This window comes from Paenibacillus sp. PastM-3 (assembly GCF_029893965.1).
Classification (GTDB): Bacteria; Bacillota; Bacilli; order Paenibacillales; family Paenibacillaceae; genus Paenibacillus_AQ.
In genome coordinates this window covers 115344-173014 of record NZ_JARXXP010000009.1, presented here as the reverse complement: position 1 = coordinate 173014, position 57671 = coordinate 115344, and the positions used below count along the sequence as shown (strand labels likewise).

Annotated in this window: 45 protein-coding genes, 1 tRNA gene and 2 pseudogenes (1 of these 48 only partly in view); 10 read left to right on the top strand and 38 right to left on the bottom strand. The window is 52.6% G+C overall.

What is annotated here, in order from left to right:
* The first annotated feature begins 25 nt into the window (after positions 1–25).
* A complete protein-coding gene (locus M2108_RS15455) occupies positions 26–1165 on the top strand; it encodes a THUMP domain-containing class I SAM-dependent RNA methyltransferase (protein WP_068727920.1) in 1140 nt (379 codons plus the stop codon).
* A 114-nt stretch (positions 1166–1279) separates the two neighbouring features.
* On the opposite strand, the gene M2108_RS15450 is transcribed toward M2108_RS15455, so the two are convergent.
* From M2108_RS15450 to M2108_RS15405, 10 genes are all read right to left on the bottom strand, one after another.
* Positions 1280–2104 carry an aldo/keto reductase gene (locus M2108_RS15450; RefSeq protein WP_277470197.1) on the bottom strand — a complete coding sequence of 275 codons (825 nt, stop codon included), beginning with the start codon at positions 2102–2104 and terminating at the stop codon, positions 1280–1282.
* Between the two features lie 295 nt (positions 2105–2399).
* Positions 2400–2642 carry a YuzB family protein gene (locus M2108_RS15445; protein WP_039871963.1) on the bottom strand — a complete coding sequence of 81 codons (243 nt, stop codon included), beginning with the start codon at positions 2640–2642 and terminating at the stop codon, positions 2400–2402.
* A gap of 38 nt (positions 2643–2680) precedes the next feature.
* Positions 2681–2983 carry a HesB/IscA family protein gene (locus tag M2108_RS15440; RefSeq protein ID WP_020426768.1) on the bottom strand — a complete coding sequence of 101 codons (303 nt, stop codon included), beginning with the start codon at positions 2981–2983 and terminating at the stop codon, positions 2681–2683.
* Between the two features lie 135 nt (positions 2984–3118).
* A complete protein-coding gene (locus M2108_RS15435; protein ID WP_277470198.1) occupies positions 3119–3370 on the bottom strand; it encodes a hypothetical protein in 252 nt (83 codons plus the stop codon).
* A gap of 111 nt (positions 3371–3481) precedes the next feature.
* On the bottom strand, positions 3482–4696 hold the full coding sequence (locus M2108_RS15430) for a M14 family metallopeptidase (protein ID WP_277470199.1): 1215 nt from the start codon (positions 4694–4696) through the stop codon (positions 3482–3484).
* A gap of 907 nt (positions 4697–5603) precedes the next feature.
* Entirely contained in the window at positions 5604–6410 is an 807-nt protein-coding gene (gene racE, locus M2108_RS15425) for a glutamate racemase (protein WP_277470200.1), read from the bottom strand.
* A gap of 350 nt (positions 6411–6760) precedes the next feature.
* Entirely contained in the window at positions 6761–7222 is a 462-nt protein-coding gene (locus M2108_RS15420; protein ID WP_277470201.1) for a YtxH domain-containing protein, read from the bottom strand.
* A 102-nt stretch (positions 7223–7324) separates the two neighbouring features.
* Complete coding sequence (locus M2108_RS15415; protein ID WP_277470202.1) at positions 7325–8002, bottom strand: helix-turn-helix transcriptional regulator; 678 nt, start codon at positions 8000–8002, stop codon at positions 7325–7327.
* Positions 8003–8076: 74 nt separating this feature from the next.
* Positions 8077–8517, bottom strand: coding sequence for a DUF86 domain-containing protein (locus M2108_RS15410; RefSeq protein WP_277470203.1), 441 nt, complete (start codon positions 8515–8517; stop codon positions 8077–8079).
* A gap of 216 nt (positions 8518–8733) precedes the next feature.
* A complete protein-coding gene (locus M2108_RS15405) occupies positions 8734–9021 on the bottom strand; it encodes a Dabb family protein (protein WP_277470204.1) in 288 nt (95 codons plus the stop codon).
* 164 nt (positions 9022–9185) lie between these two features.
* Here M2108_RS15405 and M2108_RS15400 point away from each other — a divergent pair, with 164 nt between their 5' ends.
* Positions 9186–9770, top strand: coding sequence for a helix-turn-helix domain-containing protein (locus M2108_RS15400; protein ID WP_068725334.1), 585 nt, complete (start codon positions 9186–9188; stop codon positions 9768–9770).
* Positions 9771–9867: 97 nt separating this feature from the next.
* Here the strand turns inward: M2108_RS15400 and M2108_RS15395 are convergent, their stop codons facing one another.
* The 7 genes and pseudogenes from M2108_RS15395 to rpmG all read right to left on the bottom strand — a co-directional run bounded on the left by M2108_RS15395 (position 9868) and on the right by rpmG (position 15753).
* Positions 9868–10494: a class I SAM-dependent methyltransferase gene (locus M2108_RS15395; RefSeq protein ID WP_277470205.1), complete on the bottom strand. Its 627-nt coding sequence runs from the start codon at positions 10492–10494 to the stop codon at positions 9868–9870.
* Between the two features lie 38 nt (positions 10495–10532).
* Complete coding sequence (locus M2108_RS15390; RefSeq protein WP_277470206.1) at positions 10533–11285, bottom strand: GNAT family N-acetyltransferase; 753 nt, start codon at positions 11283–11285, stop codon at positions 10533–10535.
* A gap of 338 nt (positions 11286–11623) precedes the next feature.
* The gene (gene rpsN / locus M2108_RS15385) at positions 11624–11893 is read right to left on the bottom strand and encodes a 30S ribosomal protein S14 (protein ID WP_277470207.1); all 270 of its coding nucleotides are present in this window, start codon (positions 11891–11893) and stop codon (positions 11624–11626) included.
* A gap of 41 nt (positions 11894–11934) precedes the next feature.
* A pseudogene (locus M2108_RS15380) lies at positions 11935–13010 on the bottom strand (metal ABC transporter solute-binding protein, Zn/Mn family); the annotation flags it as partial.
* Positions 12956–13664 (bottom strand): annotated as a pseudogene (locus M2108_RS15375) (metal ABC transporter ATP-binding protein). The pseudogenes M2108_RS15375 and M2108_RS15380, both read right to left, overlap by 55 nt.
* A gap of 681 nt (positions 13665–14345) precedes the next feature.
* The gene (locus tag M2108_RS15370) at positions 14346–15554 is read right to left on the bottom strand and encodes a GTP-binding protein (RefSeq protein WP_277470208.1); all 1209 of its coding nucleotides are present in this window, start codon (positions 15552–15554) and stop codon (positions 14346–14348) included.
* 49 nt (positions 15555–15603) lie between these two features.
* A complete protein-coding gene (gene rpmG, locus M2108_RS15365; protein ID WP_039871924.1) occupies positions 15604–15753 on the bottom strand; it encodes a 50S ribosomal protein L33 in 150 nt (49 codons plus the stop codon).
* A 221-nt stretch (positions 15754–15974) separates the two neighbouring features.
* Here rpmG and M2108_RS15360 point away from each other — a divergent pair, with 221 nt between their 5' ends.
* From M2108_RS15360 to M2108_RS15350, 3 genes are read left to right on the top strand one after another with little or no spacing between them, the layout of a single operon-like run.
* Positions 15975–17018: a CobW family GTP-binding protein gene (locus tag M2108_RS15360; protein ID WP_277470209.1), complete on the top strand. Its 1044-nt coding sequence runs from the start codon at positions 15975–15977 to the stop codon at positions 17016–17018.
* Between the two features lie 30 nt (positions 17019–17048).
* Positions 17049–18038: a permease gene (locus tag M2108_RS15355; protein WP_277470211.1), complete on the top strand. Its 990-nt coding sequence runs from the start codon at positions 17049–17051 to the stop codon at positions 18036–18038.
* Between the two features lie 20 nt (positions 18039–18058).
* Positions 18059–18937 (top strand): TIGR03943 family putative permease subunit, encoded by an 879-nt coding sequence (locus tag M2108_RS15350; protein WP_277470212.1) that lies wholly within the window; start codon positions 18059–18061, stop codon positions 18935–18937.
* Here the strand turns inward: M2108_RS15350 and M2108_RS15345 are convergent.
* The 4 genes from M2108_RS15345 to M2108_RS15330 all read right to left on the bottom strand — a co-directional run bounded on the left by M2108_RS15345 (position 18930) and on the right by M2108_RS15330 (position 23389).
* Complete coding sequence (locus tag M2108_RS15345) at positions 18930–19328, bottom strand: NusG domain II-containing protein (protein ID WP_280777081.1); 399 nt, start codon at positions 19326–19328, stop codon at positions 18930–18932. The genes M2108_RS15350 and M2108_RS15345 overlap by 8 nt on opposite strands.
* 91 nt (positions 19329–19419) lie before the next feature.
* Positions 19420–19602 carry a DUF6954 family protein gene (locus M2108_RS15340; protein WP_277470214.1) on the bottom strand — a complete coding sequence of 61 codons (183 nt, stop codon included), beginning with the start codon at positions 19600–19602 and terminating at the stop codon, positions 19420–19422.
* Between the two features lie 24 nt (positions 19603–19626).
* On the bottom strand, positions 19627–23100 hold the full coding sequence (locus tag M2108_RS15335) for a PAS domain-containing hybrid sensor histidine kinase/response regulator (RefSeq protein WP_277470215.1): 3474 nt from the start codon (positions 23098–23100) through the stop codon (positions 19627–19629).
* 205 nt (positions 23101–23305) lie between these two features.
* Positions 23306–23389, bottom strand: a tRNA-Leu gene (locus M2108_RS15330).
* A gap of 204 nt (positions 23390–23593) precedes the next feature.
* Here M2108_RS15330 and M2108_RS15325 point away from each other — a divergent pair.
* From M2108_RS15325 to M2108_RS15315, 3 genes are all read left to right on the top strand, one after another.
* A complete protein-coding gene (locus M2108_RS15325; protein WP_277470216.1) occupies positions 23594–24061 on the top strand; it encodes an Lrp/AsnC family transcriptional regulator in 468 nt (155 codons plus the stop codon).
* Positions 24058–24663: a LysE family translocator gene (locus tag M2108_RS15320; RefSeq protein ID WP_277470217.1), complete on the top strand. Its 606-nt coding sequence runs from the start codon at positions 24058–24060 to the stop codon at positions 24661–24663. The genes M2108_RS15325 and M2108_RS15320 overlap by 4 nt, the downstream gene beginning before the upstream one ends.
* A 102-nt stretch (positions 24664–24765) precedes the next feature.
* Complete coding sequence (locus M2108_RS15315; RefSeq protein ID WP_277470218.1) at positions 24766–25524, top strand: class I SAM-dependent methyltransferase; 759 nt, start codon at positions 24766–24768, stop codon at positions 25522–25524.
* Positions 25525–25576: 52 nt separating this feature from the next.
* Here M2108_RS15315 and M2108_RS15310 read toward each other — a convergent pair whose 3' ends face one another.
* Both M2108_RS15310 and M2108_RS15305 read right to left on the bottom strand, forming a co-directional pair.
* Positions 25577–26773, bottom strand: a complete 1197-nt coding sequence (locus M2108_RS15310) for a CynX/NimT family MFS transporter (RefSeq protein ID WP_277470307.1) — start codon at positions 26771–26773, stop codon at positions 25577–25579.
* Positions 26774–27008: 235 nt separating this feature from the next.
* A complete protein-coding gene (locus tag M2108_RS15305) occupies positions 27009–27110 on the bottom strand; it encodes a YjcZ family sporulation protein (protein ID WP_277470219.1) in 102 nt (33 codons plus the stop codon).
* A 202-nt stretch (positions 27111–27312) separates the two neighbouring features.
* Between M2108_RS15305 and M2108_RS15300 the strand changes: the two genes are divergently transcribed.
* Positions 27313–29028: an ABC transporter ATP-binding protein gene (locus M2108_RS15300; RefSeq protein ID WP_277470308.1), complete on the top strand. Its 1716-nt coding sequence runs from the start codon at positions 27313–27315 to the stop codon at positions 29026–29028.
* Positions 29029–29497: 469 nt separating this feature from the next.
* Here the strand turns inward: M2108_RS15300 and M2108_RS15295 are convergent, their stop codons facing one another.
* The 3 genes from M2108_RS15295 to M2108_RS15285 are packed head-to-tail and all read right to left on the bottom strand — an operon-like array spanning position 29498 to position 32949.
* Positions 29498–30778 (bottom strand): M20 family metallopeptidase, encoded by a 1281-nt coding sequence (locus M2108_RS15295; RefSeq protein ID WP_277470220.1) that lies wholly within the window; start codon positions 30776–30778, stop codon positions 29498–29500.
* A gap of 29 nt (positions 30779–30807) precedes the next feature.
* The gene (locus tag M2108_RS15290; RefSeq protein ID WP_277470221.1) at positions 30808–32253 is read right to left on the bottom strand and encodes a DEAD/DEAH box helicase; all 1446 of its coding nucleotides are present in this window, start codon (positions 32251–32253) and stop codon (positions 30808–30810) included.
* A gap of 33 nt (positions 32254–32286) precedes the next feature.
* Positions 32287–32949: an HD domain-containing protein gene (locus M2108_RS15285; protein WP_277470222.1), complete on the bottom strand. Its 663-nt coding sequence runs from the start codon at positions 32947–32949 to the stop codon at positions 32287–32289.
* Between the two features lie 329 nt (positions 32950–33278).
* On the opposite strand from M2108_RS15285, the gene M2108_RS15280 reads away from it, so the two are divergent.
* Positions 33279–34553, top strand: a complete 1275-nt coding sequence (locus M2108_RS15280; RefSeq protein ID WP_277470223.1) for a histidine--tRNA ligase — start codon at positions 33279–33281, stop codon at positions 34551–34553.
* A 75-nt stretch (positions 34554–34628) separates the two neighbouring features.
* Here M2108_RS15280 and M2108_RS15275 read toward each other — a convergent pair whose 3' ends face one another.
* The 12 genes from M2108_RS15275 to M2108_RS15220 all read right to left on the bottom strand — a co-directional run.
* Entirely contained in the window at positions 34629–36089 is a 1461-nt protein-coding gene (locus M2108_RS15275) for a 6-phospho-beta-glucosidase (RefSeq protein ID WP_277470224.1), read from the bottom strand.
* Between the two features lie 26 nt (positions 36090–36115).
* The gene (locus M2108_RS15270; RefSeq protein ID WP_277470225.1) at positions 36116–38014 is read right to left on the bottom strand and encodes a beta-glucoside-specific PTS transporter subunit IIABC; all 1899 of its coding nucleotides are present in this window, start codon (positions 38012–38014) and stop codon (positions 36116–36118) included.
* A 116-nt stretch (positions 38015–38130) separates the two neighbouring features.
* On the bottom strand, positions 38131–38967 hold the full coding sequence (licT, locus tag M2108_RS15265) for a BglG family transcription antiterminator LicT (RefSeq protein WP_277470226.1): 837 nt from the start codon (positions 38965–38967) through the stop codon (positions 38131–38133).
* Between the two features lie 392 nt (positions 38968–39359).
* The gene (locus M2108_RS15260) at positions 39360–40601 is read right to left on the bottom strand and encodes a helix-turn-helix transcriptional regulator (RefSeq protein WP_277470227.1); all 1242 of its coding nucleotides are present in this window, start codon (positions 40599–40601) and stop codon (positions 39360–39362) included.
* 112 nt (positions 40602–40713) lie between these two features.
* Positions 40714–42747, bottom strand: a complete 2034-nt coding sequence (locus tag M2108_RS15255; protein WP_277470228.1) for a methyl-accepting chemotaxis protein — start codon at positions 42745–42747, stop codon at positions 40714–40716.
* A gap of 220 nt (positions 42748–42967) precedes the next feature.
* Positions 42968–43927, bottom strand: a complete 960-nt coding sequence (locus M2108_RS15250) for a radical SAM protein (RefSeq protein WP_277470229.1) — start codon at positions 43925–43927, stop codon at positions 42968–42970.
* A 163-nt stretch (positions 43928–44090) separates the two neighbouring features.
* A complete protein-coding gene (locus M2108_RS15245) occupies positions 44091–45335 on the bottom strand; it encodes a stalk domain-containing protein (protein WP_277470230.1) in 1245 nt (414 codons plus the stop codon).
* Between the two features lie 149 nt (positions 45336–45484).
* On the bottom strand, positions 45485–46420 hold the full coding sequence (locus M2108_RS15240; RefSeq protein ID WP_277470231.1) for a nucleoside hydrolase: 936 nt from the start codon (positions 46418–46420) through the stop codon (positions 45485–45487).
* Between the two features lie 135 nt (positions 46421–46555).
* Positions 46556–47740, bottom strand: coding sequence for a MalY/PatB family protein (locus tag M2108_RS15235; protein WP_277470232.1), 1185 nt, complete (start codon positions 47738–47740; stop codon positions 46556–46558).
* Positions 47741–47805: 65 nt separating this feature from the next.
* On the bottom strand, positions 47806–48177 hold the full coding sequence (locus tag M2108_RS15230; protein ID WP_277470233.1) for a LytR/AlgR family response regulator transcription factor: 372 nt from the start codon (positions 48175–48177) through the stop codon (positions 47806–47808).
* Between the two features lie 149 nt (positions 48178–48326).
* Positions 48327–49016 carry a S1 family peptidase gene (locus M2108_RS15225; protein ID WP_277470234.1) on the bottom strand — a complete coding sequence of 230 codons (690 nt, stop codon included), beginning with the start codon at positions 49014–49016 and terminating at the stop codon, positions 48327–48329.
* Positions 49017–49038: 22 nt separating this feature from the next.
* Positions 49039–57671: the 3' portion of a chitobiase/beta-hexosaminidase C-terminal domain-containing protein gene (locus M2108_RS15220; protein WP_280777080.1), read on the bottom strand. 1315 nt of this gene lie beyond the right edge of the window; the window shows 8633 of its 9948 coding nt (coding positions 1316–9948); the start codon falls outside the window, past its right edge; it ends in the stop codon at positions 49039–49041.

Genomic DNA, 57671 nt, shown 5'->3' with positions numbered 1-57671 from the left:
CAAGCTAAACGGAGTTGAGCGCATTTTGGGTAAATTACAACTGATCGCCACCGCCCCTATGGGGCTGGAGGCTGTAGTAGCACGCGAATTAAACGAATTGGGTTATGAGACCACCACCGAGAACGGGCGGGTGTTGTTCAGCGGGGATCTTATCGATATCTGCCGCTGTAACTTATGGCTGCGTACCTCTGACCGGGTTCTGATCAAAATGGGCCAGTTCCCTGCCCGGACCTTCGACGAGCTGTTCGAAGGGGTCAAGGCCATTAACTGGGAGGACTGGATTCCCGAGAACGGCGAGTTCCCGGTGGAAGGACGTTCACACAAATCCCAGCTTACCAGCGTACCTGCCTGCCAGGGGATTGTCAAGAAGGCGATTGTCGAGAAGCTGAAGCAGTCATACCGCACCGAGTGGTTCCCGGAGAACGGCCCGCGTTATGTCGTTGAGGTCATTCTGCTGAATGACATTGCGTTAATTACGCTGGACACCACCGGTCCTGCACTGCACAAGCGCGGCTACCGCCGCCAGGCAACCGAAGCACCGCTGAAGGAGACAATGGCGGCTGCTCTCATCCAGCTCAGCCGCTGGAACGGCCACCGTCCGCTGTACGATCCGTGCTGCGGCTCCGGCACGATCCTGATCGAGGCGGCAATGATCGCCTGGAACATCGCGCCCGGACTGCGCCGTTCATTCCCGTCCGAGCACTGGCCGGAGATTCCGAAGCGCCTGTGGGAAGAGGCACGCGATGAGGCCTTTGATGCTGTGCGTGACGATTACCCGCTGCAGCTGACCGGTACCGATATTGATCCGGCTGCGATTGAAATCGCCGAAGCCGCCGCCAAGAGCGCCGGTCTGGCCGGAGAGATCACGTTCAAACATATGGCCGCCGCCAAAGCCCGCCCTGAAGGCGAGTACGGCTGCATCATCACGAATCCCCCTTACGGCGAGCGCATCAGTAACGACAAGGAAGTGGAGAAGCTGACCCGCCAGTTCGGCGAGATGATGCTGTATCTGCCGACCTGGTCCTTCTTCGCGATCAGCCCCTACAAGGAATTCGAGCAATACTATGGCCGCAAAGCGGACAAGCGCCGCAAGCTGTACAACGGCCGGATCGAATGCCAGTACTATCAGTACCTGGGACCGCTCCCGCCGCGCAACCCGCAATAAAGGATTTGACAAGAGCCTTAGACCACCGCACAGCTTATGCTGTCCGGGTTCTAAGGCTCTTTTTGCAGCGTAATGTGAGTTGTATTTCAAAGCTCTGCTTAGTTGTTCCCTCTGCTAGAACATCAGCTTATCCGGGTCAGTCCCGATCCGCTCACCGGCATCCAGCGCGCTGATTGAACTGACTTCTTCAGCCGACAGCTCGAAATCAAAGATTTCGCTGTTCTCCCTGATCCGGGACGGAGTGACCGACTTCGGAATAATCACGATCCGGTTCTGCAGCCCCCAGCGCAAAATCACCTGGGGCACGGTCTTGCCATGCTTACCGGCAATATCCTGCAGCAGCTCGTTATCCTGCAGTCTGCCTTTCATCAGCGGCGCCCAGGCCTCAATCTGGATCTGGTGCTGTACGCAATAGTCATGCAGCTCCTTCTGGATAAACCGCGGGTGCAGCTCTACCTGATTGACGGCAGGCACGATACCGCTGTCCTTGCGCAGCTCCTCCAGATGATGAATCTGGAAATTGCTGACGCCGATTGCCCGCACGCGGCCTTCTTCATACAAGCGTTCGAGTGCGCGCCAGGTGTCTTTATATTTGTCCTTGCCCGGCCAATGAATCAGGTACAGGTCGATTATATCCAGCCCCAGCTTTTTGCAGCTGGTGTCAAAGGCCTTCAGCGTAGTGTCATAACCCTGATCGGAATTCCATACTTTGGTGGTCACAAACAGGCTGTCACGCGCCACTCCGCTTGAGGCAATCGACTGGCCTACCTCTTCCTCATTACCATATACTGCTGCAGTATCGATGCTCCGGTATCCCAGCTCAAGTGCGGTTGTTACCGCATTAGCCACCTCGGCTCCCTCTGCTTTGAACGTGCCAAGACCAAACCAGGGCATATGAACCCCGTTATTCAGAACCGTGCTGTCTGTAATATGCTTCATACCGTTTCATTCCCTCCTCGAATATTGGCGGCTGCCGCCTATGTAAGTAGAAACGGCTTTGCCGTCCTTTAAAGGACGGTATCCGTTTCTGCGAGAAATATAAGGATCATTTATGATGGGCAACCTGTAAATCCTTATATTTTAAAAAATCTATTCAACAACCTGTTCATTATAACACGAGCCGCAGCACCTTCCCAAATCAGGGGAGTACCTGAATAACAAAGAAGCCCCCGCCGGAGAGCGGAGACTTCTATTTGGCGTACGCCGGCACATCCGGCAAGCCCGATATTTGAATTTATTCCTTAACTGCCGCCGGCTTCTTTACAAAAGCTTCCGCCTTCGCCAGCACCTCATCCTCGGTAGGAGCACTTACATAACGTCCGTTAATATAGATAAAGGCCCGTTTGCCGCATGGTCCGCAGTAGGACTTGCAGCCGACTTTGATCTCTGCATCCGGTGCCATCTTGCGCAGCTTGGGCATAATCGTCTTCATTCTGGTGTGATTGCACTGATCACAAATCTGTATTTCGTTAGCCATGGAGCAACCCTTCTTTTGTCCTTATTTACAGCGGCGGTTTAGTGGTCGCCGTGATTACCTTTGGACGGATTAGTGATGACAAAGCCTTCTTCCGGGAAGTACAAGTAGTCAATCTTCACACCGTCCAGCAGCGGCTGGTTCGGATCAAGAATAACATCGATTTCTTTGTCAGTGGAAACCACGATGTCATTTTCCTTAGGCGTGTCCAAATCAAGACCATAGTGGGCGTGGTCACCGTGGGCATGCGTAATCGCTACGCGCAGCTTGAGTTCGCTATTGCCTTCAAGTTCCATGGTTTTTTTTATCACTTTAGCCGCATTGCGGGTAATTTTGACGTTCATCCTCATCCATCTCCTTTTGCATCTGCTTCAAAACCTCAATAATTCATTTTAAGGAAAGTAGCCTGCAAAAGCAACCTTCCCGGACAAATAGAAGAGCATCTTATGACAGAATCCGGACAAAAATTCTTTAAACTTTCATCTTCCGCTCCGCAGCGCCGGATATTTGCGGTCCATACGCGAGACAAACCAGCCCATCAGCAGCATCGTTACCCCGATATCATCAATCGGCATAAAGGGCATCACATCCGGCAAAATCCAGTACAGCAGCACGGGAATCGTGAAAAGCAGCTTGTCCCCCATAGTGACTGCAGGCGAACTGATGTACCTCCAGGTATTGCTGAATATATGAGACCACTGTTTCAGTGACAGCAGTTTTCTTAGTTTCATAGATTAAGTTCCTCCCTTTCCGCTAAAAAAGGACACGGCCGCGAAGCAATTGAAATTAGATTTGCGGCCGTACCCTTTGCTGTTATATTACGCAAATTTGCAGCTTTTGTTTCAATTTTTATGCAAATTCGAAAGAATTTCCGCGATAATAAGTCCGGTTTCCAGAGCAGCGTCTTCGTAATCCTCCAGCGGAAGCGGATTTTTGCCGGTTCCAAGCTCAACCGTGAAGCCCGGCCTGCGGAACTGCTGGATGAACCAGTCCTTATATCCGGCATCGCTTCCGGTAAGTTCTACCGCCCGGTAGCCGCTTGCCGCCGCCAGCCGCGCTGCCAGCTCCCTGCTTCCCGGAGGCTCATATCCCCGGTAGTTCCAGTAGATTTCAGCCCCCTGACTGTGCAGGGAGACGGCCGCTTCACCAGGGTAGCACTCGGCAAGTGTTGCGAGTGCAGCTGCTTCCGGTTCGCTTAGCGGTGCCGGTCCGCTGTAGTCACGCGGTGCAGGTCCGGGTATCTGCCGCCGCTCTCGTTCCTCCTCCCAGTGGGCCGGGAACTGGTCGCCAAGATCCACTCCGCGGATGTTGGCTTTCCAGTGGCGGAAGCTGCGGCGGCCGCAGTTCCATTTCATCAGCTCCTCGTAATAGGGATGCCCCGGCAGCGCCCCTTCCTGCACCAGCTCCACACCATCCGGGTTAGCCATCGGCACCGCCCACACCGTCCAGTCCCGGTACCACTGCGCGGGATCATACCCGTTCCAGCCCGTGCCGGTTGCATAGGCTTCCGCATACTGCTCTATGAACGACATCAGACAAGGGGAGGTCAGCCATTCATTGGCATGCAGGGCGGCATTCACATGCAAATGGCGGGGTCCGCTGCCGATCCGCAGCAGTTGCAGGGGCTTGCCTAACACACTTGTTCCAATGCTGCTGGCGGTGAGAAAGGGATATTTTTGCGTCAGCCGCCTTATATCCTCTTCTGTTTGTCCGTGGCCGTACTCCCCATTGACAGCCACTATGCTGCGTGACGCGGATTGCGGGATTACCAGCACTTTGCCCGGAGCACAATAGCGGCCGGCAGTAACTCCCGGATTCAGCAGTTCAAGCTCGGCTATATCCACTCCGAACAAGGCAGCGATGGATGCCGCATCGTCGCCTTCCTGTACGGAGTACCGTTTACGCGGTGCGGAAGGCAGGAACAGGACCTGCCCCGGGTACAGGTAGGGCTGCTTCCCGGCCCACGGGTTGCCCTGAATGACATGCTCCGGTGTAAGCCCATGCCTGGCGGCAATCCGGCTAATTGTATCTCCCTTGCGGGCAATATATTGCTGCATATGCCTCATCCTCTCAGACCCTCTAGTTGCCGTCATCCCTGCCAAGTCTAAGGGACACAGGCTCCCTTTATTGTATGCAGCCCCCATCACCCGGCATGAACGAAAAGAACCCCGGATGGCCTGACCACGGCAAATAAATGTAACCGCATTCAAAATGTGGGGAGGAAAAAAGCTGAGTGGTCTTAGGGGGCTGGGGGTAGAGAGTTGCGCGGGGCGGGTGCTGAGGGTTGTGCTGAGGGGAGCAGGTCGCGTGGGGCAGATGCTTGATTGTAGTAGGGTAGTCAATCTATACAGCATTTGACTGAAGTAGATCAGTGTAAAGGGTGTTGAGAACAGTCTGTTAGTAGCTAGGGTGTGGGAAGTAGCGAAGCAGTAGTTTATTGAGACAGTGGTTGCGGCGGAAAGTTCGTTAAATTGGAAACTGTCCTCTCGGCGATATTAGCTCGATATGTCTATTCGGGGGCATTATTACCGGTAACTCTTAGGAACTGATTCGGGTAGCTGGAATGGGTCTGTTTGGCAGGACGTCGGTTCAGCTAGCTTAATTGAGTCAGTGCGGCTGACGGTTGGTCCGGTTAACTAGATTGGGTCTGTTTGGCTAGGCGTTGCTTCGATTAGCTGGAATGGCCTGCTCGGCGAGACGTTGGTTCGGTAACTGGAATGAGTCTGGCGACGGGACCTTGTCTAACGGCGGTGTGGAAATCAAAGGCATTTTTGCCTTTCATTTCGCACATTTACCCGTTCCGCCCGAATTCAAAGGCATTTTTGCCTCTCATTTCGCACATTTGCCCTTTCCAACATGCCCCTAAATACAAAATAAACCGGGATAGCTCCCGGTTTATTGCCTTCTACTCTAGAGGTTTGTCCCTATTCCAAGCGCCTGCAGCTGCGTCAGCTGATTCCGGGCTTACAGAGAGGACACCTGCCAGACTACCGGCGTCCGTTTAAGCTGCTCGCCGAGCCAGTCACGGGCGATCCGCTGGAACATCTCGGCATCCCCGCTGCAGAAAAACTGGTGAATCGGGGTTTCATCCCCCCGCGCTAGCTGGCCTTTGTCATAAAGAATCGTGCTGATCTCCCGCGCCGTTTCATCCGCCGAGCTGATCAGCTTCACTCCCGGCCCCATCACTTTGCCGATCGGCTCTACGAGAAAAGGATAATGAGTACAGCCGAGAATCATAGTGTCTATAGGCTCGTATTTGATGCCGTTCAGCGACTCTGCTACCGCAATATGGCTCTCCTCGGAACGGAACATGCCCTGCTCCACAAAGGGCACCAGTGCCGGACAAGCCTGGCTGACCACCTCCACGAACGGGGACAGCTCCTTCAGCGCAGCGGTATACGCCCCGCTCTTGATCGTACCGACCGTCCCGATAACACCGACCCGGCCGGTTTTGGTAGCGCTGATCGCGGCGCGGGCGCCGGGATGGATCACACCGATAACCGGAATGGACACCTTCGCAGAAATATATTCCAGCGCTGCTGCTGTAGCAGTATTGCAGGCAATTACTATCATTTTAGGATTGAATTGAATTAAATAGTCAACGATTTGTTCAGTGAACAATTTCACTTCTTCTGTCGAACGGGGTCCGTAAGGGGCACGGGCAGTATCACCGAAATAAATGATTTTTTCCCTGGGAAGCTGTCTCATGACTTCCTTGACAACCGTAAGCCCCCCCACACCTGAGTCTAGTATAGCTATAGCCTGCTGCACGAACACACCGCTTCCTTTTACTTGTTTTGTGTAGCTTATGTAAGGTCAGACACAAGTGTACCTGACTTTGAGCCCCAATTGCAGATAATACTCTTTTTAAGGCTACAGTTCAAGGAAGGATAAAAAATACCCCCACAAAGCGGGGCCTTGAAAGAAGCTGATTCATGTACTTTGCGCGGACCCCGGAAACATACAAAACCGCCTCCCGCAAGGTATGCGAGAAGCGGCGGCAAGCAGCCGGAGGCCGGCTTCAGCCTATTTGTTTGGAATCCAGCCAGCCTTATTTTCCGGCAAAAGGAGCAACCGGGTCCCCCTGAGTTAACCACATACCGGCTGTCCCGTACCCGATATTAGAGAACGCCGTCCTTGTCATCTTTTGCAGCAGCTTCATCTTCAAGTGCAACATCTGCACTGTCTCCGGCGTCAGCCACATCCTGCGCATCCTCTGCAGCTGCCGCAATAATTTCCGCGGTTTCAGCCTCATCAAGATTCACGGCAGCTTCTTCGGCAACAATACCGCTAACCACGGCAATTTCTTCCTCTGCGTCAATCTGGGTATACTGCTTGCTCCATTCCTTCACTTCGCTGACGACAGATTCCACTGCGTCCTTGGCTTTCCCGTAAAGCTCCGAGCTTTTTTCACTTGCTGCACCCGCAATTTCCTGTACTTTATCAATGGCACCGTTCGTTCCGTCCACAATGTCCTGGCGCAGCTCTTTTCCCGGTTTAGGGGCGAACAGCAGCGCAGTCACTGAACCGACCACACTACCAGCCAGAATTCCCCACAGCAAGCTTTTGGTATCCTTTTTCATCGTCAATCTCTCCTTTGGATTCAAAGTGCCTCTGCCCGTCACCCCGGGCGTTCGCCTAGTTCTGCTATATCATAAGCGTAGAGAGTTTGTCCTGTGACTGGTTCAGGAAGACTTTTCGTAGGTTTTGTCCCGTTTGGCCGGGTGACCGGGATCCGGTGTAATGGCATACCGGCAGCACTGGCCGCCTTCAGCCATACATTCGCTGCGCGTCACCTTTGCCCCGAGCAGCTCCTCGAACAGGCTCTGTTCACACTGGCAGGCTTTGCGGTACTGGGACGCAACCTGGCGGATCGGGCAATTATACTCCCGCATCACAAAGCTGCCGTCCTCCTCCTTGCTCCACTCGGCCATGTATCCGCCGGAATTCTGGATCGAGGACAGCTCAGCCACCCGTTCCTCCAGATTCCGGTTTTCCATCATCGGTGTGTACTGGGCGAGCATCCGCCTGCGCCGGCCTTCAAACAGCACATTGACCGCCTCAATCCCGCTCGTATGATCCAGCTCCCGCAGCAGCTCCAGCGCCAGATTGTGATAGGTTTTGGGAAAATGCTCCTCGGCCCGCTCCGTCAGCGAATACACATGCAGGGGCCTGCCCATCGCCTGGCGGACGACCCTGGTTTTGGCCAGTGATTCCTGCTCCAGCTGCAAAACATGACGCCGGACCCCCATTTCCGTAATCCCCAGCTCTTCGGCCAGCGCGCCGATGGTCATCGGCCCCCTCATTTTGAGCAGCGTCATTATATTGCGTCTTGTCGAACCGCTCTCCTGCCCTTTTTTCATGCTCAGGCACCTCCTCTCCTTACGGCTTATCGGCCGTGTATTCCAGCTCTGCCGTTCCTGCGGCGGGTACGGGATCAGACGGTAAGTTCCGCTCCCAGCTCCTGGTCCAGATACCGGCGCACTTCCAGAGCGAACCGGTCCAGAACATCCGGAATCTGCGCGGTCAGCGGGTGCAGCCTGCTCCGTTCCCAGACATAATAATCCTGCACCAGCGGCTTGCGGAGCGCTACCAGTTCAATCAGAGTATCGTAAATTCCGCTGTCCCCGAGCACTTTTTCGTCATTGATAATCGAAATGATATCCTCATAGCTTCCCGCATCGCGCATAATAAAGCCGTCAATCAGGCAGCTGCCGACATCCGTCACTACCTCAATCGCCAGATGCAGGCACCGCTCCTGTACAAGTCCGTTAATAATGCCCCCGTCCCAGGAATCCGCAGCACTGCGCAGACCGGCCCCGATCACGGGAATCTGATCCAGTATATTCTCAATTTGTTTCCGGTTAACATAGTACACAGCTGAACCCTCCAAGTCAGGTGGTATGGAAGAATGTTAATATGCTATACTTACTTGCCGCGTCTGCCCCGGCGCTTCAGCCAGAACAGCATGATGAAGCAGGCGGCCAGAAAAACGATCAGATACGTCAACGCTTCCATCGGATACTCAAGCTCACGCATTCACATCACCGCTTCCGGTATAAAATGAAAACCCGGCCAATGCAGCCGTCAGCACTTAAATTTCGTAATCCACAGCGACAGATAGCTCTTTAACCTCGTTAATGTGGGCGATAACTTCCTTATGGGCCGGGTGAACCTGGTAAGCCTGCAGATCCTCGAGTGAAGCAACGGTGGTAACCAGGGCGATATCAAAAGACCGCTCCGAATGAATCACATCGGCACCAACCTCAATAGAGAGCAGCTGCGGAATCTTCCCTTCCATGTTGCGGAGTACGCCTACTGTAACGGCAACACTCTCCGGAGACCGGTCTTTCAGTTTGAAAAATACGATATGCTTGATCATCTATTTCGCTCCCTGCTGTGAGTATTGTAAATTTGATTACTAAAAATATATCATAACGGTAACACTTCTGAAAGAAACTTAACCCCCATGTCAGCAATTACAGCATTAACCATTGCAGCGCACCGGAAAGTATTGTAGTATAACGTTAAAAATTCGGAGGAAGTATGCCTAAGAATCAACAAGAACCTCACAAAATTCAGGCCTGGTCTCTGATCAACCGCAAATATCTTGGACAGGGCGTACGTGTAAAACGGTTCCGCAGACCTAAGCGCAGCCAGATCCGCAACCGGGTGCTGCTGGCCGTTCTGATGGCCAAGGACATTAAATTATCCAAGCTTGCGGAAGAGCTCTCCGTCTCCTCGCGCAGTGTAAGCGCCTGGGTGTATGAGGGCCGCATCCCTTCCAGAAACAATCTGGACAAGGTCTGCCGGCTGCTGGGCTATCCGTCCCATATCCTGTTCAACGAGGCACTCCTGCGGCAAAGTCCGATTGTCTGCCAGCCTACCCCGTCACGCTTTATGAAAAGAACGCTTGCCCATTCTCCGCAGAATAACGTTATTCTGACAGGGCTGTGCATGGTGTATGACTTCTCTGTAACCGATGTCAGCATCTGGATCGGCGTCCACCCGGGCACCTTCCGCAAGTGGCTGCACCAATGCCATCTTCCAACCTTGGCCCTGCAGGAAAAGGCCGAGAGCTTTTTCCGGATTCCGCGGCATATTTTATTCGCTGATTGTGAGCTGAGATAGCGGACTAAGCGCCCGGATGATCTTTTTACACCTTGGTGACAACTATACTTAAGGCCCTTCTTTCTATAAAAGGAGGGCCTATTGGCGCCTTTTGGGGTCAGTCTGTTTTGCGTGCGATGATGTACCGCAGTATGTATTCATGGGTTCCGCCCTGGCTGCTGTGCAGACTCTCGGGAAAAGATCCGGTCTCCCATATTACGGTTCCGGCAAAATGGCTTCTCAAATCGGCATCACTGAAGAAGTGGGCGTACTTTGCTTCCTTGTACTCATAGGTCCCCGCTTCAAGCCTGCGGCCGCGGCCGTTGTTCGTGTCTTCATCGGAAAAGCTGGTGAAATACAGCAGTCCGCCGGGCTTCAGCTGGGCAACACATGCGGCAATCAGCTGCCTGCGCTGCGCCTCCAGAAATAAATGAAGCACATCGTAGCAGTATACAGCATCCACCTGTACACTCAGCTGCGGCTTAAGGGCCGATCCGGCAATAAAAGTAGTCTCCGGGTCCCACTCCGCCGCCAGTTCCAGGGCTTCCGTACTCATCTCGATCCCGTAGGTTATGAACCGTGCCGAGAACACTTTGGTGTTGCGTCCATAGCCCGCACCGGGAACCAGTACCGATTCTACACCTTCCGCCCTAAAAAGCTCCTCCGCCTGCCAGGCCGACGGACTGGGCTCACTACCCCATATCATGCCTTCCCGGGCAAAGCGCCCGTTCCAATATTGTGACACAGTTATCTCCTTCGCTGCCGGAATTCGGCTGTTGGAATCTAGTCTTTAATCCTATACCAGTACTGATAGATTTCTTTATAGCCCAGCTTGTCATACAATGCTGAAGCGCCGGCATTTGCCAGCACCACCTGCAAAAATGAAGCTGATGCACCCTGCGAACGCCCCCAGTGCAGCAGTCCGAGAATCAGCTCCTCCGCCAGTCCCTGCCTGCGGTATTCGGGTGCTGTAATGATATCGTACAGTCCGATATATCCATGCTGTATTACACCAAGACCGCAGGCTGCCGGCATGCCGTCCTTCAGCAGCAGCGCATATCCCTGCTGCAGGCTGGATGCGGACAGCATCCGGCACAGGGTATCCGGCTCTGTGCCGGACAATTTCGCCTGGCGGGAGAAGGCCGCGAGCCATTCATCTGTCAGTTGCCCGCTAATTACGAGTGTATGCCGGCTCTGCAGCGGCGGCAGCTGCTCCAGGTCAAGAATCCGCACGGATGAGGGGCTGTCCATCCGGTAGCCCAGCTCCTCCAGCAGATCATCCAGCCCGGCAGGGCGGATGTAGGGGGTGATTTTGAATACCGTCTGCAGCCCGGCACGCTCATAATACTGCTCAGATAGCTGGATTTTCTGCTTCACATCAAGGCTGAATTCCGGTTCTGCAGGCCCATATAACGGATTAACGGAATTCGACCGTTTCGTATAACCCGAGGCTGAGCGCAGAATCCAGCCCTCCAGCAGCACACTTTGTTCCGCCGGCCAGGTGTTCAGGGTCAGCTCTTCAATATTTTTGTACACAGCTGCATTCTCCTTTCGGGCATTAGCCCCGTTTGCTCCGCATCGCTTTCAGCAGGGTCAGCCCGCTGTCTTCCCCGGAAGTATAGCGGTCGTATTCCGGCGACTCCATCGCATAGATGGCAGGTCCATGTGCGCCGGACAATCGGCCGCGACACGGATAAACGTATTGATATAGCTCATTTTCCCGCCTCCTTTCCTCCTATCTTAATTTACAGGACTGCTCAGGTAAAGGGATTTACATACAGCAAAAACAGCCATTACCGGAAATACCGGAATGGCTGTTTCTCCCTTATAACGGGCTTGCTGTCTTGCCATAAGACTGCCGACGTACCGCCAGACTACCAGCTGGATTTCGTGACGCCGGGAATCTGACCCTTCAGCGCCAGCTCGCGGAACACAATCCGGGATACCTTGAATTTGCTCAGGTACCCTCTTGGCCGGCCTGTAACAGCGCATCTGTTCTTTTGGCGTGTCGGTGAGGAATCGCGCGGGAGCTTCTGCAGAGCCATATAATCTCCCTTTGCCATCAGTTCTCTGCGTTTGTCCGCGTATTTGGCGACCAGCTCCTGGCGCTTAAGCTCTTTTACCACTTTGGATTTTTTTGCCATACGTATGAACTCCTCTCTATCCCGGTTATAATCCGGCTGTTCTATTCATTTAATGCTATCTTCAGCGCTTCAAGATTCTGGCGCATAACGGATATATAATCCATATTGCTGCTGCATTCCTCATCTGTAAGACCTTCAATCGGGTTCAGCACGGCCGTCTTCGCTCCAATTTCCTGGGCAATAGTTTCGGCGACACTGGAAGACACCAGGGTATCAAAAAAGATTGTTTATACATCGTTGGCATTGGCAAACTCAACAATTTCAGCCATCTGGGCAGCAGAGGGCTCCTGCTCCGGAGACAGGCCGGCAATCGGAACCTGTGTGATCAGCCTTTGAGCAGCAATGGCTGCCAGCAGGAACAGCAGCAAAATGAGCGCAATCGTGCCTCCGGGAGGCGTATTTATATAGTAGGAAGCGGTCAGACCACTGAACACGCCGAGCAGTCCGGCAGATACCGCAATCAGAATGGCGGCGGTGAAGCCGGAGGCAATGCGCAGGGCTAGTGACGAGGGAGAACGATCAGCGCAGATAACAGCAGCACACCAACAACAGGCATGGCAGCGGCAACGGTCATGCCTGTAAGCACCGCGAACGAAAAGGACAGCAGTCCTGTACGGACACCGCTGATGCTGGCCGTCTCTTCATCAAAAGTCAGGCTATAGAGCGGCCGGCGCAGCACAATGAAATAAGCCAGGCCAACGGCCGCAACAACCGCGATAAGCCTCAGCTGGGTATCGCTGACGGCGACAATGGAGCCGAACAGGTAAGAGCTGAAGCTTTTGCTCAGATTCTGCTTCAGACTCATCAGCACAACAGCCAGTGCGAGCCCTGTGGTCATGATAATGGCTGCCGGGAGCTCACTATATGTACGGTAAGAACGGCGGAGCTGCTCGATGACCAGGCCGCCGGCAACAGCGACTGCAAAGCCGCTGAGCGCGGGATTAAGCTGGAGCACCGAGCCGAGGGCCACTCCGGCAAGCGACACATGCGACAGGTTATCGGCCATCAGCACCTGGCGGCGCAGCATCAGATAGACCCCAAGCAAGGGGTCAATGATGCCGATCAGTCCTCCGGCCCAAAAGGCGCGCTGCATGAATTCGTAACCAAGCATGTCCAGCCCTCCTCCTCCTTGCGCTCCAGACTGATTACATTGTCCAGATAGGCACCCGCTTCCTCCAGACCGTGCGTGACCATAATAACAGTCCGGCCATGCGCATTAACATAATGGCGCATCAGCTTATAAAAACCGGTGCGGCTAGCCGCATCCATCCCGGTTGTCGGCTCATCCAGCACCAGCACCTGCGGCTACTGGGTCAGCGCCCGGGCGATACAGATCTGCTGCTTCTGTCCGCCGGACAGCTCGCCGATCCTGCGGTTTCGGTAATCCCACATATGCACCTAGCGCAGATAATGTTCCACCAGCTCATCCTGTTCCCTGGTGAAACGCCGGAACAATCCCCAGCCGCCCGTAGCAGCCGGACCGGACTAATTCAATAACAGAGCTGGGAAACCCAGTGTTAAACGAAGCAATCTGCTGAAGAACATAGCCGATATTCAGCTTACCGTCCGCAGCCAGCTCCCCGTTCAGTTCCACCGTCCCGCCCCACGGCCGCAGCAGGCCAAGCATCAGCTTGAGCAGAGTCGTCTTCGCCGCCCCGTTCGATCCGGTAATACCGATGAATTGCCCGGCTTCAATATCCAGCGTGAGACGGTCGATGACCAGCTCTTCACCATAGCCGAACACCACATTCCGCATGGATGACAATATCATGGAACATCCTCCCTTCTGCATCTTTGACACCCCTTTGTTGGCCGGTCATTGCTGCCCCGCTTTCCGGTGTCTGCTTCTCTGCTGTCCTTTGATTTACGGCTTTCGTCAGCTTTCATCGGCTTTCATCAGCTTTGATTAGCATTCATTAGCATTCATTAGCATTCATAGGCTCCCATTCACTCTCATCGGCTCTCTGCAATCGCGCCACATCTTACCGAACTTCACCGCTCCTAACGGACTCCAATGCCGTTATTTACGTCTGCTGAGCCTCTTCCCATTTCTAACGGACTCAGCAGACGTTATCCTGTTCCAAACTGTTGATTCCTGTGGATTTTCAGGCAATTAACGGCGCTGGGGTCCGTTAAAAATTTATGAGCCACGTTTTCATGGTAATAACGGCTCTGGGGTCCGTTAGAGACAATATGGGGCGTTCAACGTACGGACGTTGAAAGTACGGACGTTGAAAGTACGGACGTTCAAAGGGAGCTCAGCTAACCTTTATTAGTAAAAATTACGCTTAACCCCAATGATTTTTTCGTAATAATTACGATTTGTAAACCAGTTAAATGAAAATTAATCATTTTTGATCTTTACCGTTTCTAATCTATTCCAATCCTGATCCTGTTATTAATCCATTCCAATCCTGATCCTGCTTCTAATCCGTTACTTAAACAACCGCCGCTACTCCTGCCCCGCAGCCAGCAGCTCCTCAGACGGCCAGGGCAGCGGATTGTTGAACCGCTCCCAGTCCTCACCCATCTCCTCAGCAGTCAGGAGACATCTGTCGAGCCGTGTTTCCAGTGCAGCCCGGTCCATCCCGATGCCGATGAACACGATCTCGTTCATCCGGTCGCCCCACTGCTCATCCCACCGCGCCTTCACATCCGGCTCAGTCTCCAGCACCTCCAGCTGCTGCGCTTCCGGCAGCGTCGCCAGCCAGTAACCGGCCGGGCCGAACTGGATCGACGGGCCGGCCTGGCTCAGGGTTGCCGCCAGATCGCCATTAGCGGCAATCCAGACCAAACCTTTGGCCCGCACCACTTCTTCCGGCCAGTTGCTGAAGAAGAAGCTGAGCCTCTGGGGATGAAACGGTGCTCTGCGCCGGTAGACGAACGAGGCGATGCCGTATTCTTCCGTTTCCGGCGTATGCTCGTCCTTGTTCAGCTCCGCAATCCAGCCGGAGGACATGCTTGTTTTTTCGAAATCGAACCGGCCGGTATTCAGAATTTCTTTAGGATCAACCACACCCTTAACGGTGCGGATTATCTTGGCGGAAGGCTGCAGCCTGCGCAGTACGGCCTCCAGCTTGTTCAGCTCCTGCTCCTCCACCAGATCGCATTTATTCAGCAGCAGCACATCGCAGGTTTCAATCTGGTCGATTAACAGGTCGACGATATCACGGAAATCATTGTCCCCGGCGGTCATACTGCGGTCAAGCAGACTGTCTCCGGATGCAAAATCGTGCCAGAACCGGTTCGCGTCAACCACCGTGACCATTGTATCGAGCCTGGCCAGCTCCGATAGATCAATATCCAGCTCCGGATTGGCGTAAGTGAAGGTCTGGGCCACCGGCACAGGCTCACTAATCCCGGAGGATTCAATCAGGATATAATCGAACCGGCCTTCGGCAGCCAGCCTGCTTACTTCACGCAGCAGATCGTCGCGCAGGGTGCAGCAGATGCAGCCGTTGGACATCTCCACCAGTGTCTCTTCAGTCCGTGACAGGGTGTTACCGGACTTCACCAGATTGGCATCCACATTCACTTCGCTCATGTCATTAACGATTACTGCCACCTTCAGGCCATCCCTGTTCTGCAGGATATGGTTGAGCAGTGTCGTCTTGCCGGAGCCGAGATAGCCGCTCAGCACGGTTACAGGTATTTTTTTCATGGTTATGCCCCTTATTGGAATAGTTTTATTTCGAATAGCCGTTTACGAATCAGCGGGTCTCCCGGTGCAGTGTAACGCGCTTCAGCCGGGGCGAGTACTTTTTCATTTCCAGACGCTCGGGGTTATTTTTCTTATTCTTGACAGTGGTATAATTGCGGTCGCCTGTTTCCGTGCAGGCCAAGGTTACGGTTACTCTCATGATATTCAGCTCCTTTTATTTATTCGTAATTATTACGATTTACACATCATAACGTCTTCTAAGGCCAAATGTCAACTGTCCCCAGCCAAAAAAATTCCTAGCAGCACAGGACCCAATCTCTCAAAAGATGGTCTTTCTGCCATTGGCGGCACGTATAGATGGAATTATGAAACTATGATTCTTGCAGTGATTCATAACAAATAAAGGCGGGAGTGTGGACCATGAAGATACCGGTTATGATCTTGAGCGGCTTTTTGGGGAGCGGGAAGACAACCCTCCTGCTCACCCTGCTGCAGGAGAGCAAGGCACGGGGGCTGAATGCGGGAGTTGTGATGAATGAGCTGGGCAAACGTGACGTAGACGGATATATTTTGCAGGAGCAGACCGGGGCCAATGTGGAAAAGCTGCTGGACGGCTGTGTCTGCTGCAGCCGCAAAGAGGACCTGCCAAGAAGCCTCAATGCCGTCCTCGCCCGGCGGCCCGACATCATCTATATCGAGCTTACCGGGGTGGCCGATCCTGAAGAAATCGCCCTGACGCTGCAGGAGCAGCCGCTTAGCGAAAGAGTTCAATTGCATTATACCGTTACCGTACTGGATGCGGAGAACGTGCTGGAATATAACAGCCGCTTCTCGTCTGACAAACAGCTGGTCCGGACGCTCCGCAAGCAGCTTGCCGGCGCCGATCTGCTGATCGTCAACAAATCCGATCTCGTTGAGCCGGAGCGGCTGTGGCGTATTGAAAAAATCGTCCGCAAATACAACGCGGACTCGGAGATTGTGTTCACCCATTACAGCGAGATCAATCTGGCTCCGCTGCTGGCCGGCATATACCCGCGGGAGCCCCGTAATGCGTCTGCCTTGCGCAGTCCGCTTCCGGTCAGCGGCGTTCCGCTGAAACGCATACTCGGCGGACAGACTCCGGGAGCTACCGCCGTACAGGAGCGGGAAGCCGATACCGGCGGTTCCTATTCCCAGGTATCCGCCGTCACACTTACCTTTCCGCAATCGGCCGAGCAGGGCATTTCAGGCGAACAGCTTGAAGCCTTTCTCCGGCAATGGGGAAGCAGTCTGCTCAGAGCCAAAGGGCATGTCCGCTTGAAGCGCCAGGAGCACGAGCTGCAGCCTGTCCAGCTGATCCAGTTCGCCGGAAACCGCATCACATGGGAGGCATCACGCTACCCCGGCCAGCCCTATATTGTGTTCATCGGACTGGGGCTCGATGAGCAGCAGCTGACAGCGCAGTGGTCCAGTCTGTTTGGCTGAAGCTATACAACGGGAAGGAGCTAACCTGTATTGACATCCTATTTTCCGCTAAAAATACTGCCGCTGCTTGTTCCCGCCGTCTTCCTGATCGTCTTGGGCATAGTCTGGCTGCCGGAGCATCCGGAGCTGCTGGAGAACGCATATATCCACAGCTTCAAAACCGCCTTCATCGGCATTCTGCTGGAGGCCATGCCATTCGTGCTGCTGGGAGCCCTGCTGTCCTCTCTGCTGCGCGTGTTCGTCCCGGACGAATGGATCTCGCGCTGGATTCCGCGGCGGCCGGTCCCGGCAATCCTGTTCGGCTGCCTGCTCGGCATCCTTTTTCCCGTCTGCGAATGCGGAATGATCCCGCTTGTCCGCCGGCTGATGCAGAAGGGGATGCCGCTGTATGTCGCCATTGTATTCATTCTTTCAGGCCCGATCCTGAATCCTGTCGTATACGGGGCTACACTGACCGCGTTCCGCACTCACCCCTGGCTCGCGTATGCACGGATGGGACTGGCTTTTGCCGTGGCAGCAGCCATAGGACTCATCATATACGCTACCGTAACCAAGTCGCCGCTGCGGCTGTCCATCCGGCGGGAAAGCGGCGAAGTACACCGGCTCACCGCCCGCGGGGGCAGATTCGTATCCGTGCTTGTCCATACTTCGGATGAATTTTTCGAGATGGGCAAATATTTAATCATCGGCTGCGTGCTGACCGCTGGTATTCAGAGCTTTATGGATCACGGCAGCCTGGAAGCCATCGGCGGCATGCCGCTGGGTTCATATCTGTTCATGATGGGCCTTGCCTTTGTGCTGTCCCTTTGCTCAACCTCCGACGCTTTTGTCGCAGCCACTTTCCTGCATACCTTCCCGTCCGGCTCCCTTCTGGCCTTCATGGTGCTCGGGCCGATGCTTGATTTCAAAAATTCGCTGATGCTGCTCTCGCTGTTCAAAACCAGATTTGCCTTTTATCTGTTTTTTCTTATTTTCTCGGCCGTTTTCGTCGGCTCGGTGCTGGCATCATTCTGGCTCTAATCCACTTTCAGGAGGTCCCTATGAACGACCCGCGCAGCATCCGCGTGCATTACCTGCTCAGGGCGGTCCTTCTGCTCGGTTTTGCGCTGTATATTGCGCATTTAAGCCAGCAGAATGCACTGCACTATTATGTTGCCCCCAAGCTGGCACGCTGGATCCGGCTCTGTCCGGTGCCTTTGTCGCTGATGGCCGTAAGTCTTGGAATACAGGCCCTCTTCGGCAAAAGCAGTGCACTATGCGACTGTGAGCACCAGCTGCCCCGGTCCATGTTCAAGAGCACTGCTCTATACAGCTTGTTCCTGCTGCCGCTGCTGCTCGGTTTTGTGCTGCCAGACCGGGCGCTCGGGACGGCTGCAGCAGCGAGAAAAGGGGTCTCCCTGACCTACATTTCGCCCGAGGAAGGAAGGGAGGAGCGGTTTGCCGCCGCAAACCCGTACCAGGAGGAATTCGCCGAGCTTGCAGGAAAGCTGTACAAACAGCCTGTAATCACGGTACATCCCGAGATTTTCTCCGAAACCTTCGGGGCCATCGACCTGTATAAGGAGCAGTTTGAAGGCAAGGAGATCGCAGTATCAGGGTTCTTGTACCGTGAACAGGGGGCTGCCGGCGATTCTTATGCGGTAAGCCGTTTTCTGGTGCAGTGCTGCACGGCAGACGCGACCCCGTTCGGCATTCTGCTTGATCCGCAGGCGCAAATAAGCCTGCCCGCAGACACCTGGATTGAGGTGCGGGGCAAGCTTCATACCGCTGAATATCAAGGTAAAACCATTGTTCAGATTATTCCTGAAACCGTAACTCCAATTCCTCAGCCTTCAACGCCTTATGTCTACTCCAACGCCGATTCTGTAGCCGCCTGGGAACAGATCAGCAGCAGTCCGGGAGTAACCGAAGCTAAATAACGGCATCCAGCTCCTCGTCATTATCGATCGAGGCATCCGGATTGACAACCTCAACCATCAGTCTGGCCGGAATACAGATAATCTGCTGTTTCGGCCTGGAGATGAACCCCATATCAAGCGCAATCGGCAGCGGAGCATCCGAATAGGTCATCTGAATGCCGTAGTCGTACACCTTGAGAATGTTATGGCCGTATTTGGTTTGAATATCAATGGTCTGTTGTTCCTTGGTCAGTGTAACGGTCTGGTAAGCTTTGCCGTTGATTGTAATCACGGCCTGCAGATCCCCCTGCTCATAATGCTCACCCCGCACATCAAGCCATTTGGCTCCATAAATTCCGCCTGCAAGCAGCAGAACCAGAACAATCAATATAAAATCGCCGCGTTTCATCATATCCGGTGCAAAGATCCTCTCGCTGACTATATTTATACGTAACAATTACGGATAATATAAATATAGTCAGCCAAGAAAAGATTGTCAATGCTTATGAAAAACGTCTCCTCACAAGCAGCAGGCCCAGCGTAAGCACGACATAGATCAGCAGCACCACAACAAGCGTCAAGATCCGTTCAGATAACGTCCCATCCGCAAACAGCACCGGACCTATTCCAAAAAAGGTGACCAGCGCGTACATAACCGCAAACCCTGTGTACACTAGCCCTTTCATTCATCCGTCCTCCCTTGCACGCGGTCACTCCTGTTTGCGGTGCTGGGCCGACCATTCCCGCAGCACCCTGTCCAGCTCTTCGGAACGGATCGGCTTGGAGATGAAATCCTGCATCCCCGCTCTCAGGCACATCTCCTTATCTTCCTTCTGGGCAAAAGCGGTAGCGGCCACAATCACCGGATACAGGCCGTGCTCTTCTCTAATCCGCATGGCAGCCTCAATACCGTCCATCAGCGGCATCTGGATATCCATAAAGATCAGGTCATAGCGGCGCAAACGCACTGCCTCCACTGCCTGCTGCCCGTTCAAGGCAACATCCGCATGATAACCCCGTTTCCTGAGAAAAGCCTGCATAATCTGCAGATTAACCGGATGATCTTCAGCAATGAGGATCGACAGCGGCCCAAATTCACCGAACGAGTACTCGCTGCGCCTGTTCTGCACCTTTACCTGCTTGTCCCCTTCACCTGCCGTTATGAGCTCCTGTGCTAAATCCTCCCGCGGAATCAAGGCTTCGATTGTAAAATAAAACTCAGCCCCCTCACCTTCACGGCTGTCCACCCCGATTGCTCCGCCCAGCAGCTCGACCAGCTTTTTGCTGATGGCCAGCCCCAGTCCGGTACCGCCGTACTTGCGGTTAATGGAGGGATGAAGCTGGGAGAAGGACTGGAACAGCAGCCCCTGGCTGGCCGGGGCAATGCCGATTCCGGTATCTTTTACCGTAAATTTGAGAATAACCGTTCCGTTGTCCCGGACCGCTTCCAGCTGCGCAGTCATGCTAACCGTTCCTTCATCCGTAAATTTAACGGCATTGCCGACCAGATTGATAAGAATCTGACGCAGCCTGCCCTCGTCGGTTACCAGGAGCGGCGGAAGCTCAGCGTCAATCTCCGTCCGGAGCACGAGCCCTTTTTCCTTTACCCGCGGATAAAAGATTTCGGTTACGTTAGACATCACCTGCCGGAGATCAACGGCCTGCAGCTCCACTGTCATCATGCCGGCCTCTATTTTGCTGAAATCAAGCACCTCGTTCAGAATGTGCAGCAGCGACGCACTGCTCTTGTTGATAATCTGCGTGTAGTATTCCTGCTCTTCGTTGAGCTCCGTGCCCGTGAGCAGATCCGTCATTCCGATAATGCCGTTCATCGGCGTGCGCAGCTCATGGCTCATAATCGCCAGAAACTCCGATTTGGCCCGGTCCGCCTGTTCGGCTGACTCCTTGGCCCGTACAATTGCTTTTTCTTCGGTAATATCGCGGAATACGACAACAACGCCCTTCCGCTCCCCGTTGTCGAACAGCGGGGTCATCCGGTATCTGACCAGGAAGCTGGAGCCGTCCAGACGCCAGAACACCCCTTCCTTCTCTTCATAGGACAGATGCTCAGAGAACCATTCAGGCAGTGTCTTGCCGCCTCCAGGATAAGGCTCTCCGTCCAGCCAGGTCTGCTGTATCGCATGCAGCTCAATGCTGCTTCCGCCCTGCCCGGAGCCGTAACCCAGCATCGCGGAGGCAGCAGGATTAATAAACACCGTCTCCCCTTCCAGGCTTATGCCGAAAATACCCTCGGTAACAGAGTTAAGGATCAATGCATGCTCATAGCTTAGCTTCTCAATCTGTTCCAGATGCCGCTTGCGTTCCGTGATATCGCTTGTGATGGCAAACACACCAACTACCCGGGAATCCACCATAATCGGCACATAGATCATACTCACCTCAACCAGATGCCCTCGCCGGTGGATCAGCCTGCTCTCAAAGGTCTGTGCTTCCCCTCCGGCAGCGCGGGTAAATCTCTCGGTAACAAAATCCAGTTCCTCCGGATCAATCAGCTCGCTGTAGAAGGATTGCAGCAGGCTGCTCCGGGAATAGCCTGTCAGATGCAGCAGACTGGCATTAAGCGACTGGATGCAGCCTTCCAGATTCATGGCAATGATGGCCGAAGGATTATATTCAAACAATGATTTGTAGCGGTTCTCGCTTTCCATCATTTTCAGCTCATACTGCTTGCGTTCCGAGACATCCCGGGTTACACCGATAATTTCGGAGGTTTCTCCGGGACCGTACCGGATATGGCGCAGCGTTGTTTCCACCCACAGATAAGAGCCGTCCTTGCACAAAAAACGGAACACGATCGGCTCCAGCCTTAGTCCGCTCATTCCGTCGCGGATATACTGCTGGACTCTGGCTTCATCCTCAGGATGAATATATCCCATCCCTTTCGTGCCGACCATTTCCTCAGGCGTATAGCCAAACATCTGCCGGCACACGGCGGAGGCATACAGATAGGTGGCATCCTCATCAGCCGTATTGCGTGTGATGAAATCCTGGGAGTTTTCTGAAATCAGCCGGTAATTCTGCTCGCTCTCGCGCAGCTGCTCCTCCATAATCCGGTGTGCGGTCACGTCCTGGACTACGCCGCTGATCTGCCTTGTTGTACCGTTATCATCCGGAACCGCTTCCCAGTGGGCGCTTATATATTTATCCGTTCCGTCTGCTGCTGTGATCCGGAAGGTCATGCTGTCACTCCCCCCGGAATGCAGACATTTCCGAATGGCTCTCATCACCCCAGGTAAATCCTCCGGATGGATGGAGTCCTGAATCAGCTTGGGATCGTACAAGGAGTGATTGCTGAAGTCACCCTTCTGCCCGAAAATATGGCGCAGCTCCTTGGATACCGTCATCTGCTTGCGAGCATGATTCCATTCCCAGGAGCCCATTTTGGCCAGAAACTGGGCACTCGCCAGCATCTCTTCATACTTCTTCCGCTCCGTAATATCTCTGGCAACGGTCAGCACCTGCTCCACTTCACCCCGGGCATTACGCATAACCTGGAAGGAGCTTTCTATCCATAAATAATCACCGTTTTTATGGCGGACCCTTCTGGTAAATACATCTTTATCGGAATAAAGCTTGCCGGGCTCCTTCATCTCAATGGCATCTTTATTATGATAATATTCAAGTCTTTTTTTGCCGATCATTTCATGCGCGGGATACCCCAGCATCTTCTCCACGGAAGGAGAGACATACATAATCGTCCCCTCGGGATCAGCCAGCGAGATCATATCCGGAGTATTCCGGGTGATCAGGTTATACAGGTTATATTCTTCCCGCATCTTTTGCTCAGCCTGCTTGCGCTCCGTAATATCCTGCAATTCCGCAATCATATAGACGGGAGTGCCTTCCGTCTCATCAAAGGTCAGAAACAAGTGCAGGGCCACCCAGAAGATTTCGCCGTTTTTGCGGACAAACTGCTCTTCACTGTCCACAGAAGCACCGGGACTCTGCAGCAGGAGCTTCATCACCCGTTCCTGGTCTGCCTGGTCTTTATTCTCCATACAGGTGATATCAAGATACCGGAGGCTGAGAAATTCGTTTTCACTGTATCCAAACATGCTGCATAAAGCGGGGTTCGCCAGCTCGATCATTCCGTTCGTGAGCGAAACGACCGCGAATCCGGTAGAAGACCGCATATATAAGGTTTTATAAAGGATATCAGACAAAGATATTGCCTCCTCTGTACATTAGGGGGTCTTGGCTCATTCCTAGTATACCTTTTTTTCGGCCGATCCGCTGCCGAACTGAAGTCCTGTTTGGAATCGGAGCGCCGCTTACACAAAATCCCCCAATCACAAACGTGACTGAGGGATTAATGACCGTTAAAAAAACGAAAAACCCTTCAGACGAAGGGTTTCGTGATAAAGCTGATGCGGTCGAGAGGACTCGAACCTCCACGGTATTGCTACCACACGGACCTGAACCGTGCGCGTCTGCCAATTCCGCCACGACCGCATATTATGTATATAAGTGATTCAATCACCGTAATTAAGAATATACACCCTTTGGAGATAAACTGCAAGACCTATTTTTAAACAGCTTTCAGATTCAACGATTCATCCATATATATAAATTTTCATTCATAAGATAAAAATCATTGTTAAATTAAATATAATAAGATATATTGCTATTTAACTTAATAAAGTTAGGATGATAAGTATGGATTCTTTAGATAAAAAGATCATCAACACCCTCATGGCTAATGGCAGGATAACCTGGTCTGAGCTGGCCGGAATGCTCGGACTCTCTTCCCCTGCTGCCGCTGACCGTGTAAGACGGCTGGAGGAACAGGGGGTCATCAAGGGCTATACGGCTCTGATCGATTCTGAATCAACGGGATACAGTCTGGCCGCACTCGTTGCCGTCTCCCTAGAACGTCCGGCACACCGGCAGGCTTTTCTTACGCTCGTACAGAAGCTGCCGGAAATTCAGGAATGCCATCACACGGCAGGTGACGATGACTACATCCTGAAAATCCGCTGCAGGGGAACAAGGGACCTCGACCGGATTATCAGTGAAGAACTGAAAGGTCTGCCCGGTATTGTGCGGACGAGGACGACTATTATCCTTGGCACCGTCAAGGAGATACCAAATGTACCCCTGCCGGATGGAGACAGCGGAGCATGACCCCCTGGCCTGCTATGCTGGGCGGTTTGGGCTTCGGCTTTATTGTCGCTGCTCCGGTCGGCCCGATGTCGCTGCTCTGCATGAACCGTACGCTGCGGCAGGGATTGTCCGCCGGTCTGGCCACAGGTGCAGGCATTGCGCTGGCGGACGCTTTTTACGCGCTGGTAACGGTCGCGGGCTTCAAGGCGGTGGGCGACTTTACCGCTGCATATGCCTTGCCGCTGAAGCTGCTCGGCTCCCTGATCATCGCTTATCTCGGAGTAAAGGCCTGGCGGACAGCGGGAGCCGCTGCTATGACGGAGACTGCGCGCAGCGGAATGCTGTACAGCCTGCTTACCTCGTTTCTGCTGACGCTGGCCAATCCTGCTACAGTACTGAGCTTTATGGCGCTGGCTGCTTCCCTGGGCGGCAGCACCGGAAGCTCCCTGTTTCTGCCTGCCGGCATAGCCCTTGGCTCCTTCTGCTGGTGGCTGCTCCTGGCTCTTATCATTAGAGGGATCAGCCGCAGGCTGCCCGAATCCTTTAGCCGGATTCTAAGCCGTATCTCCGCTGCCGTACTTATCCTGTTCAGCTTCTATGGCATATTCAACGCACTTCAATAGGTATAAACAATAAACTTTATAATCTTTATATATTTCACTTATAAGTGCCGGCCGTGTTATAACATAGATAACCTACTGTAACCGGAAAGGAGCTTTACCGACATGAACCAGAAATGGAATACCGGAACCTATGATACGGATATGGCCTTCGTCTCACATTATGGCCAATCCCTGGTTGAACTGCTGAAGCCGGCAGCCGGTGAGCGCATCCTGGACTGGGGCTGCGGCACCGGGGATCTGGCGGCCGTTATCGCCGGCTGCGGCGCTGCAGTTACCGGCATCGATGCCTCGCCTGAAATGATCGCTGCAGCCCGCAGCAAGCATCCAGAGCTCGAATTCATCCTGGCAGACGGACAGCGCTTTACCGCTGAACCGTCCGCCGATGCCGTGTTCAGCAACGCTGCCCTGCACTGGCTGACCAATGCCAATGGAGCTGCGGCAAGCATTGCCGCAAGCCTGCGTCCCGGCGGCCGCTTTATTGCCGAGTTCGGCGGCCAGGGCAATATCGCCTCGGTCACCCGGGGGCTGCCGCGCGCCTTCGCAGCGGCCGGATGTCCGGATAAGCTTGCGCTGCCCTGGTATTTCCCCGGAATCGCAGAGTACACTACCCTGCTGGAACAGAACGGGCTGATTGCCAGCCTTGCACTCTGCTATGACCGTCCCACTCCGCTGGCCGGCGGTGAGCAGGGCTTCAGCAGCTGGTTGAATACATTCGCGGACGGGATTCTAAGTGTGCTTACCCCGGTACAGCGTGAAGAAGTGCTGGCCTTTATGGAGCAGGAGCTGAAGCCCCAGCTGTTTCATGACGGGAGCTGGGTAATGGATTACCGGAGAATCCGGGTTGTTGCTGTAAAGAGTTAAAAAGAGCGCACCGGCAGACTCATTCCGGTGCGCTCTTTCTATATAGTCTGTTTCATCTGTTACCGGACAGGCTGCCAACCTGTCTGTCTCTCCCTGCTCCCAGCCCGGCAGCACACAGAAGCACTGCCGCGGCGGCCAGCAGGACAAGTGGAATATTCCAGCTGTCCGTGGCATCATGCAGCAGCCCGAACAGCGCAGGTCCCATGGCTGCCAGCAGGTAGCCGACAGACTGGGCCATCCCAGACAGCTCGCTGGCCTCCTGGGCTGTGCGGGTCCGCAGGCTGAAGAACATCATCGCCAGCCCAAAGGCGAAGCCGCCGGCGATGCCGATGCAGACCGCCCACAGCGCCATCCAGGCCGTGCTGCCCAGCCAGATGCCAAGGATTCCAATTAAGAACAATATAGAAGTGATTAGGACCAGACTGCGCTGGTTCTTCATCCGGCCGGCCAGCAGCGGCACAAAAAAGGTAAACGGCAGCTGGGCCAGCTGCATCAGCGACAGAATCCAGCCGGCGTGGCCGGCCGACATGCCGCGTTCCCCCAGAATTACCGAGAACCACGAGATCAGCACATAATAGAGCAGGGATTGCAGCCCCATAAACAGGGTAACCTGCCAGGCCAGCGGTGATTTCCAGACGTTTATTGAGGATTTAGTACCGTGTGCCCCGCTGCTCTGGACCAAGCCTTTCATTTGCGGAAGCCAGAATAGTATCGCCAGCAAAGCGATAATAAACCAGAGCGACAATGTACCGCGCCATCCTAACCCTGCTTGTCCCGCAAGAGGCACACTGAAGCCCGAAGCTGCTGCCGCGCACAAATTCATGGACACAGTATACATTCCGGTCATCAGGCCGATCCGCGCGGGGAATCTTCCCTTGATCAGCCCTGGAAGCAGCACGTTACAGACTGCAATAGCCAGTCCGATCAATGCGGTGCCTGTGAAAAAGGCAACAGCGCCCGCAGCTGAACGGAGCAGAATACCGGCAGCCAATGCCAGCATGGCCAGCAGCAGCACGTTGGCCATGCCAAAGCGGCGGGCCAGCTGCGGCGCAAACGGCGACAGCAGGGTGAATGCAAGCAGCGGCAGCGTTGTAATGAACCCGGCCAGCGCATTGGACAGCCCCAGATCGTCACGGATCAGGCCCAGCAGCGATCCTACAGAGGTGAATGGTGCCCGCATGGCCGCGGCAACGAACAAAATGCCAAGCACCAGCAGAAGCGGGCTTGCGGCAGTACGTGCTTCGGGCATGCCTGATTCGGCGGATGTCCGGCCTTGAGATTTTACAGTCATGATGCCCCTCCTGATTGCAGTACAAACGGCTGACAACCGGTTGTTGTCAGCCGCTTCAGACCCATTTTCTTACACAGATTGTTATATTATAACCCCGCATCACTCAAATTGCATACGTTTTATATTTTGCCGATATGTACACTGCTCCTGCCAGTCCTGAGACTGGCAGGTTCAGCCGGATGGACCTGCTCCATTATACCCAGAAGGATTTAGTAATGATTACGAGCAGGATGAACAAAACCAGAATGGCGCCAGTTGAAGTGAACGGGCTGTATCCGCCGACATTTTCACTCATGCTTAACTCCTCCTTTTTTCCTGGAATATCCATAACATATGTGGAACCATTAAGCTTGGTCTGGGTGAAGCGGCATGAATTCCAGCTTGCCTACCGCATGACAAAGGTTGACAAATCCGGCAACCCTCTTTAGTATCCTAAGAATAAGACAATTGAGAATGACTCTCAACTAACAATACATACAGAAATGAGTGAGCAAGAGATGCTGCGTCGTTTTTTCTCCTATTACCGGCCCTACAAAGGGCTGTTTATTCTCGACTTTACCTGTGCGGTGGGGGCGGGGCTGCTGGAGCTCGCTTTTCCGGTAGCTGTGAATAAATTTATTGATGAGCTGCTGCCCGGCAAGGACTGGACGCTGATTCTGCTGGCTTGCATCGCCCTGCTCGCGATTTATGCCCTTACCACTGTAATGAACTACGTAGTCACTTACTGGGGACATATGCTGGGAATCAACATCGAAACAAATATGCGCAAAAAAATGTTCGACCATATCCAGAAGCTCTCCTTCCGTTTCTTCGACAACAATAAAACCGGTCATCTGATCGGCCGGATCACCAATGACCTTAACGATATCGGCGAGGTGGCCCACCATGGTCCGGAGGATGTGTTCATCGCCGTAATGACACTGGTCGGCGCTTTTATCCTTATGGCAGATCTTAATCTGCAGCTGGCTGTGATTACCTTCATCATTGTGCCGATTATGGCCTGGGTGATCATATACTTCGGACGCAATATGACCTCTACGTACCATAACCTTTTTGGCAATGTGGGGAATTTCAACGCCCGGATTGAGGATAATGTCGGAGGCATCCGCGTGGTGCAGTCTTTTGCCAATGAGGAGCATGAGAAGGTGCTGTTCGCTGAAGACAACCAGAGGTTCCGCCAGACCAAGCTGATGGCATACAAGCTAATGGCCAAAAGCTCTTCGGTCAGCTACATGATGACCCGGCTGATTACGATCGTGGTGATGATCTGCGGCGCCTGGTTCTTTATCCAGGGTGAGCTTGCGATCGGTGAATTCGTTGCTTTCATTTTGTTGTCCAATATCTTCTTCCGGCCGATCGAAAAGATCAATGCCGTTATCGAGAGTTATCCGAAGGGCATCGCCGGGTTCAAGCGCTATCTTGAAATTATTGATACCGAGCCGGACATTGCCGATAAGCCGGACGCCGCTCATGCGGGTTCCCTGCGCGGCGACATCGTCTTTAATAACGTGAGCTTCGGTTATGAGGCAGACCGGCCTGTGCTGAACCGGATCAGCCTGAAGGTCAATGCCGGAGAGACCATTGCTTTTGTCGGACCATCCGGTGCCGGCAAAACAACCATCTGCAGCCTGCTCCCCCGCTTCTATGATGTGACCGGAGGAGCCATCTCCGTGGACGGGACCGATATCCGTGACATGAAGCTGCACTCCCTGCGCAAGCAGATCGGGATCGTACAGCAGGATGTGTTCCTGTTCTCCGGTACCATCCGCGAGAATATAGCCTACGGCAAGCTCGACGCGCCGCTTGACGAAATCTGGACAGCCGCCAGACGGGCCCATCTGGAGGACCTGATCAATAGCCTGCCGGACGGCATGGATACCATTATCGGCGAACGCGGCGTGAAGCTGTCGGGCGGTCAAAAGCAGCGTCTGGCCATTGCCCGCATGTTCCTGAAGAACCCGCCGATTCTGATTCTGGACGAGGCCACCTCAGCGCTCGACACCGAGACGGAGGCCGCCATCCAGCAGTCTCTTGCCGAGCTGTCTGTCGGCCGGACCACTCTGGTGATTGCCCACCGGCTGACTACGATCAAAAATGCCGACCGGATCGTCGTCGTGAACGAGGACGGCATTTCCGAGGAAGGGCGCCACGAAGACCTGCTGAACGCAGGCGGCACCTATAGCCGTCTGTATCAGGCGCAGTATAACGCGTAAACCGCCTTGACTAAATAAACATAAAAAACCTTCCGCTCCCCGGCCTGTCGGCCGCCTGGCGGAAGGTTTTTTGTTGTGGTGCAGTTAGACCGGCTGTTTCTGCTGCTCTAAGCCAGCGGTCTAACTCCCTCTGCTAACTGGCAGCCAACTATCGCGGGTCTCTAACAGACCTCAGCGACCTTATTTGCATTAAATCGCCCAGCTAACCATTCTAACGGACTCTAGCGTCCTTATGTGGCGCAACTACGGCTAAAAGACCTCTTTTTGCTCCAAATAAGATCAGCTGAGTCCGTTAGTTTTCCGAAAGTACCCTTCTTGAAGGAATAACGTCATCTGAGTCCGTTAGGCAGGGCAAATCGCGGGAGTTATGACGTTACCGCTGCAATGATGAACATACTGGTGCACCACCCGTAGTATTCATTCCACTCGGCACCATATGCCGGCATGGCGGACTTACACAACAGTCCCTCTAGTCTGCAGCTACCCCAAGAAAACGGACCGCCAGCTCCCGGTAAAAGCTGATCGATTCAAGGTACGCTTCAATATCAATCCATTCGTCCGGCTGATGGGCCAGCTTGGGATCACCGGGACCATAGATCAGCACGGGCAGCTTCCCGTGATTATGGAGCACGGAGGCATCCGTATAATAGGAGACTCCCTGCACAGCTGCAGAAACAGCATCTCCTCCCGTTGGAGTGCCAATGGTCATGTCTACTCCCCCGGCTGCACGTTCAGCAGCTACACCGATGCCGGCAGAGCCATTCTCTTTACTCTGCTCTGTTCCCTCACCAGCCCAGCCGGCAAGCTCAAGCGCAGTGCGGATCAGCTCCTCAGCGGGATCTGTGTAGACCACACTACGGTCCAGCAGCTCCTCCACCTCATAGCGGAAGCCGGCATTCAGCTGCTGCATGCCGTCAAGCTTGGCCGTAATCCCGGCCAGCAGCTCTGCATGCAGCAGCGGCGGAACCGTCCGGATATCCACATCGATGCTGCAGCGGTCAGCGATCACATTGGTCTGCACACCGCCGGCGATAGTATTGACCGACAGGCTGCTTGATCCCAGGACAGGATCATGGGCCTGCCACTCCAGGGCATGGCGCTTAAGCAGCGCGATCACTTCCATCATCCCTTCCACCGCATTCAGGCCAAGGTGCGGCATGGAGCCGTGGGCACTGCGTCCATACAGCGTAATCCGCAGCCACAGTGCTCCTTTGTGGCCAACGGCGACCCGGCTGCCTGTCGGCTCGGCAATCACCAGGCCGTCCAGCTCCTCCAGGTTATGCTGCTCCGCATAGTGCCGGGCCCCGCAGCTGTCCACCTCTTCACCGGCTGTCGCCAGGACGATCAGGTCCCCGCCCAGGCGGATCCCCTCCTGCTGAAGCGACACGGCAGCGAGCAGCATGGCTGCCAGCCCACCTTTCATATCAGAGGTACCCCGGCCGTACATCCGGCTGCCCTCAATCACAGCGCCATGCGGCGGATATTTTCCCGCTTCGGCTGTCCAGGGGCTGACGGTATCCAGATGTCCGCAGAACATCAGCTTCCGCCCCCCGCCGCCGGCAACTACCGCTTCAAGATTGCTGCGCCCCTGCTCAACTGTGATGACACGGCTGTCCAGGCCCTCCTCGCGCAAATATTCCTGCAGCAGCAGGGCTAAACGGTGCTCATTGCCCGGCGGGTTACAGGTATCCACCTGAATCAGGCTCTGCAAAAAGGGAACGGCAAATTCCCGGCTTCTCACGTCTATCATCTTCCCCATCCCCTTCAGCAGCGTTCATGCTATTTTTTGGCAATATGCACTTTTAGCTGCTTGCCTTTGATGGTCGTATCCTTCATCGCCTGCAGCACCATCGGGCCTTTGCCGTTCAGAATATCCACATAGGTTACATTGTCCTGAATCGTGATGATCCCGATATCATCGGCAGTCATTCCCTCAAGCTTGGCAATCGTTCCGACAAAATCAACCGCACGCAGCTTCTTCTTCTTGCCGCCATTGAAATACAGCTTCATGATGTTTCGGTTCATTACCTCGGTTTTGCCGGCCTTGCGGACCTGCTGTTTACCGAGCTTTTGTTCAAAAGCCGGCTTGGCATAAGCGACGGCATCCTCCGAAGGAGCCTTCATCTGCGGAATTGCAAAACCGATGTAGCCCTCAATGTCCTTCACCCATTTATGCTCATTGGGCGTAACCAGCGTAATTGCTTTACCGCTCTTGCCTGCGCGGGCGGTGCGGCCGGTGCGGTGTACGTAGCTCTCTTTTTCCATCGGGATATCGTAGTTGATGACATGGGTAATATTCTCGATATCTATGCCCCGGGCAGCTACATCTGTAGCGATCAGATACCGGAACTGGCCCCGCTTGAACGCGTTCATTACCTCAAACCGCTCGTCCTGCATCATCCCGCCGTGCAGCTTGTCCGCCGGAAGCTCCTGATCAGCCATTCCCCGGAACAGATCATTTACCTGCTCCTGTGTCCGGCAAAAAATAATACAGCTATCCGGGTTCTCCACCGTCAGCAGGTCCAGCAGCAGCCCGAACTTCGCCGCCTGTCTGACCTCAATCAGCGCATGCTCAATAGTAGCCGTCGTGATCCCGCTGGCTTCAATTTCAATATCCACCGGCTCGGTCATATATTTGCGGCACAGATTCTTAATGGCTTCCGGCAAGGTGGCCGAGAACAGCATCGTAACCCGCTCCTTGGGCAGCTGTTTGATAATTTTCTCAATCTGCTCGATAAAGCCCATGCTGAGCATCTCATCCGCTTCGTCAATGACAAGGGTTCTAATCTTGTTCAGCGGCAATGTGCCGCGCTCGATATGGTCGAACACACGTCCCGGCGTGCCTACGACGACATGTGTTTTTTGAGTCAGTTCAATCTTCTGCGGGGCGAACGGCTGCTTGCCGAACAGGGCCACGGCCTTGATCCGTTTGAAGCGCCCGATGTTGGTAATATCCTCTTTAACCTGTGCAGCAAGTTCGCGTGTCGGTGTCAGTACAAGCACCTGCGGCTTATTCTCTGCCCAGTCTACAAGCTCGCAGACAGGAATGCCGAACGAGGCGGTTTTACCGCTGCCGGTCTGTGACTTCACGATCAGATCCTGACCTTTAAGGGCAACAGGAATGACCTTGCTCTGCACTTCTGTCGGGCTCGAATAGCCCAAAACGTCCAGCGCCTTGATTAATTCTTCATTTAACTGATAATCTCTAAACTGCAATTCACTCATGTAGTTGTTCCTTCCATTGTAAGCCTTGTCCCATTATAACAGCTTCTCGCTGCCCTGATTCCATTCCTTATAAAATTGCTCCAGATACAGCAGCATGAAATCATGCCGCTCCTCAGCCAGCTTACGTCCGTAGGCAGTATTCATCAGATCCTTCAGCTTCAGCAGCTTCTCATAAAAATGATTAACCGCCGTCCCCTTGGAGTAGTCGCGGTATTCCTTTTGCAGCGATTCTTCCCGCGGAGCCTCCGCCGGATCGTAGACCGGACGGCCCTTGGCCCCCGAAAAAACCATCGTCCGGGCAATGCCGATCGCCCCCAGCGCATCCAGCCGGTCCGCATCCTGTACGCATTGCCCTTCCAGTGTAGACATGGGAGCTCCTCCGCCGCCGCTGAAGGACATCGTCCCGATAATCTGCATGATATGTCCGGCCTGTTCGGCGTCCTCCAGATGCTCCTCCAGCCAGCCTGCAACTTTTTGCAGCCCCGCTTCCTTGGAGTCGTTCAGCTTCTCATCAGCGACGTCATGCAGCAGAGCCGCAATCGTGCAGACGAGAACATCCGCCCCTTCCATTAAGGCAATCAGCGCAGCCGTATTCCGTACCCGGTCCGTGTGAAACCAGTCATGCCCGGTAGTATCCCGGCCCAGCTGTTCCTTGGCATAGCCTTCGGCTGCCGCTATTAATTGTTCATGATCCATTAACAACGCCTCTTTTCACTTTAGTTATCACATCATCCGGCACATTGCCGATTTTGCCGCTTGCACTGCCCCATTTCATCCGCTATAATGTACATTAATCAAAATTCGAAGGGAGCTGATTCCGGTGAACCTTATAAACAGCATTTCCATCATACAGAATCAGCTTCATCATCACAAGCAGCGTTAGCACACCTGAAGGCATTCAGGGAGGGCTAACGCTATTCGCGTTTGACCTCCCTGCGTAATATGGAAACGCGCAGGACCACGAGGTCCGGCGCGTTTTTTATTTGGCCGGACATTCCGGACCACACTAAAGGGAGCTGCTTATTATGCAAAATATCAAAGGAACCTATGATTACTTCGGACGCGAACAGGCGGCAAGACAAAAGGTCCAGACTGTGCTGCGCGGCCTGTTTGAGCTCTATGATTTTGAACCGATGGAAACCACGCTGCTGAATGAACTGGAGCTGCTGACCTCCAAATATGCCGGGGGTGACGAAATTTTACGGGAAATGTACCAGCTGACCGACCAGGGCGGACGGACGCTGGGTCTGCGGTATGATCTGACCATACCGTTTGCTAAAGTGATTGCGCTGAATCCGGGTATCCGCTTTCCGTATAAACGATATGAGATCGGCAAGGTATTCCGCGACGGTCCGGTCAAAAAAGGCCGGCTGCGCGAGTTCCTGCAATGCGACGCCGATGTGGCCGGCATTGCCGGCCCGCAGGCTGAGGCCGAGCTGATGCAGCTGGCTGCGGAGGTCTTCCGCAGACTGGATATTCCCATCGTCTTGAAATGGAACAACCGCCGGTTTCTGGGCGAAATCCTGGCAGCAGCCGGTGTCCCTGCAGAGGACAGCCTGTCCGTGATGCTGACCCTCGACAAACTGGCCAAAATCGGCCTGCAGGCTGTACTGGCTGAGCTCCGCGACAAAGGGCTCACAGAACAGGCAGTGCTCGCCATAAGCGGTCTTCTGGAGACGGAAAATGCGGATTTCACCACCCTGGCAGAGCGATATGGGCTGGGCGGCCAGCCGGGCGCACTAGAGGTCCAAGGACTGCAGCAGCTGATTGAGGCAACCGGGCTCTCCACAGCATGTGTATTCGACCCGTTCCTCTCACGCGGCCTGTCCTTTTATACCGGAACCGTGTATGAGATTTTTGATGCTACCGGCAGCTATACCTCAAGTCTGGGCGGGGGTGGTCGGTATGATAACATCATCGGCAAGCTCGTCGGCCGGGATGATATCAATGTTCCGACGGTCGGCATCTCCTTCGGTATGGAGTCGATTATGGCTCTGCTGGGAGAACGTCCGGTGCAGGAAGCCGATTCCGGCGTGCTGCTGATTCCGATCGGTGAGACTATGCCGCAGGCACTTACAGCTGCTGCCGCGCTGCGGAACGCTGGCGTCCGGGTCAATGTCGACACTGGCACGCGCAAGCTCAAAAAAATACTGGCTGCCGCCTCTGCCAAGAGCATCCGGTACTGCCTGCTGATCGGCGAAGATGAAGCGGCGCAGGGCAAGCTCCTACTGAGGGATATGATGCTGGAGACGGAGCAACTGCTTACAGTGGAAGAAGCAATAAAGATGATTTCCGGTTAAGGCAGTACAACATAACAGCCGTACCAGATCCTCGTCTGATACGGCTGCATGCCGGCTTACTCTCTGATTTTTAATCTATTCAAGCTTTTCTCCGTTACTTCCAATCACTTGCTTATACCAGCCGAAGCTCTTCTTGCGGGATCTGGCCAGAGTTCCTTGCCCTTCATTGTCTTTATCCACATAGATAAAGCCGTAGCGCTTCTTCATTTCCCCAGTCCCTGCGCTCACCAGATCGATGCAGCCCCAAGGCGTGTAACCGATCAGCTCCACACCATCTGCCACAGCTTCCTTCATTTCCGCAATATGGCCTTTCAGGTAGTCTATCCGGTAATCATCATTAATTGCACCATCCGCTTCCACAGTATCCACAGCTCCAAGGCCATTCTCTACAACCATCATCGGAATCTGATAACGGTTGTAGATATTGTTCAGTGACCATCTGAGACCCTGCGGATCAATCTGCCATTCCCAGGCACTGGCCTGCAGATAAGGATTTTTCAGTCCCATGGAAAGGTTGCCGCCGATGGCTTCCTGATCCGGGTCGGCGCTTACACAAGTAGAGGAATAATAACTGCAGGTATAGAAATCAACCCGGCCCTCCCGCAAAATTTGTTCATCATTGTCCTCCATAGCGATTTCGATGCCATTTTCAGCAAAATAACGTTTGGCAAAACCCGGATACGCGCCGCGCACCTGAACATCCGAGCAGAGAAAGTTCGATAAATTATCCTTTTGCTGCGCGAGTATAATGTCCGCAGGATTGCAGGTCAGCGGATAGGAGCACATGTAAGCGATCATGCACCCTATTTTGAACTCCGGATTAATGGAATGCCCCAGCTTCACCGCTCTTGCACTGGCGAGAAACTGGTGATGCAGCGCCTGGTACCTGAGCTGTTCATCACCGGAAGCTGCCGGCGTATGGCCGAACTCCGTATTGCCCTCCGGCAGGATCGCTCCGGCCATGAATGAGCCAAATGGCATCGTCAGAATGTTAATCTCATTAAAGGTCAGCCAATACTTCACCACATCTTTATACCGGTTAAATATCACTTCGCAATAGTTAACATAAAAGTCTGCCACCCGCCGGTCGGTCCAGCCGTTGTACTTCTGTGCCAGATGGAACGGAGCTTCGTAGTGGGAGATGGTGACCAGCGGCTCAATGTTATATTTTCGCAGCTCGGCAAATACATCATCATAGAACTTCAAGCCGGCTTTATTAGGCTCGGCATCATCCCCATTCGGGAAAATTCTCGACCAGGCCATGGACATCCGGAATACCTTGAAGCCCATCTCCGCAAACAGCCGGATATCTTCCTTATAGTGATGATAGAAATCGACCGCCTCGTGGCTCGGATAGTTCAGCCCCTCTTCTACCACAGGTGTGATTTTACGGGGAGTGGTGTGCGTTCCGGCTGTGATTACATCTGCAGTGCTCAGTCCTTTGCCGCCCTCGTTATAACCGCCCTCCAGCTGGTTCGCGGCTGTTGCTCCCCCCCAAAGAAATCCTTCCGGAAAATGCTTAGTCCATTGTTGCATTATTATTCCTCCCTTAATAAGTTGTGTCAGATCATTACTGTTAATAAATCCTCTTTGTAGCCGATCGATTTCTTCCCGGTTTCAATAACATCCAGGTAATTATTTGAATTAGAAACGATGACAGGTGTGGTCAGAATATAGCCGGCCGCTCTGATCGCCTCCAGATCAAATTCCATAAGCAGATCGCCTTTTTTCACATTGTCGCCTTGCTTCACTCTTGGTGTAAAATGCCGCCCTTTCAGCTTTACGGTGTCCTTGCCGACGTGAATCAGGATATCTACCCCGTGATCGCTGGTGATTCCAATCGCATGACCGGAGGCAAAGAGTGAGGTCAGCACCCCGTCCACCGGAGAAAATACTTTGCCTTCCGCAGGTTCAATGGCAATTCCTTTGCCAAGCGCACCTGTTGAGAACGCCTCATCCTTAACGTCGGAAAGTGCGATAACCTCGCCTTTTAACGGACTGCTTACTGTCTCCTGCTTCACCATAATGTCACCTTTAGGACCTTCGGCAGGCTGGTCTTTAACAACATCGTCCTTAAATCCGCCGAAGTACATCAGCAGGAATCCGAGCACAAAGCTCACGCTAATTCCGATAATTGCCCCGTAAAATCCCGCATCCATACCTTCAGGGCTGATATAGCTCGGGATTCCAAAAATCCCCAGACCGCCCATGATGTACCCCTTGGTTCCCATCAGCCCGATGATACCGCCGCCGACACCTGCTGCGATACAGCTAAGAATGAACGGCTTTTTGCGCGGAAGGGTAATCCCGTAGATGGCCGGCTCGGTAACTCCGAAGATCCCGGAGATGACCGCCGGAATAGAAAGCGATTTCAATTTGATGTTTTTGGTCCGCAGCAGAATCGCGAGCACAACACCCGTCTGGGCAAAGGAAGCTCCAAAGACACCAGCCAGAATCGGGTCATATTTCAGCACGGTGAGGTTATTAATTGCAATCGGTACAAAGCCCCAGTGCAGTCCGAAGATAACAAAAACCTGCCAGAACGCGCCAAGCAGAATGCCGGCAATGACCGGACTCAGGTTATAGATGAACAAAGTGCCTGCACCAAGCAGCTGGCCTGCCCAAGTCGCAACCGGCCCGATGACAATCAATGCCAGCGGTACGATGATCAGCAGGGTGCAGAAGGGAACCAGGAAGGTCCGCACCACGCTTGGTATGATTTTTTTGAACACAGCTTCAATCTTCGCGCCAACATAAGTCGAGAGGATAATCGGAATAACGCTGGACGAATAGCTCATCAGGATTACCGGAATGCCCAGGAAGGTCAGGTAAACCGGTGATTCAATGACACTGCCGCTAAACAAGGTGTACAACGGTTGACCGGAAGCCGTTATCGACGAAAATGTAGGATAGACCAGCGTTGCCCCGATTGCCATCCCCAAAAATATATTGGCATTGAATTTCTTAGCTGACGTATATCCCAGGAAGATCGGGAAGAAGTAGAACAGGCAGTCACCGATTGCACTCAGAATCTGATAGGTACCCGAAGTACTCGCCAGTAGCCCAAGTGAAAGGAACAGTGCTGTAAAACCTTTAATCATCCCTGTTGCACACAATACGCCCAGCGCCGGTGTGAACACGCCTGAGATAATATCGATAAATTTATTGAAAAGGCCAACCTTCTCGTCTGGAACTTCTGCTGCAGTAGCTGACTGAAACCCGCCGATTTGCGAGACCTCTGCATATACCTCCGGCACATGGTTGCCGATAACAACCTGATACTGGCCTCCGCTCTGGATTACCGTTACTATCCCGTCCATGCTCTTCAGAACCTCGGTGTTCGCCTTACTCTCGTCCTTTAATTTAAACCGCAAACGGGTGATGCAATGGGTCAGACTGTTAACATTTTCTTTGCCGCCTACGTTTTTAATGATGGCTTTTGCGAGCTGCTCGTATTTCATGTTGACCGCTCCTTTATTAAATATTTCTTATAAAAAAGACGAGACCTAATAGATAACATACAGAGCATGTTATCTATTTTGGTCTCGCCTGCTTTACCAGTAACAATCCAAAATGATTATTCAGTTTGCCGGTCTGTTACACGATGTACGTGAATGGTCAGGTACAGCTTTTCCTCATCCGACAGTTCGGTATTCAGATACTTCTCAATTTTCATCATGCAGTTGTAAGCATTCTTATATTTTGCCTTGACTTGTTTTAATAAGAAATCATCCTCCAGCTCCATCTTCTTTTTCTGATGAATCCGCTGGAAGTAGAAGCGCAAATGGGTTATAAATCGCTCAAAGCTGATCGATTTCTCATCGAGGGTGATATTGTAAGTGTATTTAATAATGTTCAGAATGTCTTGTATTTTCCGGGTCTGGCCAGCTACGTCCGATGTCCTATAATACGAGCTGTTGATCTGGGCATTAATTAAATGAAGGGCGATGTTGCCCGCTTCATCTTCTGACAGCTCTTTACTGATAGAATCCCGGATGAATTCCAGCGCCTTTAAGCCGACGGCAAATTCTTTGGGATAAATCTTTTTGATTTCCCAGATCAGCGGATTAGGGTTCTGAATCCCTTCGTCATACATCTTGAACGTATTATAAATGTGATCCGTAAGTGTAACATAAATATATTCACTTAACGGTACCTGCAACATGTTTTTGCCGTACTCTATGATGTCGTAGCAGAGCGATACGTATTCAGACGGGACATCCTCCAGCAACAGCTTAAACCGCTCGGAGGCTTCTTTTTGCTTAAGAATGAAGACCTTTTCAATTAATCCTTCATCTACAGCATCGCCAATGCTTTTTTTGAAGCCGATTCCGCAGCCCATGACGACTAACTCCTGCTTTTGCGAATCTTTGGCGACAATGGCGTTGTTGTTAAAGATTTTTTTGATAATCATCCAAGCTGCCTCCTCTATATCCCTAAATAATGTACCCGCAGGATTTAGACACTGGACGAAAAGTCTCAGGCCAGCCGACACTGTTAATGGCGCTTCCAGGGAGACTGGAATTTCAACATCACCTGCTCCGTTGTATTAGTTCTGTAACTGCAGTGAGTACATGTAGTGAGACTAAAAAAAGGCAAAACCCAAAACATGTCTCAACACATGTCCTGGGTTTTGCCTTTTCAGTAACAATCCCAAAGTCAGAATAACACTTTTCTTCGGCTTTTACAAGAGAAACGTATACGCTTTCTTTTTTTGGATTTGCGGCTCGTGTCCACATATAAGTTCAATTAGTACTACCAGAGTAAACTCACGTTAAAGAGGAGCAACTCCGGAGCTTCAAGCTGTCAACGGCCTTTTTGCAGCCGCTCCCGGTATTCCTTTGGACTTTTGCCGCTGTATTTCTTGAAGGCGCTGACGAAATGGCCGGGACTGGCATAGCCGACAAGCAGCGCAAGGTCTGTAAGCTTCAGCCTGTCATCCGGCAGCAGCTGCTCGGCTCTGCCCATTCTGATCTTTACGGTATAATCAGCAAGCGGTATGCCTACGTGCTGCTTGAACTGCCTGTTCAGGCTGTTCTCCTCCACCCCGAAGAGCTGCGCAGCAGCAGATGGCGGCAGCTCCCAGCCGTAATTGCGCTCCACATATTTTCTGACGGCCTCTGCAAGCGCTCTTTCCGGGAACTGACGGGCCAGCTTCACTTCTTCCATTACCAGGAGCCCCCGTGCAGACAGCTGCTCTGCCAGCTGCGCCGGAGAGGTGCAGGCAGCAAGCACAGCGTGACTGTTCCACAGATATTTACAGAGGGCAGTGCCTCTGAAGGCAAATTTTCCGGCCGCTACGTTCAGCAGGAGCAGGAGACGAATCCCCTGATACAGCTGGATGGCAGACGGCTTCGCTGCAGCTTTGTCCGTTCCAAACAGGGCCATCAGCTCCCGCTCAAAAGCAAAGGTATCCGCAGTCTCAATCATTTGCTGCAGCCTTCGTTCTTCCTCCGGGGATAACCATGACATGACAGGCATTACTGCATCTGCAGCTCCGGACCCCATACCGTGCCGGCCGGTCATATCCAGGGTGCAAAGGCAGGAAGCAAAGGCATTTCTCAGCCGCTTCAGCCCCTTAACCTCAAGACCAGCTGCTGAGATGCACTCATATTCCATAGCAGCCTCCAGCCTCTGTCCCAGCTCTGTCAGAAACCGGCTTGCACGGCCCGCATGCTCAGCACCTTCCCTGGCAGGAATCAGGAAATAGACCTGCAGCGGATTCGCCTCACTCACAAACGGATAAATATGCTTCCATCCGGCTGCCGCTTCCCGGCACACAAGCTGAAATCCGGCACCTGCGGCAAGCTGTCGGCGCCTGAAGGCAGGTGATATTTCCTCAGGCGGCAGCTTGAGCTCAGCAGCGGCAAACCGCAGCCTGAGACCCTCAGCAGCAAGGGGCCCCAGCTTGAGCTGGCGCAACCGTGTCCTGACCGGTTCCGTGCCCGGCCAGTCCTCCTGAATCAGCTGCAGAAGAAAGCTCTCCTGCAGCTGGCGCACTTGTCCGCGTCCCGATTGCAGCTCCTCTTCCGGCGAGATTTTAACCATCCCGTATCCCCCTTATTTCAGCATTAAGCAGTACACTTAACATCCACAATAATATTCTTACTATTATTATGGACTGAAATACCTGGAAGAACCGCTGCGCAGTGAAATGAAATCAGATTTTGAACCTGTCTACCAGTACTTGCAGCTCTTTGGCGCTCTGGGTATTCTCATCTGCCATAGCTGCCTCGTGGAAAGTCTTCTCGACAATGTCGGCAGTTTTTACGGCGATGTCCTGTACGCCGATCGCTCCTTCATTAACGGTTGCAGCAACCTCATTCACAGCAATGGCGATACTGCCTACGGTTTCGTTCAGATGATCGGCGGCTTCGGCAAACTGGCCCATCAGCTCATTGATCGTGGACGCATCTTTATTGTACTGCTGGCTGACCTCGGTAAGACGCTCATAGTCTGCGAGCACGTTCTTGTCGATGAAGGCCAGCACAGCCTCGGAATGCTCTTTCATCAGCTCAACTGATGAATACACATTTTTGACAACCCCCTGAATGCCGGATGCTGTCTCCGAGGATTTCTCCGCCAGCTTGCGGATTTCGCCAGCCACTACCGCAAAGCCGCGGCCCGCTTCACCTGCCCGCGCTGCCTCAATCGCCGCATTAAGGGCAAGCAGATTGGTCTGGCTCGTAATCGACAGGATGGTATCAGCAAGCGCGTTAATCTCATTGATTGCCCCGGACTGCTCGATCGCTTTTTCCATTTCGGTCCTTACCGCTTCATAGATCTCCTTGGCTCTGTCTGTCGATTCTATAGCATCATGCTGCAGGGCAAGCGCACGCTCTGTAATATGGCCGGATACATCCGCACCTTCTCTGACCCGCCCGGAAATCAGCTGCACGTTGGTCTCTACTTCATGGATCGCCGCCGTCATCTCCTGGGTGGAGGCTGCCGTCTCCTCCATGCCGGCGGACAGCTGCTCTGTTGTTGCCGAGTTGTCATGCGCATTCTCGCGGACGTCAACCGAGAGCTTTTCTAGTAGCACTGCATTGTCCAGAACCTTGCCCGAAATTCCAACCAGGCTGCTGGCCATTTCGCGCAGAACCGTACGTGTATGGAACATCGCTTTGGCAATCATACCGGTTTCGTCCTTGTTCCGGACCAGATGCTCGTACTGCTTGTCGTATTTCAGGTCCAGCTCTGCCGTCCGGTTAATCAGCTCTGTCAGCTTGATAATCGGCGATGAGATCCGGGTGGCCACAATGATTCCGATCAGCAGGGTCAGCAGCAGGCTGCCAAGTCCGAGCAGGATAATATAGTTTGTCATGTTATCAACCGGCTGCATAATTTCCCCCAGGTCACCGGTCAGCACCAGCGTCCACTTGGTCAGCGGGAGGACAGTATAGGCCGCTTTTTTCTCGGCTCCTTTATAAAAATACTGCACATTGTCATCCGCAACCGTCTCCCCGGACTTCACCCGTTCAACCACAGCCTTGATCTGCTCATTCTCTACAGGTGAGCCGATCCTGGCTTCATCCGGATGATACAGCATATTGCCGGTCTCATCTACCAGATAGGCGTAAGAAGAAGGGGCATTGGCAACCTTGGCATCCGCCAGGTATTTGATGATGCTGCTGGCATTGACGGCCGAAGCCACAAATCCGATCATTTCGCCGTTATTCATTACCGGATGGGCAAAAGCAAGCACGTAAGCGCCTGTGGACTTCGACTTCAGCGTTTCACTGATCACTGCCGCCCGGGTCTTGATCACATTAATCGTATAATTGCGTTCGCTGAAATCTGTTCCCACCAGCTTTGTATCACTGTCGGCAATCGCGATCCCCTGCATGTTAACTACAAACATATGCTCAAGATTCCCTGCATCATTAACCTGTGCCTGCAGTCTGGTATTCACTTCAGTCACCAGTTCATCCCCGGCGGCCAGCTCACGGGCCGCATCCTTCAGCAGCAGCTCAGTAATTTCCGATTCTCCGGCTACCAGCTGCATACTCCGCTTCTCTTTGTCTATCATAGCTTCAATGGTCTGTGCTTTGTTCGTGTTGACTTGTGCCATGGCAGATTCGGTGAGATCCATAATAGTGCCTGTAGATTTGTAATACGTGAAAACACCCATCATTGCCGTAGAAATCAGTGTAACGGCGATCATCATAACAGATAGCTTCATCCGAATCTTCATTTTATCAGCACCCTTCCACCTTCATCTTATCCATCTTTTATAAATCCTTATTTTTTGTAACAATTATTACAATCTATATCGGATTGAACCGGAGGTTATTGTAGATGACATGAAGAATTTCAGCGAATTTTATCATAGTTTGTCGAATGATAAGACTAAAAATAAAGCCTTTTCTCCAAACAGAGAAAAAAGGCTTTATTTTCATTGGTCGGCCTACAGTCTACACCTCTGCCGGGAAAAGGGCGTCCAGCGCCGGGCAAGGCTGTTTCTCCAGAAACCGCTCCAGCGGTTTAGGCACATTCGTATACAGCTCATTCAGCGAGGTACCCTTGTAGATGTTGCCGATAATGACCGGGTGGCACAGCTCGGAGATCAGAATATCACCGTTGCCGTGCAGATGCAGCTGCTTCTTGCCTTCAATGCAGTGCGGGAAATAGACGCCCGGCTGCTCCTCAAAGCCCAGTCTGTCCATGAACCGGTCCATGCACGTGAAGTACAGGGTAGTATCTTCCTTCCGGTTTGCAATCAGCTGGTTTACGGCATTCTTCAGGTTCTCCTGCGCTGCGATCGCCTTCCAGCCGGTGTGTCCCATAATGATGCTGTTCTGAATTTCGTGTGTCCGCACTCCCATGGAATATACATGGTCGCTGATCTCCTGCATGTTATCCTGTGTCTGGTCGAACAGCAGGGTTTCCAGCACAACGTTCACATCTGTTTTGGCGAACATGGTGATGTTCTCTCTGATTTTTTCGTAGACTGTCGGGTGAATGTTGTAATATTTCGAGAAGCCCTCAGCCGTCGTAAAATTAAATGAAATATGTATCGTGGTCAGTCCGGCCTTCACCAGCTGTTCGATCCGCTCTGCATTAAGCAGACTTCCGTTGGAGTTCAGTTGAGTCTGGATGCCGCGCGATGAGCAGTAGGTCACAATCTCCACGCAATCCTGGAACTTCAGCGTAACCTCACCGCCGGAGAGACGGACCCGTTTCAACCCCGGAAGCTCCTCCAGAATACGGATAACCTCCTTGCCGTTGATAGCCTCCCCGTCATTTCTATTATAGGCGCAGCAGTAATCGCAGCGGAAATTGCAGTTCGAGGTGACGCCCACTTCAAGCCCTTCCAGCTCATACGTCAGCGGCTTATCAAGCTCCAGTGCTTTATATTTTATGCTCATGCTCAAATGTCCTCCTGTAATAATATAGTCAGCCCAAGGGTCAACCTTAAAAATTATAAAGGGTTCGGGCTCAGGTTAATGTGACATTTGTTGTGGCATGTTTGTCCGGCATACAGCGGATAGACCAAAAAAAGAGACTGCACACGGCAGTCCCTTCCTCAATATAAATTTATAATTCCACGGATTTACTCATCTCGTTCCATACCGGCTGCCCGATCAGGCCCAGACGCCAGATGGCGATCCCCTTCAGCCCGTAGCGCTTGGCAAGCCCGATCTTTGCATTCACAGAGGTCTCATCCTCACTGAAAACCGAGATGCCGAGAATCAGCTTGTCCTTGCTGACCTGCTCCAGCGCCAGGCGGATTCCCTGGTCGACCATAGCCAGCGGCTCCGGTCTGGATTCATCTTCATAGGCATAAGCCATAATCACCAGATCATCAGCTAGCGTTGCCAGCGTCTTATAATCATAGCCCTTGTAAGAGCCGTTCAGCGGCGGCAGAATCACTGTCAGCTTCAGTCCTGCCGACCGGGCAACGGCCGCCAGATTCTTCACGAACGTATTGAACCGGCTCTGCACCAGCTTCTTGTCTCCCGTCAGTCCCAGCCCTTCCAGATCCAATCCGATGCCCTGGAAGCCCTTCTCCGTTGCCAGCGAGACGATGCTTGAGATGGTCTGCTGCTGTAATACGGGGTCTTCAAGATTTTTGGTCAGCTCAAGCTCCTTATCTCCCGAATAGACCATCAGATAAGGGGCCGTGCCTGCGGCTGCGGCGTTTTGGACTATCGACTCCGGCGTCACATCACCGTCAGCCTTCGGCCACCAGAAATCCGTACTGCTTGTCGTAAACTGGCCGCTGCGGTCAAGCCGGCTCCAGCCGAAATGAACGGCATCGAAGCTCGGAATCAGCGACACCTCGCCGTAAGACTTCTGGGCATAGAAGCCGAGTGTGTAGAGGTCTCTTTGGGGCGAAGTAATGGATACAGTCTTGGTCGCCTGATTCCAGCTCACCCCTGCCCCGAACTGCTGGCCGAAGAAGCTGAGCGGAATCATCGTCGTGCCGCGGATATTCTGCGGTGCTACAGCCAGCTTAACTGCTGCGCCGTTGACTGTTGCCGTTGTGCTGCCTAATGTAAGAGTGACCACCTTGGAGCCTGAAGCTTCGGTATTGGTCGCTGTAATTTTCTTGGCAGCCTGGTTCCAATCCACTTTAATGCCGAGCGCTTCGGAAATGGTCCGGAACGGCACCATCGTTGTTCCGCTCATTACGGCCGGTGACACCGGAAACGGCAGCGGATAACCGTCCAGCATAATGGTTACGCTGTTTGAGGCAGCCTGTGACGGCTGCACAGGAAGGGCGGCAAATCCGCTCATTGTAATCGCTGCGCATAATACCAGCTTACCTATTCTTTTCATATGTTCTATTCCCCAATCTGCAAGATTTCTGAATGATTAACAGTCACGACCCTATTATTTTACCAAACTAGCACATTTTAGCAAATTAATAGATTGTCACTTTTGAATGACACCACTGATATTTCTTCAGAACCCTGCAGCCGGGAGACCTACATGAACGCGGCTAAAAAGACACCTACCGCACGCCGGGCATCCACTTGAGCGGCTACCTCAATAAATTCCCCTACCTTGGGCTGCGCCCGCAGATCGGCTACAACCATCCCGCTGGTATGCTCCCCCTGATGCTCCACACGGACCTTCATCTGCCGGCAGGTCAGCAGGTCCGGATGCAGCGCGGCCATCATGGCCAGCGGATCATGCAGCGGTGCTGCATTGATAATATAATTCGCCTCCCGGTAAAAATGGAAATAATGCTGCAGAGACTGGTCCATAAATTCGATAACCGCCCGGTTCTCTTCCTTGCCGTGACGCTTCAGCAGTTCCAGATGCTCCGAGGTAATCAGCGTTTCCAGCGTTACATCCAGCCCCACCATTAAGACGGGCAGCCCTGAGGTAAATACCCGGTCTGCCGCCAACGGATCGCCCCAAAGATTGGCTTCAGCTACCGGTGTCACATTCCCCGGTTTGAAAATGGTTCCGCCCATCACCACTACCTTTTTCAGCTTGGCGGTCAAATCCGGGTCCAGTTCAAGCGCCTGCGCCAGATTGGTCAGCCGGCCAAGCGTCACCAGCACGATTTCGCCGGGATGCTCATTAGCCAGTCTTACGATAAACGCTGCAGCACTCTCTTTAACCGGCCGCAGGGAAGACGCCGGGAGCTGGACGTCGCCAATGCCGTTCTCCCCGTGCACATGAGGCGAGAAGCTGCCAAGCTCACGGGCGAGCGCTTTGGATGCGCCTATGGCAACAGGGATTTCGTAATCCGGTTTGGCCAGATCCAGCAGCCTGAGCGTATTGTCAGCCGCCTGCTCGACGCTCGTATTGCCGAAGACCATCGTAATTCCCTCTATTATTACACCCGGAGTACGGAGTGCGTATAGTATAGCCAGTGCATCATCAATTCCGGTGTCACAGTCAATTATCATTCGGGTCAAGCTCATTTGCAGGTTCTCTCCATTCATCTCTGTAGTAAGCTGCGTCAAGTCAAGCAAAAAGCCTGCCGCGATTCTCTGAACAGCCAGTGTTCAAGAGGATCTGCGGCAAGCTTACTGTAATATTATTTAGTTGTACTGCTGGACGTAAGGTGCAGCCGCCCGGCTGAACCGCTGCAGGGCTTCAGCCAACACTGAACGCGGGCAAGCCAGATTGATGCGCAGATGCCCTTCGCCTTCAGGACCGAAAACGGAACCCTCGTTAAAGGCCACTTCGGCCTCCTTGTACATCAGCTTTTTGAGCCCGGCGGCATCCAGCCCGAGCGCCCGGCAGTTCAGCCAGAGCAGATAGGTGGCTTCAGGCCGCATAACCTTGACTGCAGGAAGATGCTCTGCCAGATAGCTGATTGCATACTCCGCATTTCCGGCAATATGCCGGATCAGCTCATCCAGCCAGGCCTCTCCTTCATTGTAGGCTGCCTCTACCGCTTCCTGGGCAAAATAATGCGACATATGCAGGCTGAGCGCCTTCAGCTTGCGTTCGTATTTACGGCGCAGCTCCGGGTTTTTGGCCACAATATAAGAGGTCTGCAGGCCCGGCAGGTTGAAGGTTTTGGTTGCTGCCAGCGTGGTAACCGTAATGTCAGCAAGCTCCTCCGACAAGGACGCGAACGGAATATGCTTATGTCCGGGCATGATCATATCGCAATGAATTTCATCGGAAATGACCGTTACCCCGTAACGCAGGCACAGCTCGCCCAGACGCAGCAGCTCTTCACGCTTCCAGACCGTACCGCCCGGATTATGCGGGTTGCAGAGCAGCAGCAGCTTGGCGCCGCCCTTCATCACCTCTTCGAGATGCGCATAATCCATTTCATAACGCCCGTTATTCAGAATCAGCGGATTCTTGGCTACTGTCCGGTCATTCATATTAATGACATCGTAAAAAGGATAATAGACAGGCGATTGCAGAATCACCTCATCCCCGGGTTTGGTAAGCAGCTCGACCGAAAGGCTGAGCGAGGTTACAATCCCCGGTGAATCAGTAATCCACTCCGGCTGAATCTTCCAGTCATGACGCCGGCTGTACCAGCTCACAATGGCCTGCTTGTAGGATTCGCCGGTTACACTGTAGCCGTAAATGCCGGACTCCACCCTGCGCAATATCGCTTCCTTTACCGCAGGCGGACTCTCAAAATCCATATCCGCTACCCACAGCGGCAGAATATTGCTGTTGCCAAACAGCTTTTCACTCTGGTCCCATTTATAGGATCGGGTATTGCGGCGGTCTATTTTGCGTTCAAAATCATACATTCCTTCAATCCCCTATCTTTTAGGCTTTTCAGATTATTGTATCACAGGGGGGACAATCCGGCATCCTATACCGCATCGCTGCCTTTACGCAGCCGTTCCAGGGACTGGCACAGCCTTTCCTCTTCAAACGGCTTTAAAAGATAATCCACAATTGCCTGGTCAAAAGCCCAAAGCGCATGCTGTTTACTTCCCGTCGTAACCACAATCTGAATTGCCGGCAGCTGCTGCTTAATCTGCTCTGCCACCAGTACTCCCTGCAGGCCGTGGAGCTGAAGATCCAGAAACAGAACATCCGGCTGCAGCCCGGTCATCTGTTCCAAAGCGCTCTGCGGATGAGAAGACATCCCGATCACAGCGACTTTTCCTGACCTGTGCAGCATGGCAGCCAGCTTATAGAGATCCTCCTGATTCACATCCAGCAAAAACGCCCTAATCATTTCTCTCCCGCCTTTCACCAGGAAATTGGTTTAAAAAAAGAGCTGCCCTTGGCGCCTGTCAAACAGACGTCCCGGGACAGCCGTGATTGAAGTTAACCCGCCTCAACTTCTGCTTCTGCCAGAACAATGAGCTGCAGACGCATAACGTCTTATTTCAGCGCCGCCGGCAGCAGGCTGCGGAGATCATCATTGTTAATGATCAGATGAATATTATTCATCGTCCGTAAAGAGCCGGAAATCACTCCGGCCAGCTGGCCGTGCGCATCCATCAGGGGACCCCCGGACATTCCGCTTGCTACCTGTGCTGAGGTCAGAATTCTGCTGCGGCCGTTAATCTCAGCTGCAGGCGTGTTGACGATGCCCTCGGTAATCATATTCGTATTCTTTAGCGGGTACCCCAGTGCGAATACCGTCTCGCCGTGTTTAACCGCATTCTTGCGCACCTGAAGATAGGAATAGGCATTGTCCTTTATCTTCATCGCCGCAGGCGAAGGCAGCTCCAGCACCGCTACATCCTTGAGCTCATCGTACTTGGTAACTTTGACAGGACTGATTACAGTCCCGTCAGCCATTACCCCTTCCATCCGCTCCGCACCCTTTACAACATGGTACGCAGTGACTGCAGTGCCGCCGGGGGACAGGATAATTCCTGTACCCGTGGCACTTGCCGTCCCGTCGCTTTTCAGCACCCGCAGATAGAACATCGCCTTTTCTGCAAGCTGATAGGTCTGTTCAGCGTTGTTGACAACCGGCGTATCGGCACTGGTAGTACCATTGTAAAAGAACGCTGCAGTCAACAGGGATACTATAATGCAAAGATACGCCAGCTGTTTTTTCATCCGCTTATCATTCCTTCATCGTTTATTGCACTACTGACATAATATCTTTGAACGCCCAGTGGGTGGCCGGCAGATCCTTGTACTTCACAGCCGTTACAGTCAGCTTCTTCGTGCCGACAATCCGGTTGATCATTACAACTGCCTCCGCACGTGTAATCGGAGCGTTCGGTTTGAAGGTTCCGTCAGGGAAGCCTTGCACATACCCTGCTCTGGACAGGGCGTTCACATACTGCTCGGACCAGTGGCCCTTCAGATCAGACTGTTTAGTAATGCCGGCAGTCTTGAAATCCAGATTAAGCACTGTAGTCATAATCTTCGCAAACTCGGCTCTTGTCAAGCCTTTTGTACCGCCAAATCCGCCGTCAGGATATCCCTCAATGATGCCTGCCGAAGCAAAGAATGCAGTCAGTTTTTCGTGCTCTGCTGTCACATCAGTGAAGAGATTGCCTACATTTACGTTCTCCATATCAAGCAGCGGTGCAAGGGAAGCAATCAGCTCATATCTTGTGATCGCTGCGCTTGGTTTGAACGTACCGTCTGCATAAGCAGTCATGTACTTGGTCTCATTCGCTGTGCCCTTCAGGCTGTACTTGGCATTTTCAACCGCATACTCGATAGTGATAACTGTATCATCCTGATCGGTGATCATTTTAATGGTCATGTTTCCTGTAATAAGAAGCTCTCCGGTGTATTTCGTGCTGTTGACCGTCGGTGTGCTGCCGTCAAGCGTGTAGTAGATGACTTGTCCTTCAGGTGCATTCAGCTTCAGCTTGCTGTTCTTGGCAACCTTCACCGGTGCTTCGCTGTCACCGTTAATGCTTGCATTGCTGGTAACTGCGGTGATGGCTGGCTCTTTGACAGGAATGATTGCAACCCCGCCACCGCCACCGCCGCCGCTGAATGGTGCAATGGTCCAGACACCTGTCAACATATCACTGCGTACTTTTCCCGGCGCAATTGTAATTGCATTAATTGTTGTTGTGCTGGTCAAGAGAATAGGATCTTTGTAACGCAATGATGTTTCATTTGGCGTACTTCCGTCCAGTGTGTAATAAATGATGCCATTAGGTTCCTTCGTCGCCAGTGTTACAATCACACTAAAAGTGAAGGTTTGCTCTCCGGATACTAATTCCGGGGCGTTTGCCTTTTGGAACCACGTTTGCGTAAACACATCGCTGTACTCCTTGCCCTTGACAACCGTGATCGCATTGATCGTAGTAGTTTTATCCAGAACAATCGGTGTGCTATAGCGCAGTGAATTTTCATTAGGCTTACTGCCGTCCAGTGTATAGTAAATGCTTCCTCCCGGCTCTTCTGTCTTCAGAATAACCGGCAGATTGTTAACAAAGAATTTGTCAGCTGCTTCAGCTGTTGGAGCTACAGCCTTCTGGAACCAGGTATCCGAGAACACCTCACTATACTCTTTGCCAGGGATAATTGTAACTGCTTTGATTGTAGTAGTGCTCTTCAGTACAATCGGCTTGCTGTATAGCAGTGAGGTCTCATTTGGAGTACTTCCGTCCAGAGTGTAATAGATTCTGGCTCCTTGCTCCTGTGTAACCAATTCGACTGCCATCTCAGTAATAAAGTACTTATCTTCCGAGTTCGCTGACGGTGTTACCGCCTGCTCCGGATATTTTACTGCCGGTTCGTTAATTACAATGCTTCTGCTTGCCCCTTCTACGGAGACGGTTAACTTAGCACCGCCTGCGGCTACAAGCTTTCCTGCATTTCCATTCAATTCAACTTGGCTTGGCTCTGCGCTCCAATTAACGAGTTCATTGCCGCCCAGTGTAAAGCCGGAATCCACACGGTTGATCAAATCCTTGGAATCCAGGATAACTGAAGCCGTGCTCAGACTGCCTTCAGCAGTTTCTGCAAATGCTTTAAGTCCGGGATTAAAGGATTGGACAGCTGTCCAGTGCTCTTCATTCAGACCCGCATAAAGTGTACCGGTGACCAGGTCTTCACTATTAGCTGCATATACCTTGTCTGCAACTTCCATATTTCCGTCAGCAATAACATTATCTTCCGGATTGCTTGGGTTACCTGCTACCGGCTTAGACGCTGCATCAAAGTAAGCAATATTATTCTTCAGCATCTGGAAGCTGAATACGGAATCGCTTATATCCGCAGATGCACTCTTCTGGCCTGCAATCCCTCCGAAGAATGCCGTTCCCGGTGTCAACAGACCGTTAACGGCTGCTCTCACTTCTCCGGTATTTAACGAGGATTCGATAGAACCGCTAATTGCAAACCCTGCAATACCGCCGCTCCAGGCGTTCACTTTACCTTCGGCAGAGATTCTTCCAGCGTTCAAGCTGTTGTCAATACTGCCGCTGTTGAAGCCCGCGATACCACCGGCAACAGCTTCGTCAGCATTCACATTTACATCTGCATAGGAGATTGAGTCGGTAATACTGCCCTTCGCCTCATTAAGACCTGAAATTCCTCCTACAGTCTTGATCAGTCCGCTGAAGCTTCCGCCAAAGCTGGAGGTGCGGATTGTACCAGCGTTTGCTCCGGTAATACCGCCGGCTGCTTCAGCACTGCCGCTGATGTTTCCGCGAGCGCCGGAAGTTTGAATTGTACCTGTGTTTTCTCCTGCAATACCGCCAAGCAGCTTCCATTCACCAGCTAGCATAGCACCCGAGCTTGAATCTTGAATAGCTCCTGTATTCAATCCGGCAACACCGCCGGCTGATTGTCCCCAGCCGCCAATTCCCCGGTCTGAGGCAGAAGTATCTATTCCTCCTTCATTCACTCCCGCAATACCGCCGGCATAAACCCCGGATCCGAAGGAATCAACCTCTGCGTTGGACACTGCATTATTAATAATTCCATTCTCTGTATTCCGTCCGGCAATGCCGCCAAGTGCTTTTCCGTTGCCGCTTTCTGCAGAGATGGAGCTATTTATTCCCAATGGAACAATAACACCGCCGCCGGACGATTCCTGGAGACTGCCAATTCTTCCACTTGAGGTGGAATTATTGATTGTTCCAGTATTTACTCCGGCAATACCGCCGGCACTAAACTCAGAGCCAGGTGCATTAACACGCGTAATGGATTCCGCATTTGAAATGGTACCCGTCTGGGCATTTCGGCCAGCAATACCGCCAAGCGCTATCCAGTTGCCGCTAATGTCTGCGGTGGAGCCGGCATTTTCAATTGCTCCCGCATTCACTCCGGCAATACCGCCTGCTGCGTCTCCGCTGCCGCTAATGTTTCCGCTGGAGCTGGAAGCACTAACAGTACCTGTGTTCATTCCGGCAATTCCGCCAAGGCGGTCTGTACCGGTCAGCATGAGGTTTGTAGCCACAACCTCATTGATAGTACCTTCGTTAACACCTGCGGCACTTCCCGTTGCTTCAGTACCCTTCAGGGTTGCGCTGATTGTAACCCCGGAGATCACTCCAGTACTGCGGTTAACTCCCGCAACTATACCAGCGTTCTTACCGGAACCTGTTGCTCCTGCAAAATTAATATTTGTAATTTCTCCAAGGTTTTCTGTTACAAAGCCTGTGTACTGGCCTTCTGTTACAGCCAGCTTCAGTCCGGAGAGCGTAAAGCCCTGTCCGTCAAACTTGTCCTTGAAGCTGTCGAACGCTACCCAGGCTTTACCACCGAGGTCAATGTCCCCGCCTAGCAGCAGTGTATTGATCTCAGGTTTCCCGGTAGCTGTTCTGTTGTACAGGTTGTAGTAATCCAGACCTGTCTCGTTATAGAGCAGAACCACTCCAATCAGTTGTGCCTGTGTGTTCAGAGTAACGGCACCTTCGTTAAAGCTGTCCAAGAATGTAATGTCATAGTCGATATTCCACATTCCTGATGCAAGCGGATCAAGCGCCTGACCCTTCGCAAGCTTCACTGCATCTTCGTTTGCGCCTGCATTTTTGCCTACGGCACTCAGTTCTCCTACATACCGAGAGCTGTTCACCTTACCATCCCGGAAATTGTAGCCGACCAGCGATCCCTGCTGGAAGTCTGCTCCCGGTGCACTTGCACTAAGTCCCGGCACATTCGCATAAACATTATTCAGCGTACCGTCGTTGTAACCGGCAAAGCCGCCGGTAAATGAACGGGTTGCCGATTTGATACCCGTTGTAGAAACCTTGGATTGCAGCGCATAAGAGCTGCTGATGCTGGCATTTCTTTCTACTGCCGCTGCAAAACCGCCGCTGCGTGTATCAAGGGCAGTGTTGGTTACATTGCCTGCAGCATATGAATCACTAATGCTAAAACGATCGACCGAGCCTACAAAGCCGCCGACATAAGCTCCAAGCTTACCGCTGATATTCATAGCGCCAGTAGCGTAAGAGAGCTTGATCTGACCATCACCGATATCCGTTTCGCCCAGCAAACCACCGAAGCCGCCTGCATATATTGTGTTGTCTTTATTAGTATCGGTGATATTAACCGGAATACCGGCATGGGTGTACGTAATCATCATATGGTCGCCCAGACCCACAATTCCGCCTGCACGTGTCGAAGGCAGCGAATTATCCAATGTCAGCGCCGTTCCAATTGTAATCGATTGGCCTGCCCCGGAGGCTGCTTCACTGTGATGAATTTCCCCATCTGCTCCCCAGCCGACAATGCCTCCGACATTATAAACACTGCTGGATTCTGCAGTCAGGCTGTTATCGGCAAAAGCATCAACGATAATGCCATTGCTGTAACCTGCGATTCCGCCTGCATTCACAGTCTTTCCGCCGCTTACCTTAAGGTCAACAGCCGAATTGGAAAGATAGATGGAGGCATCCGTGTTGCGGCCTGTCAATCCGCCTGCATACAGATCCATCTTATTGTCTGTTCCGGTTACTGTAATAGCACCGTTATGAACATTGGCCAGATAAATGCCTCTGTATAGCGGATATGCTTTACCAAAATCTAAACCAAGATCAATATCATCACTGTAGCTCGTTCCGGCAATACCGCCTGCTGCAGCTTCACCCGTTTTGGTTATAACGGTCATTACAGGAGCTGCTTCTACTTTGTATAGAATGGTATTCTCGGATTGACCCACAATTCCGCCTGCTGCCACTGTTTCACCAGGAGCTGCTACCGTGCCTGTGAACGAGCTGTCATTCATGGCTACATTGACAGCCCGGCCGGCAATTCCGCCGATTACTGCTTCCAGAGAATCTGCCAGGGTAGCCAATTTAACATTCTCTACTTTTACATGCTCAATATCGAAGGTATTGCTTTCTGAGCTAGCACCCAAGAGTTGCATGCCGCCAAGAGCTCCTTCTTTGTTCCCCACAATACCGCCAACTATGCCGTTACCGTTCAGCTGCACACCGCTGGCTGTTCCTGTGACTGTAATATTCTTAAGCTTGGTGCCGGCAGCTGCCTGTCCGATCACTCCGCCCAGAATGGAATCAGCGCCCCGTGCTTCCAGCACACCGTCAGTGAAATTCACTTCCAGATCACTAGCCGATCCAGTGCTATAAGCACCGATCAGTCCGCCGGTAATACTGTTCATACCAGATGCGGAGACCTTCAGTTTTGAACTTACTTCAGCCTTCAGACCTGTTACATCACCTGCCTGGCTGCCGACGATACCGCCCACAACAGCCTGATCAGCAGAGCTGCCGATGCTTCCGTCAATGGCATTGACAGAATAAGTATCAGCAATCAGATCAGATACGTTCTCACCGATAATACCACCGGCGATACCTCCGTTATATACCGTCTCAATCCGGCTGCCGCCGTCCAGGGTAAGCTTTAGCCCGGAGACGTTACCTGTGTTCTTACCGATGACACCGCCAACGGTTCCGCCGCTGATTTTAATACCGTTCAACAGCTTCAAATCAACGTTATTCACTGTACCAAGATTCAAGCCTGCCAGAGCGCCGCTGAATTGATTGCCTGTTACAGACAGCGGTTCAAGATTAATATTGGATACTGTCCCGTCCGCCCCTATTACTCCGAACAGACCGGAATAAGTGAAGACTGGCTGGAGTGTAAGACCGTCAATCAGCTGATTGCCGCCGTCAAAAGCTCCTGCAAAAGCATTTTCTTCCTTGTCGCCGATAGGAACCCATTGTTTGGATTGGATATGAATCGGATTCAGGACCGTGATTGTTCTTCCAGTGAAATTGAACTTGTCCACCCCTGCAATTGTACCATTAACAATTGCCGCAAGCCCTGCAAGCTCAGCTTCAGTAGTAATCTGGAAGTCTATAGCATCCTTGTCCTTCATGTACCAGTTGATGTTGGCATTCACCTCATTGCCGACATTCCCGCCAGTATTAGCCTCACGGTTCACTTCAGGATATTTATAGCTGGCGTTTAGCGAGCCGTATTTCCAGGCGCCGGTGAAATCCCAGCCGGACAATTCAGGGAATACGGTTCGATCCTTCAGTGTAGCTGAAAGAATGGTAGTCAGCCGTACATGCACGTTCAACCATCGGTGGTTGCCCTCTGCAAAATCCGGCAGATCCTTGTTGATGTTCAGTGAATCATCTTTTATATAGTAGGTTTTGTATAATAGCTCTTTGCTTGGATTATCATAACGTCCCGCAAATCCGCCTGCATAAGCGCCTGTTCTAGTTGATACTTCCGCTGCGGAATAGGCGTTAGTTACTTTACCGTCTTTAATTCTGCCGATAAAGCCGCCGGCATACGAATTGGCTGCAGTTGCAGAGACGCTCTTAGCCACGTAAGAGTTCTTCACGGAACCGCCGGTAAGCTCACCAATCAGACCTCCAACATTTGTGTAGACACCTTCTGCTGTAATTTTTGAAGACGTATACGATTGCTCCACTGTTCCTGCACTGTTACGCCCGATCAGGCCTCCCAGGAAGACGGATTGGCTGGCCGTTCCAGTAGCTTTACCCGTAACATCAATATCGATATAAGAGCCTTTCACTGCTCCGGTATTCTCACCAACCAGACCGCCGGCCAGTGTTCCCGCACCTTCTATGGTCAGATTCGCATTGGAATACGTGTAATACAGCGTTCCTGTGTTAATTCCTGCCAACCCACCAAAGATAACATTATTTCCTCTGGAGGAGACAGAAATTTTATCTGTGATGCTGTTGTTGGCAATCAGAGTGCGGTTCTCACCAACCATACCGCCGAGCTTAGAATTCGGTGCCGTTACTGCGATGCTTCCCTGCGTACGGCTGTTCTGAAGAGAGCTTACTGCAGTTCCCGGATTCAGTACAGGGTCACCTGTACGGGCATCGTTGAGGCCGGCAATCCCCCCGATTGTAGAGTTTGCTGCTGTAGCATTCACCTTAAGGCTAAGACCAGTGATGTAACTGTTTGTGATAACTGCTGAATCTGTACCCAGATTATAGCCGGTCATCCCTCCTGTAGTTGCAGCAGGTCCATTAATCGTAAGGTTCAGTGCTTTACCGACCAGACGCTCAATTCTGGATTTGTCATTATATCCGACAAACCCGCCGGTATATCCGTTTGCTGCTTCTTTTGTTGTATTAAGAAGTAAATTCTCCAGATTGATAGTAGTAGCGTCTCCGCTTAGGGTGCTGTTCTCCAGAACACCGGCTAAGCCCCCTGCTTTCACATTTGCTGTCTTCACTGAGATGCTGGCATAATCCGGTACTGTGGCACCCACTACAGGATTAACAATATCGGTAGCTGTGGCATACCCGACCAGACCGCCTGCTTTGATATCCGGCGCGTTAACAGTAAGAATCGCTTCCTCACCGGCATGAAGTACCGGAGTAGTAATGCTGGCACGGTTTGATGCGTCTGCACCTGCCGAACGGCCGGCAATCCCCCCGGCCTCAGTCCGTGCGCCTTCTGCAGTAATATTTACTACATGCGCAGTCGCATCTGTCAGAGATCCGGTATTAAGACCGGCAACCCCGCCCAGCAGTGCGTCAGTACTCTGAGAGTTAAGGGTGATGTTTTCAGCTAATACATAAGGAGCTGCCCCGTGGTTCTCTCCGAAGATTCCCCCAACATGTGCTGATGTTCCTTTAGCATTAACCGTAATCCGGCTTACTTCAATATACATTGCTGATGAACGGCTTATCCCGATTGCACCGCCGGCAATGCTATTATCTGCATTCAGATCTATCAAATAATCCTGTACAACAACAGGAGCCTCTTTGGTCCCGATCACGGCCAGCGCGTTCAGTTTTCCTGCAACTGCTCCAAGCGTATAGGCGCTTTTTCCGCTTTCGTTAAGAAGTCCTACTCTAGCTGCACGGCTGTCTGTAAGCGCCAGCGCTTTGTCATTGATACCGACCAGACCGCCGAGTGTAATATTGTCTGCACCAGCAGAAGTATTACTAACGGCCGCCTCAATAATCAGGCTTTTATAATCTGAAGATTCTGAATCACCGGCAATTGCGCCGCTGATTGTACCTTGTGCACTGCCTGCGATCCCGCCGACAATACCTCCTTCAGATGTAGCCTTAAGCTTAATATATTTAGCGGATACGTTATTAAGCGCTCCATCCAAATAACCTGTGATCCCGCCGATCGTACCATCTGAAGTAATAGTTGGAATAGAAGCAACATCGCCTGCCTGGGATGCCTGAATGCTTCCACCCAGCTCATAGCCGGTTATTCCGCCTGTATATACTTCGGATGTCCCTACAGCGTTGATGCTGCCTGCGAAGGAAGCATTACTGATACTTCCGCCAGCATCATAACCAGCAATACCGCCTGTATAAA

Coding starts and splice junctions, on each gene's coding strand:
- M2108_RS15300 (WP_277470308.1), top strand. CDS start 27,313: ATGCTGCGTCGTTTTTTCTCCTATTACCGGCCCTACAAAGGGCTGTTT.
- M2108_RS15350 (WP_277470212.1), top strand. CDS start 18,059: ATGAACGACCCGCGCAGCATCCGCGTGCATTACCTGCTCAGGGCGGTC.
- M2108_RS15320 (WP_277470217.1), top strand. CDS start 24,058: ATGACCCCCTGGCCTGCTATGCTGGGCGGTTTGGGCTTCGGCTTTATT.
- M2108_RS15270 (WP_277470225.1), bottom strand. CDS start 38,014: ATGAAATACGAGCAGCTCGCAAAAGCCATCATTAAAAACGTAGGCGGC.
- M2108_RS15240 (WP_277470231.1), bottom strand. CDS start 46,420: ATGATAATTGACTGTGACACCGGAATTGATGATGCACTGGCTATACTA.
- rpmG (WP_039871924.1), bottom strand. CDS start 15,753: ATGAGAGTAACCGTAACCTTGGCCTGCACGGAAACAGGCGACCGCAAT.
- M2108_RS15405 (WP_277470204.1), bottom strand. CDS start 9,021: ATGATCAAGCATATCGTATTTTTCAAACTGAAAGACCGGTCTCCGGAG.
- M2108_RS15230 (WP_277470233.1), bottom strand. CDS start 48,177: ATGATTAGGGCGTTTTTGCTGGATGTGAATCAGGAGGATCTCTATAAG.
- M2108_RS15305 (WP_277470219.1), bottom strand. CDS start 27,110: ATGAGTGAAAATGTCGGCGGATACAGCCCGTTCACTTCAACTGGCGCC.
- M2108_RS15225 (WP_277470234.1), bottom strand. CDS start 49,016: ATGAAAAAACAGCTGGCGTATCTTTGCATTATAGTATCCCTGTTGACT.
- M2108_RS15315 (WP_277470218.1), top strand. CDS start 24,766: ATGAACCAGAAATGGAATACCGGAACCTATGATACGGATATGGCCTTC.
- M2108_RS15285 (WP_277470222.1), bottom strand. CDS start 32,949: ATGGATCATGAACAATTAATAGCGGCAGCCGAAGGCTATGCCAAGGAA.
- M2108_RS15255 (WP_277470228.1), bottom strand. CDS start 42,747: ATGAAGATTCGGATGAAGCTATCTGTTATGATGATCGCCGTTACACTG.
- M2108_RS15435 (WP_277470198.1), bottom strand. CDS start 3,370: ATGAAACTAAGAAAACTGCTGTCACTGAAACAGTGGTCTCATATATTC.
- M2108_RS15275 (WP_277470224.1), bottom strand. CDS start 36,089: ATGCAACAATGGACTAAGCATTTTCCGGAAGGATTTCTTTGGGGGGGA.
- M2108_RS15310 (WP_277470307.1), bottom strand. CDS start 26,773: ATGCCCGAAGCACGTACTGCCGCAAGCCCGCTTCTGCTGGTGCTTGGC.
- M2108_RS15260 (WP_277470227.1), bottom strand. CDS start 40,601: ATGGTTAAAATCTCGCCGGAAGAGGAGCTGCAATCGGGACGCGGACAA.
- M2108_RS15430 (WP_277470199.1), bottom strand. CDS start 4,696: ATGCAGCAATATATTGCCCGCAAGGGAGATACAATTAGCCGGATTGCC.
- M2108_RS15325 (WP_277470216.1), top strand. CDS start 23,594: ATGGATTCTTTAGATAAAAAGATCATCAACACCCTCATGGCTAATGGC.
- rpsN (WP_277470207.1), bottom strand. CDS start 11,893: ATGGCAAAAAAATCCAAAGTGGTAAAAGAGCTTAAGCGCCAGGAGCTG.
- M2108_RS15345 (WP_280777081.1), bottom strand. CDS start 19,328: ATGATGAAACGCGGCGATTTTATATTGATTGTTCTGGTTCTGCTGCTT.
- M2108_RS15400 (WP_068725334.1), top strand. CDS start 9,186: ATGCCTAAGAATCAACAAGAACCTCACAAAATTCAGGCCTGGTCTCTG.
- M2108_RS15440 (WP_020426768.1), bottom strand. CDS start 2,983: ATGAACGTCAAAATTACCCGCAATGCGGCTAAAGTGATAAAAAAAACC.
- M2108_RS15235 (WP_277470232.1), bottom strand. CDS start 47,740: ATGTATGATTTTGAACGCAAAATAGACCGCCGCAATACCCGATCCTAT.
- M2108_RS15420 (WP_277470201.1), bottom strand. CDS start 7,222: ATGAAAAAGGATACCAAAAGCTTGCTGTGGGGAATTCTGGCTGGTAGT.
- M2108_RS15370 (WP_277470208.1), bottom strand. CDS start 15,554: ATGAAAAAAATACCTGTAACCGTGCTGAGCGGCTATCTCGGCTCCGGC.
- M2108_RS15290 (WP_277470221.1), bottom strand. CDS start 32,253: ATGAGTGAATTGCAGTTTAGAGATTATCAGTTAAATGAAGAATTAATC.
- M2108_RS15445 (WP_039871963.1), bottom strand. CDS start 2,642: ATGGCTAACGAAATACAGATTTGTGATCAGTGCAATCACACCAGAATG.
- M2108_RS15280 (WP_277470223.1), top strand. CDS start 33,279: ATGCAAAATATCAAAGGAACCTATGATTACTTCGGACGCGAACAGGCG.
- M2108_RS15245 (WP_277470230.1), bottom strand. CDS start 45,335: ATGAAAAGAATAGGTAAGCTGGTATTATGCGCAGCGATTACAATGAGC.
- M2108_RS15360 (WP_277470209.1), top strand. CDS start 15,975: ATGAAGATACCGGTTATGATCTTGAGCGGCTTTTTGGGGAGCGGGAAG.
- M2108_RS15415 (WP_277470202.1), bottom strand. CDS start 8,002: ATGAAAAAAGGGCAGGAGAGCGGTTCGACAAGACGCAATATAATGACG.
- M2108_RS15340 (WP_277470214.1), bottom strand. CDS start 19,602: ATGAAAGGGCTAGTGTACACAGGGTTTGCGGTTATGTACGCGCTGGTC.
- licT (WP_277470226.1), bottom strand. CDS start 38,967: ATGATTATCAAAAAAATCTTTAACAACAACGCCATTGTCGCCAAAGAT.
- M2108_RS15450 (WP_277470197.1), bottom strand. CDS start 2,104: ATGAAGCATATTACAGACAGCACGGTTCTGAATAACGGGGTTCATATG.
- M2108_RS15295 (WP_277470220.1), bottom strand. CDS start 30,778: ATGATAGACGTGAGAAGCCGGGAATTTGCCGTTCCCTTTTTGCAGAGC.